52 protein-coding genes and 1 pseudogene are annotated in these 51,873 nt (G+C 72.3%); 24 read left to right on the forward strand and 29 right to left on the reverse strand.

From position 1 onward, the window contains the following. A pseudogene (locus ACFYY6_RS34590) lies at window positions 1-81 on the reverse strand (electron transfer flavoprotein subunit beta); the annotation flags it as partial. 108 nt (window positions 82-189) lie between these two features. Here ACFYY6_RS34590 and ACFYY6_RS34595 point away from each other — a divergent pair. From ACFYY6_RS34595 to ACFYY6_RS34605, 3 genes are all read left to right on the forward strand, one after another. Next, the gene (locus tag ACFYY6_RS34595) at window positions 190-912 is read left to right on the forward strand and encodes a TetR family transcriptional regulator (protein WP_386609735.1); all 723 of its coding nucleotides are present in this window, start codon (window positions 190-192) and stop codon (window positions 910-912) included. Window positions 913-1,054: 142 nt separating this feature from the next. After that, window positions 1,055-1,414: a hypothetical protein gene (locus ACFYY6_RS34600; protein ID WP_351520147.1), complete on the forward strand. Its 360-nt coding sequence runs from the start codon at window positions 1,055-1,057 to the stop codon at window positions 1,412-1,414. Window positions 1,415-1,545: 131 nt separating this feature from the next. Then, on the forward strand, window positions 1,546-2,433 hold the full coding sequence (locus ACFYY6_RS34605) for an inositol monophosphatase family protein (RefSeq protein ID WP_351520146.1): 888 nt from the start codon (window positions 1,546-1,548) through the stop codon (window positions 2,431-2,433). Window positions 2,434-2,488: 55 nt separating this feature from the next. Here ACFYY6_RS34605 and ACFYY6_RS34610 read toward each other — a convergent pair whose 3' ends face one another. Continuing rightward, window positions 2,489-3,334 (reverse strand): nucleotidyltransferase domain-containing protein, encoded by an 846-nt coding sequence (locus ACFYY6_RS34610; protein WP_386609766.1) that lies wholly within the window; start codon window positions 3,332-3,334, stop codon window positions 2,489-2,491. Window positions 3,335-3,508: 174 nt separating this feature from the next. On the opposite strand from ACFYY6_RS34610, the gene ACFYY6_RS34615 reads away from it, so the two are divergent. Further along, the gene (locus ACFYY6_RS34615; RefSeq protein ID WP_351520145.1) at window positions 3,509-4,927 is read left to right on the forward strand and encodes an NAD(P)/FAD-dependent oxidoreductase; all 1,419 of its coding nucleotides are present in this window, start codon (window positions 3,509-3,511) and stop codon (window positions 4,925-4,927) included. A gap of 81 nt (window positions 4,928-5,008) precedes the next feature. On the opposite strand, the gene ACFYY6_RS34620 is transcribed toward ACFYY6_RS34615, so the two are convergent. Continuing rightward, a complete protein-coding gene (locus ACFYY6_RS34620) occupies window positions 5,009-5,920 on the reverse strand; it encodes a GNAT family N-acetyltransferase (RefSeq protein WP_351520143.1) in 912 nt (303 codons plus the stop codon). A gap of 103 nt (window positions 5,921-6,023) precedes the next feature. Here ACFYY6_RS34620 and ACFYY6_RS34625 point away from each other — a divergent pair, with 103 nt between their 5' ends. Further along, window positions 6,024-6,566 carry an O-acetyl-ADP-ribose deacetylase gene (locus ACFYY6_RS34625; RefSeq protein ID WP_351520142.1) on the forward strand — a complete coding sequence of 181 codons (543 nt, stop codon included), beginning with the start codon at window positions 6,024-6,026 and terminating at the stop codon, window positions 6,564-6,566. A gap of 91 nt (window positions 6,567-6,657) precedes the next feature. Here the strand turns inward: ACFYY6_RS34625 and rpsR are convergent, their stop codons facing one another. The 4 genes from rpsR to rpmG are packed head-to-tail and all read right to left on the reverse strand — an operon-like array spanning window position 6,658 to window position 8,573. After that, entirely contained in the window at window positions 6,658-6,894 is a 237-nt protein-coding gene (gene rpsR / locus ACFYY6_RS34630) for a 30S ribosomal protein S18 (protein WP_351520140.1), read from the reverse strand. A 55-nt stretch (window positions 6,895-6,949) separates the two neighbouring features. Continuing rightward, the gene (locus ACFYY6_RS34635; RefSeq protein WP_386609737.1) at window positions 6,950-8,104 is read right to left on the reverse strand and encodes a CobW family GTP-binding protein; all 1,155 of its coding nucleotides are present in this window, start codon (window positions 8,102-8,104) and stop codon (window positions 6,950-6,952) included. Then, entirely contained in the window at window positions 8,104-8,358 is a 255-nt protein-coding gene (locus ACFYY6_RS34640) for a type B 50S ribosomal protein L31 (protein ID WP_351520138.1), read from the reverse strand. Before ACFYY6_RS34640 ends, ACFYY6_RS34635 begins: the two co-directional genes overlap by 1 nt. Before the next feature lie 50 nt (window positions 8,359-8,408). After that, the gene (rpmG, locus tag ACFYY6_RS34645) at window positions 8,409-8,573 is read right to left on the reverse strand and encodes a 50S ribosomal protein L33 (RefSeq protein WP_073791973.1); all 165 of its coding nucleotides are present in this window, start codon (window positions 8,571-8,573) and stop codon (window positions 8,409-8,411) included. Between the two features lie 66 nt (window positions 8,574-8,639). Here rpmG and rpmB point away from each other — a divergent pair, with 66 nt between their 5' ends. The 5 genes from rpmB (at window position 8,640) to ACFYY6_RS34670 (ending at window position 12,909) form a co-directional block, all read left to right on the forward strand. After that, a complete protein-coding gene (rpmB, locus tag ACFYY6_RS34650) occupies window positions 8,640-8,876 on the forward strand; it encodes a 50S ribosomal protein L28 (protein WP_351634646.1) in 237 nt (78 codons plus the stop codon). Continuing rightward, complete coding sequence (gene rpsN, locus ACFYY6_RS34655) at window positions 8,876-9,181, forward strand: 30S ribosomal protein S14 (protein WP_351520136.1); 306 nt, start codon at window positions 8,876-8,878, stop codon at window positions 9,179-9,181. Before rpmB ends, rpsN begins: the two co-directional genes overlap by 1 nt. A 325-nt stretch (window positions 9,182-9,506) precedes the next feature. Continuing rightward, on the forward strand, window positions 9,507-10,760 hold the full coding sequence (locus ACFYY6_RS34660; RefSeq protein WP_389197256.1) for an MFS transporter: 1,254 nt from the start codon (window positions 9,507-9,509) through the stop codon (window positions 10,758-10,760). Window positions 10,761-10,858: 98 nt separating this feature from the next. Continuing rightward, entirely contained in the window at window positions 10,859-12,334 is a 1,476-nt protein-coding gene (locus ACFYY6_RS34665) for an AlkA N-terminal domain-containing protein (RefSeq protein WP_389197258.1), read from the forward strand. Between the two features lie 20 nt (window positions 12,335-12,354). Further along, window positions 12,355-12,909, forward strand: a complete 555-nt coding sequence (locus ACFYY6_RS34670) for a methylated-DNA--[protein]-cysteine S-methyltransferase (protein ID WP_351634638.1) — start codon at window positions 12,355-12,357, stop codon at window positions 12,907-12,909. Window positions 12,910-13,135: 226 nt separating this feature from the next. Here the strand turns inward: ACFYY6_RS34670 and ACFYY6_RS34675 are convergent, their stop codons facing one another. Further along, complete coding sequence (locus ACFYY6_RS34675; protein WP_073792150.1) at window positions 13,136-13,720, reverse strand: TMEM165/GDT1 family protein; 585 nt, start codon at window positions 13,718-13,720, stop codon at window positions 13,136-13,138. A 334-nt stretch (window positions 13,721-14,054) separates the two neighbouring features. On the opposite strand from ACFYY6_RS34675, the gene ACFYY6_RS34680 reads away from it, so the two are divergent. Next, complete coding sequence (locus ACFYY6_RS34680; RefSeq protein ID WP_351520130.1) at window positions 14,055-14,468, forward strand: (2Fe-2S) ferredoxin domain-containing protein; 414 nt, start codon at window positions 14,055-14,057, stop codon at window positions 14,466-14,468. Window positions 14,469-14,540: 72 nt separating this feature from the next. Here ACFYY6_RS34680 and ACFYY6_RS34685 read toward each other — a convergent pair whose 3' ends face one another. The 3 genes from ACFYY6_RS34685 to ACFYY6_RS34695 form a co-directional block, all read right to left on the reverse strand. After that, window positions 14,541-15,353: a Sir2 family NAD-dependent protein deacetylase gene (locus ACFYY6_RS34685; protein WP_351634636.1), complete on the reverse strand. Its 813-nt coding sequence runs from the start codon at window positions 15,351-15,353 to the stop codon at window positions 14,541-14,543. A gap of 129 nt (window positions 15,354-15,482) precedes the next feature. After that, the gene (locus ACFYY6_RS34690; protein WP_386609743.1) at window positions 15,483-16,700 is read right to left on the reverse strand and encodes a hypothetical protein; all 1,218 of its coding nucleotides are present in this window, start codon (window positions 16,698-16,700) and stop codon (window positions 15,483-15,485) included. A gap of 172 nt (window positions 16,701-16,872) precedes the next feature. Then, a complete protein-coding gene (locus ACFYY6_RS34695) occupies window positions 16,873-17,367 on the reverse strand; it encodes an NUDIX hydrolase (protein ID WP_360114146.1) in 495 nt (164 codons plus the stop codon). Window positions 17,368-17,480: 113 nt separating this feature from the next. Between ACFYY6_RS34695 and ACFYY6_RS34700 the strand changes: the two genes are divergently transcribed. Continuing rightward, window positions 17,481-18,614: a glycerate kinase gene (locus ACFYY6_RS34700; RefSeq protein WP_351520126.1), complete on the forward strand. Its 1,134-nt coding sequence runs from the start codon at window positions 17,481-17,483 to the stop codon at window positions 18,612-18,614. A gap of 324 nt (window positions 18,615-18,938) precedes the next feature. Here the strand turns inward: ACFYY6_RS34700 and ACFYY6_RS34705 are convergent, their stop codons facing one another. Further along, window positions 18,939-19,604, reverse strand: a complete 666-nt coding sequence (locus ACFYY6_RS34705) for an SRPBCC family protein (RefSeq protein WP_389197261.1) — start codon at window positions 19,602-19,604, stop codon at window positions 18,939-18,941. 303 nt (window positions 19,605-19,907) lie between these two features. Here ACFYY6_RS34705 and ACFYY6_RS34710 point away from each other — a divergent pair, with 303 nt between their 5' ends. Beyond that, window positions 19,908-20,918 carry a zinc-binding alcohol dehydrogenase family protein gene (locus ACFYY6_RS34710; protein ID WP_351520150.1) on the forward strand — a complete coding sequence of 337 codons (1,011 nt, stop codon included), beginning with the start codon at window positions 19,908-19,910 and terminating at the stop codon, window positions 20,916-20,918. A gap of 185 nt (window positions 20,919-21,103) precedes the next feature. On the opposite strand, the gene ACFYY6_RS34715 is transcribed toward ACFYY6_RS34710, so the two are convergent. Further along, on the reverse strand, window positions 21,104-21,499 hold the full coding sequence (locus tag ACFYY6_RS34715) for a hypothetical protein (RefSeq protein ID WP_351634630.1): 396 nt from the start codon (window positions 21,497-21,499) through the stop codon (window positions 21,104-21,106). A 91-nt stretch (window positions 21,500-21,590) separates the two neighbouring features. On the opposite strand from ACFYY6_RS34715, the gene ACFYY6_RS34720 reads away from it, so the two are divergent. Then, a complete protein-coding gene (locus ACFYY6_RS34720; protein WP_351634628.1) occupies window positions 21,591-22,271 on the forward strand; it encodes a TetR/AcrR family transcriptional regulator in 681 nt (226 codons plus the stop codon). A gap of 131 nt (window positions 22,272-22,402) precedes the next feature. Here ACFYY6_RS34720 and pssA read toward each other — a convergent pair whose 3' ends face one another. The 10 genes from pssA to ACFYY6_RS34770 form a co-directional block, all read right to left on the reverse strand. Next, the gene (pssA, locus tag ACFYY6_RS34725; RefSeq protein WP_386609748.1) at window positions 22,403-23,260 is read right to left on the reverse strand and encodes a CDP-diacylglycerol--serine O-phosphatidyltransferase; all 858 of its coding nucleotides are present in this window, start codon (window positions 23,258-23,260) and stop codon (window positions 22,403-22,405) included. Then, window positions 23,247-23,894 carry a phosphatidylserine decarboxylase gene (locus tag ACFYY6_RS34730; protein WP_335937954.1) on the reverse strand — a complete coding sequence of 216 codons (648 nt, stop codon included), beginning with the start codon at window positions 23,892-23,894 and terminating at the stop codon, window positions 23,247-23,249. Before ACFYY6_RS34730 ends, pssA begins: the two co-directional genes overlap by 14 nt. Before the next feature lie 181 nt (window positions 23,895-24,075). After that, window positions 24,076-25,281 carry an acyl-CoA dehydrogenase family protein gene (locus ACFYY6_RS34735; protein ID WP_351520118.1) on the reverse strand — a complete coding sequence of 402 codons (1,206 nt, stop codon included), beginning with the start codon at window positions 25,279-25,281 and terminating at the stop codon, window positions 24,076-24,078. A 2-nt stretch (window positions 25,282-25,283) separates the two neighbouring features. After that, on the reverse strand, window positions 25,284-25,835 hold the full coding sequence (locus ACFYY6_RS34740) for a MaoC family dehydratase (protein ID WP_351634624.1): 552 nt from the start codon (window positions 25,833-25,835) through the stop codon (window positions 25,284-25,286). Between the two features lies 1 nt (window position 25,836). Then, entirely contained in the window at window positions 25,837-26,856 is a 1,020-nt protein-coding gene (locus ACFYY6_RS34745; RefSeq protein WP_351634622.1) for a CoA ester lyase, read from the reverse strand. Next, on the reverse strand, window positions 26,853-28,865 hold the full coding sequence (locus tag ACFYY6_RS34750; RefSeq protein ID WP_389197264.1) for a protein meaA: 2,013 nt from the start codon (window positions 28,863-28,865) through the stop codon (window positions 26,853-26,855). Before ACFYY6_RS34750 ends, ACFYY6_RS34745 begins: the two co-directional genes overlap by 4 nt. An 8-nt stretch (window positions 28,866-28,873) precedes the next feature. Further along, window positions 28,874-30,379: a crotonyl-CoA carboxylase/reductase gene (gene ccrA, locus ACFYY6_RS34755; RefSeq protein ID WP_389197266.1), complete on the reverse strand. Its 1,506-nt coding sequence runs from the start codon at window positions 30,377-30,379 to the stop codon at window positions 28,874-28,876. Window positions 30,380-30,736: 357 nt separating this feature from the next. Next, complete coding sequence (locus tag ACFYY6_RS34760; protein WP_389197268.1) at window positions 30,737-31,531, reverse strand: GNAT family N-acetyltransferase; 795 nt, start codon at window positions 31,529-31,531, stop codon at window positions 30,737-30,739. Window positions 31,532-31,645: 114 nt separating this feature from the next. Beyond that, the gene (locus ACFYY6_RS34765) at window positions 31,646-32,461 is read right to left on the reverse strand and encodes a TetR family transcriptional regulator (RefSeq protein ID WP_351520108.1); all 816 of its coding nucleotides are present in this window, start codon (window positions 32,459-32,461) and stop codon (window positions 31,646-31,648) included. Window positions 32,462-32,564: 103 nt separating this feature from the next. Next, entirely contained in the window at window positions 32,565-34,346 is a 1,782-nt protein-coding gene (locus ACFYY6_RS34770) for a 3-hydroxybutyryl-CoA dehydrogenase (protein WP_351634614.1), read from the reverse strand. Between the two features lie 381 nt (window positions 34,347-34,727). Here ACFYY6_RS34770 and ACFYY6_RS34775 point away from each other — a divergent pair, with 381 nt between their 5' ends. Next, complete coding sequence (locus ACFYY6_RS34775; RefSeq protein WP_351520105.1) at window positions 34,728-35,309, forward strand: adenylosuccinate lyase; 582 nt, start codon at window positions 34,728-34,730, stop codon at window positions 35,307-35,309. A gap of 154 nt (window positions 35,310-35,463) precedes the next feature. Here the strand turns inward: ACFYY6_RS34775 and ACFYY6_RS34780 are convergent, their stop codons facing one another. Continuing rightward, window positions 35,464-37,065 (reverse strand): alpha/beta hydrolase, encoded by a 1,602-nt coding sequence (locus tag ACFYY6_RS34780; protein ID WP_386609753.1) that lies wholly within the window; start codon window positions 37,063-37,065, stop codon window positions 35,464-35,466. 177 nt (window positions 37,066-37,242) lie between these two features. Further along, entirely contained in the window at window positions 37,243-38,283 is a 1,041-nt protein-coding gene (locus ACFYY6_RS34785) for an Rv2578c family radical SAM protein (RefSeq protein ID WP_386609755.1), read from the reverse strand. A gap of 237 nt (window positions 38,284-38,520) precedes the next feature. Between ACFYY6_RS34785 and ACFYY6_RS34790 the strand changes: the two genes are divergently transcribed. Together ACFYY6_RS34790 and ACFYY6_RS34795 are read left to right on the forward strand one after the other, a co-directional pair. After that, window positions 38,521-38,964: an SRPBCC family protein gene (locus ACFYY6_RS34790; protein ID WP_073791538.1), complete on the forward strand. Its 444-nt coding sequence runs from the start codon at window positions 38,521-38,523 to the stop codon at window positions 38,962-38,964. Between the two features lie 188 nt (window positions 38,965-39,152). After that, entirely contained in the window at window positions 39,153-41,642 is a 2,490-nt protein-coding gene (locus tag ACFYY6_RS34795; protein WP_351520100.1) for an MFS transporter, read from the forward strand. A gap of 154 nt (window positions 41,643-41,796) precedes the next feature. Here ACFYY6_RS34795 and ACFYY6_RS34800 read toward each other — a convergent pair whose 3' ends face one another. Beyond that, complete coding sequence (locus ACFYY6_RS34800; protein ID WP_389197271.1) at window positions 41,797-42,423, reverse strand: amidase family protein; 627 nt, start codon at window positions 42,421-42,423, stop codon at window positions 41,797-41,799. 14 nt (window positions 42,424-42,437) lie between these two features. On the opposite strand from ACFYY6_RS34800, the gene ACFYY6_RS34805 reads away from it, so the two are divergent. The 3 genes from ACFYY6_RS34805 to ACFYY6_RS34815 are packed head-to-tail and all read left to right on the forward strand — an operon-like array spanning window position 42,438 to window position 43,651. Then, window positions 42,438-42,782: a hypothetical protein gene (locus ACFYY6_RS34805; protein ID WP_386609758.1), complete on the forward strand. Its 345-nt coding sequence runs from the start codon at window positions 42,438-42,440 to the stop codon at window positions 42,780-42,782. Beyond that, a complete protein-coding gene (locus tag ACFYY6_RS34810) occupies window positions 42,779-43,111 on the forward strand; it encodes an alpha/beta fold hydrolase (protein WP_389197273.1) in 333 nt (110 codons plus the stop codon). The genes ACFYY6_RS34805 and ACFYY6_RS34810 overlap by 4 nt, the downstream gene beginning before the upstream one ends. A gap of 3 nt (window positions 43,112-43,114) precedes the next feature. Next, window positions 43,115-43,651 (forward strand): alpha/beta fold hydrolase, encoded by a 537-nt coding sequence (locus ACFYY6_RS34815; protein WP_389197277.1) that lies wholly within the window; start codon window positions 43,115-43,117, stop codon window positions 43,649-43,651. A gap of 311 nt (window positions 43,652-43,962) precedes the next feature. Here the strand turns inward: ACFYY6_RS34815 and ACFYY6_RS34820 are convergent, their stop codons facing one another. From ACFYY6_RS34820 to ACFYY6_RS34830, 3 genes are read right to left on the reverse strand one after another with little or no spacing between them, the layout of a single operon-like run. Then, entirely contained in the window at window positions 43,963-44,388 is a 426-nt protein-coding gene (locus ACFYY6_RS34820) for a GntR family transcriptional regulator (RefSeq protein WP_351635506.1), read from the reverse strand. A gap of 45 nt (window positions 44,389-44,433) precedes the next feature. Beyond that, window positions 44,434-45,414 (reverse strand): ABC transporter permease subunit, encoded by a 981-nt coding sequence (locus ACFYY6_RS34825; RefSeq protein ID WP_388648822.1) that lies wholly within the window; start codon window positions 45,412-45,414, stop codon window positions 44,434-44,436. Then, window positions 45,414-46,355, reverse strand: a complete 942-nt coding sequence (locus ACFYY6_RS34830; protein ID WP_351520090.1) for an ABC transporter ATP-binding protein — start codon at window positions 46,353-46,355, stop codon at window positions 45,414-45,416. The genes ACFYY6_RS34825 and ACFYY6_RS34830 overlap by 1 nt, the downstream gene beginning before the upstream one ends. A 241-nt stretch (window positions 46,356-46,596) precedes the next feature. On the opposite strand from ACFYY6_RS34830, the gene ACFYY6_RS34835 reads away from it, so the two are divergent. From ACFYY6_RS34835 to ACFYY6_RS34850, 4 genes are read left to right on the forward strand one after another with little or no spacing between them, the layout of a single operon-like run. Beyond that, window positions 46,597-47,430: a M55 family metallopeptidase gene (locus tag ACFYY6_RS34835; protein ID WP_351520088.1), complete on the forward strand. Its 834-nt coding sequence runs from the start codon at window positions 46,597-46,599 to the stop codon at window positions 47,428-47,430. Continuing rightward, window positions 47,423-48,766 (forward strand): M20/M25/M40 family metallo-hydrolase, encoded by a 1,344-nt coding sequence (locus ACFYY6_RS34840; protein WP_351520087.1) that lies wholly within the window; start codon window positions 47,423-47,425, stop codon window positions 48,764-48,766. Before ACFYY6_RS34835 ends, ACFYY6_RS34840 begins: the two co-directional genes overlap by 8 nt. Window positions 48,767-48,806: 40 nt before the next feature. Then, a complete protein-coding gene (locus tag ACFYY6_RS34845) occupies window positions 48,807-50,786 on the forward strand; it encodes a prolyl oligopeptidase family serine peptidase (RefSeq protein ID WP_389197275.1) in 1,980 nt (659 codons plus the stop codon). After that, complete coding sequence (locus ACFYY6_RS34850; RefSeq protein ID WP_351635495.1) at window positions 50,783-51,772, forward strand: LD-carboxypeptidase; 990 nt, start codon at window positions 50,783-50,785, stop codon at window positions 51,770-51,772. Before ACFYY6_RS34845 ends, ACFYY6_RS34850 begins: the two co-directional genes overlap by 4 nt. The last annotated feature ends 101 nt before the right edge of the window (window positions 51,773-51,873 follow it).

The following is a 51,873-nucleotide window of genomic DNA, read 5'->3' on the forward strand; positions in this document are numbered from 1 at the left end:
CACCGTCAGATCATCCGAGAAACGCCGGTCACCCGTCGCATCCGGCACATACTTCACACAGACAACGATCCTCAAGCTCACGCCGGCTCTCCTACCTGGTGCGGTTGGTAGAGACGACAATATGGCACTCAGTACCCTCTGTAAAGGAACGCAGTGCCAGAAAGCGTCTTTCGATGCTACGTTCCCCGCATGACTGACGCACGCAGACCGGCGAAGAAGGCCCCCATGCGGGAGGTGCTGGCCGAGGCTGCCTTCCAGCTCTTCCTGGAGCGGGGCTTCGAGCGGACCACGGTGGACGACATCGTGGCCCGGGCCGGGGTCGGGCGCCGGTCGTTCTTCCGGTACTTCCCCTCGAAGGAGGACGCGGTCTTCCCGGACCACGAGCGGTGTCTCGCCGACATGACCGCGTTCCTGGCGGCGGCCGACGACATGGAACCGGTCGACGCGGTGTGCGACGCGGCCCGCCTCGTGCTGCGCATGTACGCCGCCAACCCCGAGTTCTCCGTCCAGCGCTACCGGCTCACCCGGGAGGTGCCCGGGCTGCGGACCTACGAACTGTCCGTGGTGCGCCGGTACGAACAGACGCTGGCCGGCTACCTCCGTGAGCGCTACGGCGACGCGCGGGACGGCGCGCTCCGTGCCGAGGTGATCGCCGCGTCCGTGGTCGCCGCGCACAACAACGGGCTGCGCTCCTGGCTGCGCTCGGGCGGCGAGGGCGACGCGGAGACGGCGGTGGACCACGCCTTCGGGCTGGTGCGGAGGGTGTGGGGGAGCGCGGCGGCCGGGGACGTGTCGCCGCCCTCGGCCGACGGCGGTGCGGCCGACGGCGACGTGGTGGTGATGGTCGCCGCGAAGAACGCGCCGATGTGGCGCGTGGTGCAGCAGATCGAGTCGGTCATCGGTCAGGACTGACGCCGGAAGTCGCCTCCTTGGCACTGAGTGCCTTTACGTCTCGGCACTCAGTGCCCTATGGTGCGGACGCGCCGACGCGCACGCATGGCGCATCCGAGCCGAGCGCAAGGGGTCGAACGTGTCCCAGTCGTCGAATGACACCGTGCAGACGGAGCGTGAGGAAACCGGCCTGCACTACCACCGCTGCCGTTGGTGCGGCACCGCCTCGTTCCGGAGGCTGCTGTGCCCGGTGTGCGCGTCGAGTGATCTGAGGTCCGAACACAGCGACGGTCTGGGCGTCGTGGTGAGGTCCGGCGTCGTGCACCGTTACACGGAGGCGGCGCGCAACGAGTCGCTCGTCAGGCTTCCCGAGGGATTCGTGTTCCGTTGCCGCGTCGTGGGCGCCGCACCGCACCTCGTGGCGGTCGGTGCACGGGTGCGGCCGTTGGCCGGGGGCGATCCGGCCGCCGGTGAGGTGGTCTTCGAGCTCTGCGAGCCGCCGAGGAGGGACGACTGGCTCTGAGCACCACGACTTCGAGCGTCCGGCCCGATGTGTCCCGCGCCACACCGGTCCGGCGCGTCGTACACCTGGCGGCCACCTTCCCGCCATGGGCGGGTCATCGATCTCCCCGCGGGTCGTGATTGGCTGGGGGCATGATGGATGAACTTCTCGCCGGAATCGCGGAAATCTCCGGCATCGTCGGGAACACCGACACCGACGGCGGCGGTCCCGCCGGACGCCTGAACGACGTCGAGGAAGCGGTGCGCGCGGCGGCCGCCGCCGAGATCATGCCCCGCCACCGGCAGCTCGCCGCGCACGAGATCGTCGAGAAGAACGGCCCGCACGACCTCGTCACCGTCGCCGACCGGCTGGCGGAGGAACACCTCACCGCCTCGCTGTCCCGGCTCCTGCCCGGCTCGGTCGTGGTCGGGGAGGAGGCGGTCCACGCCGACCCTTCGGTGTACGACGCGCTGGACGGTGACGCTCCGGTGTGGATCGTCGACCCGGTCGACGGCACCCGCCAGTTCGTACGCGGTGAACCGGGCTTCTGCACCCTGGTCTCCCTCGCACACCGCGGCGAACTCCTCGCCTCGTGGACCTACGCCCCGGCCCTCGACCAGATGGCCGTCGCGGTCCGCGGCCGGGGCGCCACGCTGAACGGGCAGCCGATACGGTCCGGCACGCCCGCCCCCGGCGCCGTTCTCGAAGTGGCCACGTCGCACCCCGACTACACCACCGACGCACAGAAGCGGGCACTGCTCGGCCTGCGTACCGACGGCATCGACGCCCGGCCCTGTGGCTCGGCCGGTCTCGAATACCTCGCCGTCGCGCGCGGGGAGCTCGACGCGGTCGCCTTCACCTGGGAGTACGCCTGGGACCACGCGGCCGGTCTGCTGCTGGTCGCCGAGACGGGCGGCGCCCAGGCCACACTCTCCGGCGCCCCCTTCCGGATCGCCGGAGGCAATGACCTGCCGTTCACGGCGGGCCGCGACGGTGCGACCGTCGAACGTGTCCTGAGCGCGCTGCGCGAAGGAGCCTGACCGGCCACCGCCGGCCGCCCGGGCCCCGTCCGCCGCGGGTCAGGGCCCAGGTCCCTCAGCCGTCCGGACCCTCCCGGCCGTCCGCGCCTTGCCGGCCGTCCGTGCCGTCCGGGCCTTCCCCGCCGCCGGACGCGAGGGCCGACCGGACGCTCCGTACCAGTTCCGAGGCCCGCTCCACCGCCGCCGGGTCCAGTCCCCGCAGCACCTCACCGACTCGCGCGGCGAGGTCCGGGGGAGCGTCCGGCAGCGCGGCCGCGGCGGCCAGCGCGCCCTTCTCGTTCAGGCACCACACGCGGTGGTGGGCGTGGAGCGACTGGGCGAGGATGCCGAACGCGCGCGACAGACACAGGGCGACATGGAGCGTGTCGCCGGCGGAGGACGACTTGCGGGTGCACTCCACCAGGAACTCCGCCTCCCACGCGGCTTCCACCAGCGCCGCGCGCAGCGGCTGCGGGTAGTAGGCCGTCGCTCGACGAAGCGCCGTCAGATCACCGTGGGGGTCGGCGAGTACGTGGCACAGCGCGACCTCGCCCGGATAGGCGGGGGACCAGAAACCGAGCGGATGCCCCGGCTGCACGCCCACTTCGTAGCGCCCGGCCAGGCAGTCCGACCACACCGCCTCCACCCGGTCCAGATCGCGCAGGATCCAGTCCACCGGGGTGCCGTCCACGCGCAGCCAGGCCCCGCCGTTCACCCAGGGGCCCCAGCCGCCGGGCCCCGCGACCTCCGCGGGGGCGCCCTGGACCTCGGAGGCCAGCGCGGTGAGCGCGGCGACATCGGGGACGCCGCGACAGTAGACGCCCAGATCCCAGTCGGAGTCCGGGCGATGCGTGCCCCGGGCCCGACTGCCGCCCAGGGAGACCGCACGGACACCGGGCACCGAGACGAGCCGGGACGCCATGTCGGCGATCCGGGCGGGCACGATCGGGACCTGCCGTGTCACAGACGGCCGCCGAGCGTGGGAGTCGGCAGAGTTCGGTGGGTTCATCGCACGGTGACCCTACCCCCGCCCGCGCCGCCGGAGGCTCGGAATATCCTGGACGTGCTGGCCGTCGGCTGACGAAGGAGTCCGAAGGTGCCGTCGATGCTCGATGCCGTCGTCGTGGGGGCGGGGCCCAATGGACTGACCGCCGCGGCCGAACTGGCCCGGCGCGGTTTCGCCGTGGAGGTCTTCGAGGCGGGCGACACCGTGGGAGGCGGTGCCCGCACGGAGGAACTCACCTTGCCGGGCTTCCGCCACGATCCCTGTTCCGCCGTCCACCCGCTGGGGATCGGTTCGCCCGCGTTCACCGCCATGCCGCTCGCCCGGCACGGTCTGGAGTGGCTCCAGCCGGAGCTGGCGCTGGCCCACCCGTTCCCGGACGGGTCGGCCGCGGTGCTCACCGGGTCCGTGGGGGAGAGCGCCATGTCGCTCGGTGCCCAGGACGCGGGGGCGTACCGCAGACTCGTCGCCCCGTTCCTCGGCCACTGGGACACCCTCGCCGAGGACTTCCTGCGCACCCCGTGGGACGGGCTGCCCCGTGACCCGTACCGCTGGGTGCGGTTCGGTCTCGACGCGCTCCAGCCCGCGACGCTGCTCTCCCGCCGGTTCCGGGGCGAGAAGGCGCGCGGGTTGTTCGCCGGGCTCGCCGCCCACGCCATCGCGCCCGTCAGCGGGGTGGCGACCGGCGGTATCGCCCTGCTCTTCGCCCTGGCCGCGCATGAGAGGGGCTGGCCGGTGCCACGCGGCGGATCGCAGGCCATCTCCGACGCCCTCGCCTCGTACGTGCGAGAACAGGGCGGCACGATCCGCACCGGCACGGAGGTCAGGCGCCTCGACGAACTCCCGCCCGCCCGGGCGTACGTCTTCGACACCTCGCCCTCCGCCCTCGCCCGCATCGCGGGTCTGGGCCGCGCGTACAACGGTTACCGGTACGGGGCGTCCTGCTTCAAGATCGATTACGCGCTGTCGGGCCCGGTTCCGTGGACCGCTCCGGAGGCGCGCCGGGCCGGGACGGTCCACATCGGTCCCACGGCCGGTGAGATCGACGCCGCGCTGAGCGCCGCCGTGGCGGGCCGCGACCCGAGCGTGCCGTTCCTGATCACCGCGCAGCCCAGCCTGATCGATCCCTCCCGCGCACCCGAGGGCCGGCACGTCTTCTGGGCGTACGGACACGTCCCGGCGGGCTGGGAGGGCGATGCCACCGAGGTCATCGAACGCCAACTGGAGCGTTTCGCCCCCGGGTTCCGTGATCTGGTGCTGGCGAGGGCGGTGGCCGGTCCGCCCCGGATCGCGGCGCGCAACGCCAACTACGTGGACGGCGACATCGCGTGCGGTGCGTTCGCCGGTCTCCAGACGGTGATCCGGCCCAAGCTGGCGCGTGTCCCGTACGCGACGGCCCATCCGGCGGTGTTCCTGTGCTCCTCGGCGACCCCGCCCGGCCCCGGGGTACACGGCATGTCCGGCCACCATGCGGCGAAGGCGGTGTGGAGGCGCCTGCGCACGGCGTACTGACGGCGCGTCAGGCGCCTAGCCGCCGCCTGACGCGCTCGTGTGCCGGGGCCGTTGGGGCGGACAGGTCCGGGGGCGTGCCCGTCAGGCCGGGCGGGGCAGGTCGATGGAGCGGTTCTCCTCCACGACGTGGTAACCGGCGCTCGTGTACAGGTTCATCGCCACCTCGTTGCCGCCCCACACGGTGAACATCAGCGCCGAGTCGCCCGCCGCGAGCGTGGCCCGTTCCCCGGCCGTCATCGCGGCCCGCCCGTACCCTCTGCCGCGGTGCCGCTCCTGGACGTGCAGCGAGTAGCCGTAGGTGACGCCGGGAAGATACCCGTGCTTCAACCAGCCGGTGCCGATCTTCCCGCCGCCTGTTTCAAGTACCAGGAACGTGTTGTCGGGCGTGGCCAGGCCCTCGGGGATCAGCTTCGCGAAGTCGCGGTCGGACTTGCGTACGGCGTCCTCGGGGCTCAGCGCTCCCGCCCGGACGATGCCGTGTACGTAGGAGTCCTTCTCCGCGGCGAGCCATTCGGGGAATTCGTCCGGAGTCATCGGGCGGGCGGTGATGCCGTCGAGCGGTTCCGGTGGGGAGGCGACGGGCCGCGCCCTGACCTGGCCGCGGACGCCGTAGTCGTCGAACGGCCCGTCGTCGGGCCCTATGAGCCGCACGTCCATCCGGCGCGCTCCACGCTCCGCGCACCAGCTCTCGGCCCAGTCCCTGGCGGCCCGTTCGTACCCCCGTCCGGCGTGCGACGCGCCGACGCGGAGGTCGCCGATACGGCCGGCGGGCGTGCCGCGGTCGTCGGCCACGACCACGGCGACGTGCCCCACTCGGGTACCGGCCTCGGTGATCTCGACGATCGTCCAGTCGAGGATGTCGGCGCGCACCTCCTCGACCCTGCGCGCCACCGCGGCCTCGCCGAGCCCGGCGGCCGTGTGCGCGGCGCGCAGCCGCTGCTCGAAGTCGTTCTGCCAGTCGGCACTTTCACCAAGGATGTTGAATTCCGTCACCCGGTCACACTGTCACGCCGTCCGGGGAGCGAGCGCGTGATTTCGCCGTCGGCGCGCTACCGCCGCGAGATGCCGCCCGCCCCGGGCGCGGCATCATGGGTGTATGAGTACACCTGAACCCGAGGCCGTCACCGTCACTCTGGTACGGGGCGACATCACTCGGCAGTCCGTCGATGTCATCGTCAACGCGGCGAATTCCTCGCTGCTCGGCGGGGGCGGGGTCGACGGAGCGGTGCATCGGCGTGGAGGGCCCGAGATCCTGGCCGCCTGCCGTGAGCTGCGGGCTTCGCGGTACGGGAAGGGGTTGCCCACGGGGCGGGCGGTGGCGACGACCGCGGGGAGGCTGGATGCCCGGTGGGTGGTGCACACTGTGGGGCCGGTGTGGAGCAGGGGCGAGGACCGCTCCGAGCTGCTCGCCTCCTGCTACCGCGAATCACTGCGCGTGGCGGCGGAGTTGGGAGCGCGCACGGTGGCGTTTCCCGCGATCTCGACGGGGATCTACGGCTGGCCCATGGACGACGGGGCGCGCATCGCCGTCCGTACGGTGCTGGCGGAGGCCGTCGCGCCGGTCGAGGAGGTGCGGTTCGTGTTGTTCGACGCGCAGGCGTATGCCGTGTTCGAAGAGGTTCTGTCGGCGCACGGTTGAGCGCGGCGGAGCGGGACCGCCGTCGCGCGGGGAAGGACCACATGGCCTCGGCGTGCCGGGGAGGTGCACGCCGAGACCATGCGGTACGCGGTCACTTGTGAGGAGTGGGCAGCAGGGCCATTTCGCGGGCGTTCCTGATCGCGCGGGCGAGCAGCCGCTGCTGCTGGGCGGTGACGCGGGTCAGGCGACGGCTGCGGATCTTGCCGCGGTCCGAGATGAACTTCCGCAGCAAATCGGTGTCCTTGTAATCGATGTAGGTGATTCCGGCCGCGTCCAGCGGATTGGGCCGGGCCTTCGGTGACGCGCGCTGGTCGTCGCTTCGTGCCATGGGAACTCCTGGTGGTTTTCCGAGGGGCGTGTTGTCCGAGGGCGTGGGGGTGCGGTCAGGGGACCGGGTCGAGGAACGAGTCGAACGGAGCGGGGAGCCGCTTCCAGGCCTCGGGCCCTTCCGCGTATTCGGCGTCGGTGAGGAGGCAGGAGTCGAGGAGCCGGACCACCCCGTCGCGGTCCAGGGCCGGTGAGGTGAAGACCAGGTGCTGGCAGCGGTCGCCGTGCTCGGGGTGCCAGTCGAGCGCTGCCGCGGCCCTGCGCACCGGGGGCACCAGGTCCCAGGCGGCGTCCGGCAGCGAAGCCAGCCACGGACCCGCGCTCTCCACGCAGAGCGCGCCGCCCGCCGCGTCCCAGGCCAGCAGGGTGTCGGGTCGGTCGGCGAGCCAGAAGCGGCCACGGCTGCGGGCCGCGGCGCAACACAGGTCCTCCAGCGCCCGGTACAGCCGTTCGGGGTGGAAGGGGCGGCTGCGGTGCCAGACGAGCGTGGTGACACCGGCCTCGTCCGCCTCCTGCGGCAGCAGCGCGCAGGCGGGGTGCTGGGCGGCGGCGGCCGACTCCACGTCGAAGCCGGCGAAGGCGAGGCGGGCCAGTTCCGTGGACCCGGCGGGAACATGACGGGCCGTCGGGTGCAGCTGGACGAGGAGAGCGCGGTCCTCGTCGTCCGCCGCCTCGTTGTCCACGAGGGCGAGCACGGGCGCGTACTCAAGTTGACGTGCCCAGGTGTCGCCCACGGTCCGCCGGTCGTTCGCCGCCGCCGCGAGTCCCGCCTCGGCCAGGTCGTCGCCGTTCCCGAGGTACGGCAGCACGAGCGCGGGATCGACGGCGGTGATGACATTGGTGAGTTCGAGCACGTCACCGCCGTGCGCGACGATCACCTCGGCCATCGTCCGGGGTTCGACGGAGTCCCACAGCTCGACGATCGCCGGTCCGGCCGGTCCGGCGTCGGCCAGCCGCCTCAGCTCGGGGACCAGGTCCTCGCGCAGTGCGCAGCAGGCGCAGTCGTCGACGAGCGGGGTGTCCGCGCCGGACAGTTCGCCCGAGGAGTCCCGCACGGTGCGCCGGACCGTGCCCTTGGCGGCGCCGGTCAGATCGTGGTGCAGGGCGACGCTGCCGGGGACGGTGCGCAGCAGCCGTTCCACGACCTCCCTGCGGGCGTCGGAATGGAGGCCGCCGACGATCACGACGGGCAACCGCGTCGCGCTCCGCATCAGTTCGCCCCGCGCCGGCCGTAGCGGCGTTCGAACCGCTCGACGCGTCCGGCGGTGTCCAGTACGCGTGCGGTGCCTGTGTAGAAGGGGTGGCTCGCGGAGGAGATCTCGACATCCACGACGGGGTAGGTGTTGCCGTCCTCCCACGCGATCGTCTTGTCACTGGTCACGGTGGAGCGGGTGAGGAAGGCCGACCCGGCCGCCTTGTCGCGGAAGACGACGGGGCCGTACGGCGGGTGGATTCCTGGCTTCATGGCGGGTCCTTCGGGGAGGGGAGCCCGGACGGGAGGTCCGGAGCGGTCGGTCAGCGTTCTTCGCGGAAGTCGACGTGCCTGCGGGCGACCGGGTCGTACTTGCGCAGGACCATGCGTTCGGGGTCGCTGCGACGGTTCTTGCGGGTGACGTACGTGTAGCCGGTCCCCGCGGTGGAGCGGAGCCTGACGACGGGGCGCAGTTCGGTGCGAGCCATGCCGCTACTATATGGCAATGATTTCCATTTCCAACACGCGGTCCGCCGCGGGAAACGAGTAGTGCCATGTCCGCCCACTGCCAACTGACCGGCGCCCGGCCGGGCTTCGGCAACCGCGTCTCCCACTCGCACCGGCGCACCTCGCGTCGCTTCGACCCCAACATCCAGCGCAAGCGCTACTGGCTGCCGAGCGAGGGGCGCAGCGTCCGGCTGACGCTCAGCGCCAGGGCGATCAGGACCGTCGACGCCATCGGTGTCGAGGCGGCCGTCGCCCGCATCCGGGCCAGGGGGGAGAAGGTCTGATGGCGAAGAAGAGCAAGATCGCACGGAACGAGCGGCGCAAGGCGGTCGTCGAGCGGTACGCCGCCCGCCGCGCCGAGCTGAAGGAGATCGTCCGGCGGCCGTCCAGTACGGACGGTGAACGCCGTGCGGCGGCGGACGAACTCCGGCGCCAGCCCCGCGACGCGAGCGCCACCCGGGTGCGGAACCGCGACGCGGTGGACGGACGGCCGCGCGGGCATCTGCGGAAGTTCGGGCTCTCCCGCGTGCGCGTGCGCGAACAGGCCCACGCCGGGCTGCTGCCGGGGGTCACCAAGTCCTCCTGGTGAGGGGGTCGTTCGGGGCGGCGGCCGGGGAGCGGTGCCGGCCGCCGCCCGGTCGACCGGCAGGGACGGGCCGGCCGCCGCCCCCTCGACCGGTACGGATGATCAGGCCGCCGCCCGGTCGGTCCGCGACGGCTCGACCGCATGGTCCATCCGTAGCGGTGCGTCGCGGGCCGACAGCGCGGACCGGTGCGGTGAGGGCGGGCGATGCGCACCGGTACGGGGCGGGCGGCCGGTCCGGACCGGCGCGGCCGGGGGCGGTCCGCGTGGACCCGGCCGGATTCGATGCCCCTGCCGCGTACCGGCCCTCCGCGGCTGGCAGGATCTGCGGATGCTTCGAAACCGCGGCCTCGTCCTCTCCGTCGTGGGGGCGCTGTACGGACTGTCCGCGATGGGCGACCAGATGGCGCTCCTCGCGCTGACCATCCGGTTGCACGACCAGGGGCGGTCGGGTCTCGCGATATCGGCCCTCGTCATCGCGGGGGTGCTGCCGCTCGTGGTGGTGGGCCCCCTGGCGGCGCCCCTGGTCGACCGGGTCGAGAGCGGTCGGCTGATCGTCGTCGTGACGGCCCTCCAGGCCGTGATCGCCCTGGGGCTGGCGTTCGTCACCGACGTGGTGGCGAGCATCGGGCTGCTGGCCCTGCTCGGGGTCGGGCCGGCCGTGGTCTCTCCCGCGCTGCTCCTCCTGGTGCCCGAGATCCTCGGCGAGGAGAACGCGGCCCGGGGCTACGCCCGGTTGGAGACCTTCCGCTCGGCCGGCAACGTGGTCGGTCCCGCGCTCGCCGGTCTCCTCGTGGCCGCCTTCGACGACCGCGTGGCGCTGCTGTGCGACGCGGCGACGTTCGCCGCCATGGCGGTGGCCTTCCTCGGGCTGCGGGTCCGGCGCCGACCCGTCGCCGGAACCTCCGGGAACTGGCTCGTCCAGGTGCGCGAAGGAGTGGGGGTGCTGGGCGCGGACCGGCTGCTGCGCACCGCGATCGCGGCGCTCTTTGCGGCCATCCTGTTCACCGCCGTGCTGAGTGTGGCGCGGGTGTTCTTCATCCGTGACGACCTCGGGGCGTCCGACACGGCGTACGGCGTCCTCGTCACCGCGCACACCCTCGGCATGCTCCTCACCTCCGCGCTGATCGCTCCGAGGATCCCCGTGGCGTGGCAGCCGCGCGTGCTGGCGGGGGCCGGGGTCCTCATGGGGGCCGCGCTGGCCGCGAGCGCCGGGATCCCGGTGTTCGCCGTCGCCCTCGGCGCCTTCGTGCTCACCGGGGCCGCCAACTCCCTGCAGGCCCTGGCCATCCGCAACCTGATCCACGCCCGCGTCCCGGCCGACGTGCGCGGGCGGGCCTTCGCGTCCTCCGGCGCCGCGCTGAACGGTGCCAACCTGACCGGAACCGCGTTCGGCGGCCCGGCGGTGAGCCTGCTCGGCGGCGCCGGTGCGCTGGCGCTGGCCGGCATCGGCACCCTCGTCGTGAGCCTCGCCGGTGCCCCGATGCTGTTGCGCGGGCGGAGGGAGGCCGGCCGGACACCTGCCGATGCCGGCCGGACGTCCACCACCGGCACGGCCCGGCCCGTCGGACCGGCGCGGGACTGAGGGAGGTGCCCGACCGGGAGGAGGAGAGTACCTGGCAGTGCGAGGTCGATGTCGGATTCTCGCCAGCCCGAGGGTGCCCGGTGGCCCATGCTGGAGACATGTACACGGACACCGAGCGCTGCGTACGGGCGGTCCAGTCGAAGGACGCCCGCTTCGACGGCTGGTTCTTCACGGCGGTTCTCACCACCCGGATCTACTGTCGCCCCAGCTGCCCCGTCGTGCCGCCCAAGGTCGAGAACATGACCTTCTACCCCAGCGCCGCCGCCTGCCAGCAGGCCGGATTCCGGGCCTGCAAGCGCTGTCGGCCCGACACCAGCCCCGGCTCCCCGGAATGGAACGCCCGCGCCGACTCCGTCGCCCGCGCCATGCGCCTGATCCGCGACGGTGTCGTCGACCGCGAGGGCGTTCCCGGGCTCGCCGCCCGACTCGGCTACTCCGCCCGGCAGATCGAGCGTCAACTCCTCGCCGAACTGGGTGCGGGCCCGCTCGCCCTGGCCCGCGCCCAACGGGCCCAGACCGCGCGCCTGCTCATCGAGACCACCTCGTTGCCCATGGCAGAGGTCGCGTTCGCCGCCGGGTTCGCCTCGATCCGCACATTCAACGACACCGTGCGCGAGGTCTTCGCCCTCGCCCCGGGTGAGCTGCGCAGCCGCGCCGCCCGGTCCACGACACCGACACCCGCCCCGGGGGTGATCTCGCTGCGGCTGCCGTACCGGGCACCGCTGAACCCTTCCAACCTCTTCGGACACCTCGCCGCCACCGCGGTCCCCGGCGTCGAGGAGTGGCGCGACGGTGCCTACCGCCGCACGCTCACCCTCCCGTACGGGCACGGCATCGTCTCCCTCACCCCGCGCCCCGGCCACATCGGCTGCCGGTTGTTCCTCACCGACCCCCGGGACCTCACCCTCGCCATCAGCCGCTGCCGCTGGCTGCTCGACCTGGACGCCGACCCGGTGGCCGTCGACGACCGGCTGCGCGCCGATCCGCTGCTCGCACCCCTGGTCGACACGGCCCCCGGACGACGGGTGCCGCGTACCGTCGACGGCGCGGAGTTCGCCGTACGGGCGGTGCTCGGGCAGCAGGTGTCGACCGCCGCCGCACGTACCCACGCGGCGCGCCTGGTCGCCGCGCACGGCGTCCCCGTCGACGACCCGGAGGGCGGCGGCCTCACCCATCTGTTCCCGGCCCCGGACGCGCTCGCCGGACTCGACCCCGAACGACTCGCCCTGCCCCGTACCCGCCGCACCACGCTCACCACGCTGGTCGGCGTGCTCGCCGGCGGAACGCTCCGGCTCGGCACCGACAGCGACTGGGAGCGGACACGGACCGAACTGGCCGTCCTCCCCGGCTTCGGCCCCTGGACCGTCGAGGTGATCGCGATGCGCGCCCTCGGCGACCCGGACGCCTTCCTCCCCACCGACCTCGGCATCCGCCGCGCCGCCGCGGAGCTCGGCCTCCCGTCGACCCCCGCCGCGCTCACCGCCCGCGCGGCGGCCTGGCGGCCCTGGCGCGCGTACGCGGTCCAGTACCTCTGGACCGTCGACGACCACCCCATCAACCACCTGCCCGCATGACCCAGTTGGGACGATTCGTCATGACCACCACGCCCGCAACCACGACCTCCCGGCGGCCCGGGACGGCCGTCCACCGGCGGCACACCGTCGTCGACAGCCCCTACGGCCCGCTGACACTCGTCGCCACCGACGGCGTGCTCTCGGGCCTCTACATGACCGAGCAGCGCCACCGCCCGCCCGAGGAGACCTTCGGCGAGCCCGACCCGCGCCCGTTCACGGAGGCGATCCGCCAGCTCGACGCCTACTTCGCCGGCGAGCTGCGCGCGTTCGACCTGCCGTTGTGCCTGGACGGCACCCCGTTCCAGCGCAGTGTCTGGGCGCAGCTCCAGCTGATCCCGTACGGCGAGACCCGCTCGTACGGTGAGCTGGCCGAGACGCTCGGCAAGCCGGGCGCCTCCCGTGCGGTGGGTCTCGCCAACGGCAAGAACCCGGTGGGCATCATCGTCCCCTGCCACCGCGTGATCGGTGCCTCCGGCAGCCTCACCGGCTATGGCGGCGGGCTCGACCGCAAGCAACGGCTGCTGGCCTTCGAGAAGGGCGGACGCGACGACGGCCCGGACCTGTCCCTCTTCTGACGCCTCCCCGGCTCCTGACGCCTCCCGGGGAGGGTGGACGCGTGACACCGCCCGGGCCGACGCGGCGGACGTGTGACGCCGGAAGCCCGGGCGGCGGAGATTCGGGACCGGATGGTGTCGGCCCCGGGCCCGGGCGGCGGCGGAATCCCGGGCCCCGGGTGGCGCCGGAGCCCGGTCGGGGGCGTGCGTCCGCCCGGTCGGTCGGTGCCGGGAGCCCCGTGCGGCGTCAGCCGACGAAGATCTCCACCACGGTCCAGATCGCCAGGCCCAGCATGCACAGCCCGCCGATCCGCTGAACCGTCTTGAGCGGCACCCGCTTCGCGATGAACTGCCCCGCGAGCAGCGCCAGCGCCGAGACCGACATCAGCGCGGCCGCGGACCCGATCGCCGTGGACCAGGTGCCGTTGCTCGCGGCCAGATTGGCCGTGGTGATCTGCGTCAGATCGCCCCACTCGCTGATGAAGACCGCCATGAACGCGGTCGAGTAGACCGGCCAGAACCCGGTCACCGTCCTGGCGCCGTCCTCCTCCTCGTCATCGCCGCCGCCGGCACGCAGCAGCATGAACGCGCCGAACGCGAACAGGGACGCCGAGACGACCTTGACGAGCCAGTCCGGCAGCAGCCCGATCAGGCTGCCCGCCCCGACGGCGATCGCGACATGCACGATGAACGCGGACGACGTGCCGAACCAGACGTACAGCGGGCGCATGCGGGTGCCCATGGCGAGCGACGCGAACATCGTCTTGTCCGGCAGTTCGGCGAGGAAGATCAGCCCGAAGGCGGTGATGATCGCCAGGGGGTCGAGGTGCATTCCGGGTGGCTTTCTGTGAGAGCCGGGCCCCGGGCCTTCGCGAAGCGCCACTCGGGCTGTCCGGAGGACCACTCGGCCCGGCACGACGTCGGCACCCGCGGGTCGCGGGCACGTCATACCTGACCGAAGGTCTCGCCCGCCCGTGGGGCTCACGGGCCCGGCCACCGGGAACCCGAGGGCTCCAGTGTGTCGACGACCGGTTCGCGGGGCTACTCCCCTTCGCAGCCGCCCACTGTACCCCAACGACCACCTGAGGTGCGCAGGTGTTCGATCCGATGCGGGGTCGGTACAGTCCCCGAGTGATCGTCCGAGCCGACTCCGGAGGCGTCCCCGTATGAGCCGCCGCCCGCGCAAACCCGCCCCCGTACAGGGCGTCTCCCGGCCCACCGTCAGCGTCTGCCGCGGCTGCTGCTGCGGAACCCCGAAGATCCCGGACGTGGACCACGCCGGTCAGCTCGCCGTGCTGCGCCGGACGCTCGCCGACGTGGCGACGGTCCGCGCCGTGGACTGCCTGGACGCCTGCGAACAGGCCAATGTCGTCGTCGTGCAGCCCTCGGCTCAGGGGCGCGCGGCCGGTGGCCGGCCGGTCTGGCTCGGGCTCGTCAACGACCCGGACGCCGTGACGGACATCGCTGCCTGGGTCGAGGCGGGCGGGCCGGGGCTGGTGGACCCGCCCGGGATCCTCGACCTCTACGCCTTCCGCCCCTCGCGCCGCGTCCAGCGGGAACTGCGAGAACCGGGGGACTGAGCGCCCGTCGGATCGCGGGGCGAGGTGCCTCGGGGTCACCGCGGTCGCACCGGTCGGCCCGGCCCCCGGACCTCAGCCCCGGGAGCCCGTGTCCCCGCGGCCACCGTCCACAGCAGCGTCGTTTCCGTCGCCATCGCTTCCGTCTCCGGCCCCGTCCGTGCCCGTGGCCGCCGTCAGCCGCCTCAGCAGTGCGGGAAGGGCCGTCCCGATCGGTTCACGAATGGTCTCGGCGGCCAGTTCGTCGTACGGCGTGGGCTCGGCGTTCACCACGATCAGGCGTGCCCCGTGCTCCACCGCGATCCCCGCCAGCGAGGCGGCGGGCTGCACCTGGAGCGTCGTCCCGACCGCGATGAACACCTCGCACGCCTTGGCGATCGCCATCGCCTCGCCGAGGACCACCGGGTCCAGCCGTTCGCCGAACATGATCGTCGCCGACTTCAGGATGCCGCCGCAGACCGTGCACGGCGGATCGGCCTCGCCCGCCTCGACCCGGGCCAGGGCCTCGGCCATGGGGGAGCAGGCGTGGCAACGGGTGCAGACCACCTTGCGCGCCGTGCCGTGCAGTTCCAGGACCTTGCGGGCGGGGAGACCGGCCAGCTGGTGCAGACCGTCGACGTTCTGCGTGATCACCCGCACCGGCGTGCCGGACCGCTCCAGCTCGGCCACCGCGCGGTGGGCGGCGTTCGGCCGCGCGTTCCAGGTCGCGCTGGTGCGGCGCATCTGCCACGAACGCCTGCGGATGTCCGGATCGCTCATGTAGCAGTCGTACGTGACGAGCTTCTCGGCCTCCGGGTCCTTGCGCCAGAGCCCGTTCGGCCCGCGGTAGTCGGGGATGCCGGAATCCGTGGAGATACCGGCGCCGCTGAGGATCGCGACGAGAGTCATGGCCACGAGCGTACGCAGCGCCGGACGCCGCCCGCGAGGCCATTTCGCCCGCGACGCACGGGCCGACGCACAGGCCGAACCGCACGGGGCGAGGGGGACACGAGGGTCGAGGACCGAGCCGGACGGACGTCAGGCCGCGGGGCCCACGGGACGGAACGGTGACGGGGTCCGGCCCGTCCAGGTGTGCAGCTCGGCGCGGGCGGTCTGCTTGGTGACGCCTCCCTCCTGGGCGGTGCCGCTTCGGGCCACGTAGAAGCGTCCGTCGTCGAGCGAGACCAGCCCGTACTGCCCGTACCGGCCCGGTGCCGGCCATCCGTACGTACCCGTCGCCGCGTCGTGCGCACCCTCGCGCAGCAGGGGGAGCAGCAGGCCGCGCTCCGGTGTCCGCTGGCCCCGGACGAGCCCGCGCACCGGCTTCCTCGCACCGTCCAGCGCGAACACCGAGTAATGGGGAAAATCGGGCTTGGTGCCCTGGTAGACGGCCATCAGCCAGTTGCCGCTGTCTCCGTCGTACTCCAGGTTCTGCACGCCGTACGTGGTGTTCCCGGTGTACACGAAGAACTTGCCGTCGACGCGGGCGGGACCGCTGGTGTGCGGGGCCGACTCGGTCAGCGGGCGCTCGTACTTCCGCCACCGCGTGACGTCGTACTGGAGCAGCACCTGGTGGTCGTTGTCCGTGCGGTCCCGGTTGGCGTACACGCCGTACGCGACCGTCAGCCGCCGCTCGGCGTGCCTGCCGCGCCGGTCTCCGAACGCCGGGCCGAACGCGACGCCGTCGATGCCGCTGCAGCCGTAGCGGTGGTCGGGGGTGTCGGCGGTGTCTCCGTCGAACACGCCGTCGCCGTCCATGTCGGCGGTGAAGTCCTTCACGACCTCCTCGAGGTGGACGGTCGAGACGACGCCTGTGGACCGGGCGTCCATGTCCATGCGGGTGACGCGGTCCACGTCCAGGATCGCGATGGAGAAGGACTTCGCCTCCTTGTACTCCAGCGAGCCGTACACCCGGCCGTCCTTCTCGTCGAAATCCAGATCGCCGAGATGGCCGGTGAAGCCGGTGACCGAGCCCACCGGGTTTCCCCTGAGGTCGGTCTTGACCAGCAGGTCGGTCATCGAGAAGTACATGAAGCCCTTGCGACGGTCGATCGCCATGCCCTGGACGTGGCCCGAGCGCCAGGCGCCGCCGTCGACCGACGACGGCATGTCACGAGAGGGGGTCGGGGCGGGTGCCGACCGTGCGGTCGCCGTCGGCGCCGTGGCGGCGACCGCCGTACAGGAGAACGTGGTACAGACGAACGCCGCGACGACCGACGCCGCGAACCCACCGAAAAGACCCGTGTGCTTGCGCATGTCCCCTCCGCTGTCGTGGAGTTCGGATGATGCGGGCCGAGCGTGCACCGCGGACGACGGGCGGGTGAATTCGCGCGTCCGGCAGCCGCCGACCGCCGCCCCGGTCTCCCGCACCCCGGTGGCCCGTGCACCAGCTCACCGGCTGACGGCCGGTCAGGGCAAGCCCCGCGAGTCAGCCGGTCACCGGACGGCCGTCCTCCAGCTCCGCCGTGGCGCCGCCCGAGTCGAGCACGTCCAGCGCCGCCCTCAGGCGCAGGGCGAGACCGGCGGGCAGGTGGCGGTCGAGTTCGTCGCGTTCGACGAGCTCCCAGGAGAGCAGCTCCTCCTCCTGGAGCCGGATCTCCTTCAGCTCCCGCTCCCCGAGCACGCCGCCGTCGTAGAGGTACGCGGCGATCGGCGGGCGCCCCGGGCCGCGCGCCCAGTCGACCGCGAGGAGCCGCCCGGGCGGCAGGTCGAGGCCGATCTCCTCGGACGTCTCGCGCCGTGCGGCCTGCCGGGGGCTCTCGCCCTCGTCGGACTCGACGGTTCCGCCGGGCAGCGCCCAGCCCTCGCGGTAGTTCGGTTCGACGAGCAGTACCCGGCCGCGGGCGTCCCGGAACACGGTGGCCGCGGCGGCCAGCACCCGGGGCAGCCCCGCGATGTAAGCGGCGTAGTCAGTGGTGGTCACGCGGGGAAGCGTAGTCGCACGGTACGGGCCCGGGACGGCCCTGGGCAGCGGGTATGCGCTGCGGATAGGGTCGGTGCGGCGCGACTGCCTGTTCGAAGAGCAAGGGGTTCAAGGTGGCGGACGGAGCAGTGACGGAGACCGCGAGCGTGCTCGTCGCGGCGGACAAGTTCAAGGGCTCGCTCACGGCGGCGCAGGTCGCCGGGCGGGTGACGGCCGGGCTGCGCCGCGTCGTCCCGGGGGTGCGGGTCGAGACCCTGCCGGTGGCGGACGGCGGCGACGGCACGGTGGCGGCGGCGGTGGCCGCCGGGTTCGAGCGCCGTGAGGCGCGGGTGACCGGGCCGCTCGGGGAGGCGGTGACGGCGGCGTACGCGCTGCGCGGCACCACCGCGGTGGTGGAGATGGCCGAGGCCTCGGGCCTCCAGCACCTTCCCGCGGGTGTGTTCGCCCCGCTGACGGCCACGACGTACGGTTCCGGAGAGCTGCTGGCCGCCGCGCTCGACGCGGGCGCCCGGACGATCGTGTTCGGCGTGGGCGGCAGCGCGACGACGGACGGCGGCGCGGGAATGCTGGCCGCGCTCGGGGCCCGCTTCCTGGACGCGGACGGCAAGCCCGTCGGGCCCGGTGGCGGCGGCCTCGCCGATCTCGCCGAGGCGGATCTGTCCGGCCTCGACCCGCGCCTGGCCGATGTGGACCTGATCCTCGCCAGCGACGTGGACAACCCGCTGACCGGCCCCAAGGGCGCCCCCGAGGTCTACGGGCGGCAGAAGGGCGCCACCGAGGAGGACATCGCGGTCCTGGACGCCGCGCTCGCCCACTACGCGTCCGTCCTCGGTCCGGAGCACGCCGGGCTGCCCGGGGCGGGTGCGGCGGGCGGCATCGGTTACGGGGCGCTGGTCGCGCTCGGGGCCCGGTTCCGGCCCGGCATCGAGGTCATGCTCGACGTCCTCGGCTTCGCCCCCGCACTGGCGCGGGCCACCCTGGTGATCACCGGTGAGGGGTCGCTCGACGAACAGACCCTGCACGGCAAGGCCCCGGCGGGCGTGGCCGCGGCCGCCCGCGCGGCGGGCGTCGAGGTCGTGGCGGTCTGCGGCCGGCTCGCGCTGACGCCCGAGGCGCTGAACGGCGCGGGCATCAGCCGCGCGTACGCGCTCGCGGACCTCGAACCGGACCCGGCCGTCTCCATGGCTCAGGCGGGACCGCTGCTGGAACGGGCGGCCGAGACGATCGCGCGCGACTTCCTGCGGTAGGCCGTGCCGGCGAACCGCCACCCGCCGGTCGACGCCTGGTCCGCACGCCGCCGCGTTGTCGGAGTCGTTCTCGTACGGGGACGTACGAGAACGATCCTTTGCCCTCGCGCCCGCACGCACCGGACGCCGCACGGCCCGGCTCCCGGCCGGACGACGGCAGTTCGACGCCACGGCCCGGCGCCCCTCCCGACGTTCGCGCCGTCGCGGGCATCGCCGGTCGCGGCCTCGCCCCCGGCCCCGTTGCGTACCCGCCCGCGTTCCGCGGCCGAGGAGGCCCGTTCCGCACCGGCCCGGGTCCCTCCTCGGACCACCGGCCTCCTCGGGTCACCCGGGGGCCGGTGCCCTGCCGTGGCCGTCCCCCGTCTCCGTGTCGGTCCGTCCGGTGCGGGCGTTCGCGTCGAACCACCCGGCGGCGGTGTGTCCGTCGAACCGTGCGGCGCCGTCCCGATCGAACCGTGCCGCGCCCGCGGCCGAGGCCGCGTCGGACGGCAGGGCCGTGTCGGACGGTCCGACGGGCGCGTCGTACGGCTCGGTGTCCGCGTCGCTCCGCTCGCCGTCGCCGAGCAGGTCCGCCAGGAACCTCAGCTCCACCGGCAGGTCACGACGCCACGCCATCGTCACGAACGGGGCAAGGATGATCATGCCGCCGTCCAGATGCGGCTTGACCGACAACTGGACCAGGGTTCCCCCTCCGGTCGGGCTCAGGTGGAACTCCAGTTCCGGCGAATGCCGGCCCAGCGGGGTCCACATCCGCGCGCCGCGGAAGGCCAGGTACTCGACCGGAGTGCTCGCGGTGCAGGTGAGGCGGTGCGCCCGGCGCCTGCCGGGGAACTTGCAGAGGTATTGGTCGCCGAGGTCAGTGGCGACCGGGCCGTCGAGCACCTGGTCTATGCTCGACGACCACACGGCCAGATTCCGTGGATCCCGGAGGAACGAGAAGATCTCCTCCGCGGGGCGGGACACATGGACATGCGCAGACACACGGGGCATGGCTCCACCTCTTACGGCGCCCGTCCGCCCGACCTTCGGCGTCCGGTAGCCCTCGTCGCGGTGCCGTCGCCCATCAGCCTGCGTCTCGTCGCGGGGACACGCACGCCTCGCACGACCGATGGAGTGAATCCGGCGCCTCGACCCGCGCGTGGCCCGGTGCGCTTCCCGTGATGCGGCCCGGACGTCTGGTAAGGGCGGACGGCGGCGGGCCGCGCACCCGGGCCGGTCGACGCGCAACCCGGGCCGGTTGCCGCTCCGACCCGGTCGCCGCAGTCTGGACGTGTGGCTGTCCCCGGGCCTGCCATGGCCGAGCGGAGCGGCTGGGCCGTCCGGACACCCGGTCCGATCGGCACCGGCCCCCTGGCACGTGTGCGCCGCCCCGAACCCGTCCCCGGCCCGGGGGAGCTGCTGCTGGACGTGGAGGCGTGCGGGGTCTGCCGTACGGATCTCCATCTGGCCGAGGGCGACCTCCCGCCGCACCGGCCGGGCACCGTCCCCGGACACGAGATCGTCGGCCGGGTCGTGGCGGCCGGAGACGGGACCGGCCGGTTCCGCGTCGGCGACCGGGTGGGCGGGGCCTGGCTGCGCGGTACGTGCGGGAACTGCCGGTACTGCCGGGCGGGGAGGGAGAACCTCTGTCCCCGCTCCGTCTACACCGGCTGGGACTCCGACGGCGGCTTCGCGGAGACCACGGTGGTCCCGGAGGGCTTCGCCTACGGCCTCCCCGACGACCAGGACGCCGCCCACCTCGCCCCGCTGCTCTGCGCGGGCATCATCGGATACCGCTCCCTGCGGCGCAGTGCGCTCCCCGAGGGCGGACGGCTGGGCATCTACGGCTTCGGCGCCTCGGCCCACCTGGCGGCCCAGGTGGCTCTCGCCGAGGGAGCCACCGTCCATGTGCTGACCCGCTCGGCGAGCGCCCGCGCGCTGGCGCTGGAGCTGGGCGCCGCCTCGGCGGGCGACGCGTACGACCGTCCGCCGGAACCGCTGGACTCGGCGATCCTGTTCGCACCCGTCGGCGACCTGGTGCCGGTGGCGCTGGAGGCCCTGGACAGGGCGGGAACGCTCGCGATCGCCGGGATCCACCTGTCGGACGTCCCCGTGCTGAACTACCAGCGCCATCTCTTCCAGGAGCGCGACCTGCGCAGCGTCACGTCCAACACGCGTGAGGACGGTCGGGAGTTCCTCGCCCTGGCCCGGCGCATCGGCATCCGGGTCACGGTGAGTCCGTACCCGCTGAGCGAGGCCGACCGGGCCCTGGCCGACCTGGCCGCCGACCGGGTGCGCGGGGCCGCGGTGCTCGTGCCCGGCTGACACCTCGTGCCCCGTCAGCCGTCGCCGTCAGCCGTAGCCGCCACCGTCGTGGGAGCCGTTCGGCGCGGGCACGGTCGCTCCGTCGAGTCCGTCGGCGCCGCCCCCGACGGTGCTCGGCGTGGGCCCGGAACCCGCGCCGCACGGTCAGGACGAGGGCAGGGCGGTGAGCTCCGTGACGACCCACATCAGGACGCGTCCGACGCGGGGGCCAGCCGGCCGCGGAGCCATGCCCGGCCGAGCTCCGGAGCGTCGGCCGCCGCGGTCGGGCAGCCCCACACCTTCGTGCCCGACCTGAGCATCTTCGCGTGCCGCTGCTGCTCCTCGGCGGACAGCAGGAACACCAGGCCGCGACAGCGTTCGGCCAGCCGGGGGCGCAGCTCGCGGACCGACCGGACATGGTCGACCGCGCCGCGCGTGTCCCGTCCCTCGGGGGTGGGCGGCATGCGCACCATGGCCGCGAAGGGTTCCGCGCGGTCGAGCGCCTCGTCCAGCGTGCGTACCACCAGTGCGCGGGCCTCGTCGTGCGGCAGCTCCCCGGCGTGGATCTCCAGCAGAGGCCAGTCGGACCATTCCACAGGCATGATTTCCCCTCCACGCCACACAAGTACTTTGGTTAGGCAAACCTAACTCTGTGGACAGGTGTCCGCAAGTTGCTCGAGTACGGTTCTCCGCATGAGTCCTTCCGGCGACGAAGCAGAAGACGAGGTGCCGCGCCGCCGCGCATGGGGCAGCCTGAGCCGCGCGCAGATCGTGGCGGCGGGACTGGAGATCGCGCGCAACGAGGGCATGCAGGCCCTGACGATCCGGCGGCTCGCGTCCGACCTCGGCGCCTCCAGGATGGCCCTGTACCGGCATGTGCCGGACAAGGACGCGCTGGTCGGTCTCATCATGGACGCCATCGCCGAGCACGAGGTCGTGCCGCCGGACCTCGGAGAGGGGCCGTGGCAGGACAGGCTGAGGCGGCTCGCCGAGGCCATGCGCCGCGAGCTCGCCGCCTACCCGGGGCTCCTGGACATCCATATGACGCGGGCGCACGTCGGACCCGGGGCGCTGCACCTGGTGGAGAGCGCCCTGGACGTCCTGGCCGACGCCGGCCTCGACGAGGAGCAGGCGGCCCGTCACTACCTGGTCTTCGCCGACCTGGTCCTGGGCCGCCTCCACCGCGAGCTGCGCGGCGACCCCGTGGACCCGCACCGCACCGCGGACCTCCTGGCTCTCGCCGAGCGGACCGGCGATCATCCGCGGCTCGCCGCCGCCGCTCCCCACCTGCGCGACGTGGCACCCGGACGGATCTTCGACGACGAGCTGTCCGTGCTCGTCCTCGCCATCGAAGCCACCGTCCGCTCGTCGTGAGCCGCGCCACCGCCGCGTACGCCGGGCCTTCGGGCACCACCGGGTCGCACGCGTGGGAAACGCGGTCGTACATGTGAGAGGGCCCCGGGTGCTGGGAAGCACCCGGGGCCCTCTCACATGCGCTCGTGCGGTTACGGCAGCTGGGCCGCCCGTGCCTCGCGCCGGTTGTCGCGGAAGGTGTTCACCCTCCGGGCCGTCGCGAAGAGCGGGATGACCGCGCCGAGGACCACCTGGAGCGCACAGCCGGTCTGCAGGAGCAGCTGCCCGCCGGGGGCGTCCAGCGCCCACGCGGCCAGGAGCCCCATCGCGGAGATGATCCAGCTGAGCATCGCCACCGCGAGGACGCCCCGCGGCTTCGGGTACTCGACCCGGCTGACCATCAGCCACGCCACCCCGACGATCGCGAGGAGCGTCGGCACGAAGGGCAGCTCCAGGAGCACGATCGAGACGACCGTGAGCGCTCCGAAGGGGCTCGGCATGCCCTGGAACATGCCGTCCTTCATGGTCACGCAGGAGAATCTGGCGAGTCTGAGCACCACTGCCAACAGCACCACGATCGCCGCCAGCGCCGACACCCGCTGGTGCGCGTCGTCCGCGACCATGCCGTACACGAGGACGAAGTACGCCGGGGCGAGCCCGAAGCTGATCAGGTCCGAGAGGTTGTCCAGTTCGGCACCCATCGGCGAGGAACGCAGCTTGCGGGCCACGAGCCCGTCGAAGAGGTCGAACACTGCGGCCAGGAGCATCAGGATCACGGCAGTGGCCGCGGAGTGCCGCGCCATGCCGCTCTCGTCGCTGCCCGTGAGGTGCGGAATGAGGATTCCGGTGGTGGTGAAGTACACCGCCATGAAGCCGCACGTGGCGTTGCCCAGCGTGAGGGTGTCCGCTATCGACAGCCGCAGAGAGAGCGGCATGTCCTCGCCGGCGTCCTCCTCGGACTCCGACTCAGGCACCCAGCCGGTCCGGGTCTCAGGATCAATCACGGTCAATTCGAGTCACCCCCGCGGTAGTGGCCTGGCCGACCTCGACCGCGACCTCGACACCCTCCGGCAGGTAGAGGTCGACGCGGGAGCCGAAGCGGATCAGACCGATGCGCTCGCCCTGTTCCACCTTTGTACCCTGCGGGACGTAGGGGACGATACGACGTGCGACCGCGCCCGCGATCTGCACCATCTCGATGTCGCCGAGCTCGGTGTCGAAGTGCCAGACCACGCGCTCGTTGTTCTCGCTCTCCTTGTTGAAAGCGGGAACGAAGCCGCCGGGGACGTGCTCGACGGAGGTCACGGTGCCGGCCAGGGGCGCGCGGTTCACATGGACGTTCAGCGGGCTCATGAAGATCGCGACGCGGGTACGTCCGTCCTTCCACGGCATGATGCTCTGCACCACGCCGTCGGCCGGGGAGATGACCCGGCCCTGCGTGATCTCGCGCTCGGGGTCCCGGAAGAACCACAGCATGCCCGCCGCGAGCGCGGTGGTGGGCACGGCCACCGCGGCCCAGCGCCCGGACCTGCGGGCCCGGGTGAGGCTGAGCGCCGCGGTGGCGACGGTCGGGAGGAGCCACGGCGAAGCTCCGCGTGCAAGGCGGACACCGCCGCGCGGTGCAGAGGTTTGGCTGTCGGGCATGGATGACCTTCGTAGCGGATGATGCCGCGCTGGCAACGGGGGACGGCGGCTTTTCCGGCGATGTTATCGGTTGCGAGCCGCAACTGGGCAAGCCAGCAGCCGAGTCGGACGGCGGGAAGGCACCGGCTGAGGATGACAGGGTGTGATCTTCTTCGCTGCCAAATCGGCTTTAAAGGGACAATCAACCCTGGAACCGGTACTCCTCGAGGAGCCGGCGCCCAATGATCATTTTCTGGATCTCGGCGGTACCTTCGCCGATCAGCAGCATCGGGGCCTCCCGGTAGAGGCGCTCGATCTCGTACTCCTTCGAGAAGCCGTAGCCGCCATGGATACGGAAGGCGTCCTCGACGACTTCCTTGCAGTACTCGGAGGCGAGGTACTTCGCCATCCCTGCCTCCAGGTCGTTTCGCTCCCCGGAGTCCTTTTTGCGAGCCGCATTCACCATCATGGCATGGGCGGCCTCCACCTTGGTGGCCATTTCGGCCAGCTTGAACTGGATGGCCTGGTGCTGGGCGATCGGCTTCCCGAACGTCTGGCGCTGCTGGGCGTACGAAACACCCAACTCGAACGCACGTTGCGCGACACCGCAGCCACGGGCGGCCACATTCACCCGGCCGACCTCGACGCCGTCCATCATTTGGTAAAAACCCCGGCCGGTGGTGCCACCCAGGACCCGGTTGGCCGGAATTCGCAGTCCGTCCATGATGAGTTCGGTGGTATCGACGCCCTTGTAGCCCATTTTGTCGATTTTGCCGGGAATGGTGAGTCCCGGACGCACCTCGCCGAATCCGGGCTCCTTCTCGACCAGGAACGTCGTCATCGACTTGTGCGGGGCGGTGCCCTCGGGGTGGCCTTCGTCACTTCGGCACAGGACGGCCACGAGCGTGGACGTACCGCCGTTCGTCAGCCACATCTTCTGGCCGTCGAGGACGTACTCCTCGCCGTCCCGGACGCCCTTGGAGGTGATCGCCGACACGTCCGAGCCCAGTCCCGGCTCGGACATCGAGAACGCGCCCCTGACCTCGCCCAGGGCCATGCGCGGGAGAAAGGTGTCCTTCTGTTCCTGGGTGCCGTGCTGCTTGAGCATGTACGCCACGATGAAATGTGTGTTGATGATGCCCGACACGCTCATCCAGCCGCGGGCGATCTCCTCCACGCACAGCGCGTACGTGAGCAGCGACTCGCCCAGACCCCCGTACTCCTCGGGAATCATCAGCCCGAACAGACCGAGTTCCTTGAGTCCCTCGACGATCTCGGTCGGGTACTCGTCGCGGTGTTCCAGACCGGTCGCGACCGGAATGATCTCCTTGTCGACGAAATCCCGGACCGTGGAGACGATCTCCTGCTGGACATCGGTGAGACCGGAGGTCTGGGCGAGTCGCGTCATGGTTACTTCTCCACGTTCTTCTGCGAGGGCTTCGGGGAGGACTTCTGCGGGGCCGGGAGCGGCTCGGGGCGGCCGGGCTGCTCGCCGCCGCGCTCCTCGATGTACGTCTCCGTGGGGACCATCACCTTGCGGCGGAACACGCAGACCAGCGTTCCGTCCTGCTTGTATCCCCGGGTCTCCACGTACACGATTCCGCGGTCGTTCCGGGACTTCGAGGGGGTCTTGTCCAGAACGGTCGTCTCGCCGTAGATCGTGTCGCCGTGGAAGGTCGGCGCGACGTGCTTCAGCGATTCGATCTCCAGATTGGCGATCGCCTTTCCGGAGACGTCCGGGACCGACATGCCGAGCAGCAGCGAGTAGACGTAATTGCCGACGACGACGTTCTTCCCGAAATCCGTCGTCCGCTCCGCGTAATTGCTGTCCATGTGCAGCGGGTGGTGATTCATGGTCAGCAGACAGAAGAGGTGGTCGTCGTACTCGGTGACCGTCTTCCCGGGCCAGTGCTTGTAGACCGCGCCGACCTCGAACTCCTCGAAGGTGCGTCCGAACTGCATCTCAGACCTCCGGAGCCTCGAACTCGGACGTGCGGCGCAGACCGGCCGCGCGCCCCTTTCCGGCGACGACCAGGGCCATCTTGCGGCTCGCCTCGTCGATCATCTCGTCGCCGAGCATTGCCGAGCCCTTCTTGCCGCCCTCCTCGGAGGTGCACCACTCGTACGCGTCGAGGATCAGCTCCGCGTGGTCGTAGTCCTCCTGCGAGGGCGAGAACACCTCGTTGGCCGCATCGACCTGACCCGGGTGCAGCACCCACTTGCCGTCGAAGCCCAGCGCCGCGGCACGGCCGGCGACCTCGCGGTAGGCGTCCACGTCACGGATCTGGAGGAAGGGGCCGTCGATCGCCTGGAGGTCGTGCGCGCGGGCCGCCATCAGGATGCGCATCAGGATGTAGTGGTACGCGTCCGCGTCGTACCCGGGCGGCTGCTGGCCGACGACCAGGGTCTTCATGTTGATCGAGGCCATGAAGTCGGCCGGGCCGAAGATGAGCGTCTCCAGCCGCGGCGAGGCGGCGGCGATCTCGTCGATGTTCACCAGGCCCCTGGCGTTCTCGATCTGCGCCTCGATGCCGATCCGCCCGACCTCGAAGCCCATCGTCTTCTCGATCTGGGTCAGCAGCAGGTCGAGGGCGACGATCTGCTGGGCGTCCTGGACCTTAGGCAGCATGAGGCAGTCGAGATTCTGGCCGGCGCCCTCGACGACCGTGACGACGTCGCGGTACGTCCAGTGCGTGGTCCAGTCGTTGACCCGCACGACCCGGGTCTTGCCCGTCCAGTCGCCCTTGTTCAGCGCGTCGACGATGGTGTGCCGGGCGCCCTCCTTGGCGAGCGGCGCGCACGCGTCCTCCAGGTCCAGGAAGACCTGGTCGGCCGGGAGGCCCTGGGCCTTCTCCAGGAACCGGGGGTTCGAGCCGGGCACGGCCAGGCACGAACGGCGCGGACGCAGACGGGAGGTGCCGTCCCGCAGGGACGTCGCCTGAGGGTGGTGGTGGGAGACGGGCGGGCGGTTGACGGCAGTCATGCGGGGACCTCCAGAGGGTCGAGCTTGTTCGCTTTCCGGATCTCGTCGACGATACGGCCGATGATCTCCGTGATGCCGAAGTCCTTCGGGGTGAAGACGGCGGCGACACCGGCCCCCACCAGAGCAGCGGCGTCGGCGGGCGGAATGATCCCGCCCGCGATGACCGGGATGTCCGAGGCGCCGGCCTCGCGCAGCCGGGCCAGCACGTCCGGTACGAGCTCCGCGTGCGAACCGGACAGGATCGACAGGCCGACGCAGTGCACGTCCTCGGCGAGGGCGGCCGACACGATCTGCGCGGGCGTCAGCCTGATCCCCTGATAGACCACCTCGAACCCGGCGTCACGGGCCCGCACGGCGATCTGCTCGGCTCCGTTGGAGTGCCCGTCCAGCCCCGGCTTGCCGACCAGCAGTCGCAGTCGCCCGGTGCCCAGATCGGCCGCGGTCCGGGCGACCTTCTCCCGGACCAGGGCGAGCGGAGTGCCGGGCTCCGCGGTCACCGCCACGGGGGCCGACGAGACGCCCGTCGGGGCCCGGAACTCGCCGAAGACGTCACGCAGCGCCCAGGCCCATTCCCCGGTGGTGACGCCCGCGCGGGCGCACTCCACGGTCGCCGTCATCAGGTTCTCGCGGCCGGCGGCGGCCTTCTTCAGCGCGGCCAGCGCGTCGGTGGCGCGCGCCTCGTCCCGGTCGTCGCGCCAGGCGTGCAGGGCGGCGACGACCTTGGCCTCGTTGGCCGGGTCGACCGTCATGATCGCGCCGTCGAGGTCCGCGGTGAGCGGGTTCGGCTCCGTCGTCTCGTGGACGTTGACGCCGACGATCTTCTCCTCGCCGTTCTCGATCCGGGCCCTGCGGGCGGCGTGCGAGGCGACCAGCTCGGACTTCAGATAGCCGGACTCGACGGCCGCCATGGCGCCGCCCATCTCCTGGATCCGGTCCATCTCGGCCAGCGACGCGGTGACCAGCTCGTCCACCTTGGCCTCGACGACGTGCGACCCGGCGAAGATGTCCTCGTACTCCAGCAGATCGCTCTCGTGGGCCAGCACCTGCTGGATGCGCAGCGACCACTGCTGGTCCCAGGGCCGGGGGAGACCCAACGCCTCGTTCCACGCGGGCAGTTGCACGGCCCGGGCGCGGGCGTCCTTGGACAGGGTGACGGCCAGCATCTCCAGGACGATCCGCTGGACGTTGTTCTCCGGCTGCGCCTCGGTCAGCCCGAGCGAGTTGACCTGGACGCCGTAGCGGAACCGGCGCTGCTTGGGGTTCTCCACGCCGTACCGCTCGCGGGTGACGCGGTCCCAGATGCGGCCGAAGGCGCGCATCTTGCACATCTCCTCGATGAAGCGGACACCCGCGTTCACGAAGAACGAGATCCGCGCGACCACGTCGCCGAACTTCTCTTCCGGCACCTGCCCGGAGTCCCGTACGGCGTCCAGCACCGCGATCGCCGTCGACATGGCGTACGCGATCTCCTGGACCGGGGTGGCCCCGGCCTCCTGGAGGTGGTAGCTGCAGATGTTGATCGGGTTCCACTTCGGGATGTGGTTGACCGTGTACGCGATCATGTCGGTGGTCAGCCGCAGCGAGGGACCGGGCGGGAAGACGTGCGTCCCGCGCGAGAGGTACTCCTTCACGATGTCGTTCTGCGTGGTGCCCTGGAGCCCGGTGATGTCGGCGCCCTGTTCCTCCGCGACCACCTGGTAGAGCGCCAGCAGCCACATCGCGGTGGCGTTGATCGTCATCGAGGTGTTCATCCGCTCCAGGGGGATGTCCTGGAACAGCCGTCGCATGTCACCGAGGTGCGACACGGGCACGCCGACCCGGCCGACCTCGCCGCGGGCGAGGACGTGATCGGGGTCGTAGCCGGTCTGGGTCGGCAGGTCGAAGGCGACGGACAGGCCGGTCTGGCCCTTGGCGAGATTGCGCCGGTAGAGCTCGTTGGACGCCTCGGCGGTGGAGTGGCCGGCGTACGTCCGCATGAGCCACGGGCGGTCCTTCTGACGTTCGCTCATCGCGGGCCTCAGGCGTTCTGGGTGGCTCGGGCGGTCCGCTCCGCCGACGCGTCACGGCTGTGCTTGTCGGTCCGTTCCGCCGATGTGTCACGGCTGTGCTTGTCGGTCCGTTCCGCCGAGGCGTCACGGCTGTGCTTGTCGGTCCGTTCCGCCGGCGCGTCACGGAACAGGTTGATGGCGTCGAGGTGCTTCTCGCGCAGCTCGTGGTCGCTCACGCCCAGGCCCTCGCGGGGGGCGAGCGCCAGCACGCCGACCTTGCCCTGGTGGAGGTTGCGGTGCACGTCGTACGCGGCCTGGCCGGTCTGTTCCAGCGGGTAGACCTTCGACAGCGTCGGGTGGATCTTCCCCTTGGCGACCAGCCGGTTGGCCTCCCACGCCTCGCGGTAGTTGGCGAAGTGCGAGCCCACGATCCGCTTCAGCGACATCCACAGGTAGCGGTTGTCGTACTCGTGGGTGTAACCGGAGGTCGAGGCACAGGTGACGATCGTGCCGCCCTTGCGGGTCACGTACACGCTCGCACCGAAGGTCTCGCGGCCCGGGTGCTCGAAGACGATGTCGACGTCCTCGCCGCCGGTGAGTTCGCGGATGCGCTTGCCGAACCGCTTCCACTCGCGCGGGTCCTGCTCGTGCTCGTCCTTCCAGAACCGGTAGCCCTCGGCGCTGCGGTCGATGATCGCGGTCGCACCCATCCGCCGGCAGATGTCCGCCTTCTGCTTGCTGGAGACGACGCAGATCGGATTGGCGCCGCCCGCCAGGGCGAACTGCGTGGCGTACGAACCGAGTCCGCCGCTGGCGCCCCAGATCAGCACGTTGTCGCCCTGCTTCATGCCCGCGCCGTTGCGCGAGACCAGCTGCCGGTACGCGGTGGAGTTCACCAGTCCCGGCGCGGCGGCCTCCTCCCAGCTGAGGTGGCGGGGCTTCGGCATCAGCTGGTTGGACTTGACGAGCGCGATCTCGGCCAGACCGCCGAAGTTGGTCTCGAAGCCCCAGATGCGCTGCTCGGGGTCGAGCATCGTGTCGTTGTGACCGTCCGAGGACTCCAGCTCGACGGAGAGGCAGTGCGCGACGACCTCGTCGCCCGGCTGCCAGGCGTTGACGCCGGGCCCGGTGCGCAGGACGACACCGGCGAGGTCCGAGCCGATGATGTGGTACGGCAGGTCGTGGCGCCGGGTGAGCTCGCTGAGCCGCCCGTAGCGCTCCAGGAAGCCGAACGTGGGCAGCGGTTCGAAGATCGAGGTCCAGACCGAGTTGTAGTTCACCGAGCTGGCCATGACGGCGACCAGGGCCTCGCCGGGTCCCAGTTCGGGCACCGGCACCTCGTCCAGGTGCAGCGACGCGCGGGGGTCCTTGTCGCGGGTGGCGAGCCCGGCGAACATCTCCGTCTCGTCCTTGTGCACGGTCACCGCGCGGTACGACTCGGGGATGCGCAGGGCCGCGAACTCGGCGGCCCGGTCCGCGGCGGAACCGCCTGACGATTCCGTCCGCGCTTGGATCGCGTCCAGGATTTCCTTCACGGTGTGCCTCCGGCGGATGGGTCGCTCAGGGGACGCCGGGGCGTCCTCGTGAGCTGAGGGGGAGCTGAGGTGTGGAGGTGGTGCCGTCGGTTCGGCCGGTGGTGCTGGGGCCTGCTCTGTGGAGCAGAAGGCTGTGCCTGTGACGCAGGCGTCCGGGCGCGCGGACGGGGGGCCCGCTGGGACAGCCGGCGTACACGAGGTCCCGGTACGCCGATCGCCCGGACAACTTCAACGTATGGCACTCCGTGACAGGTGGCAAGGCACTCGGTGCCAATAATTTCTCTCACTTGTCATCCGCCGGGCACGTATGAGCGGGATCGGGGATGTTTCGCGTGGATATGCCCGGTGGATGATCGATCAACGAGCGCGGTAGAGGTACGGAGTCGTGGTCGTCAGGGCCATGAATCCCAGGCGTTCGAGGATCGGGCGGCTCAGGGCGGAGGCGTCGACCTGGAGGAAGCCGTAGCCGCGTTCCGCCGCGATCCGGGCGCGGTGGGCGACCAGCGCCCGGTAGATGCCCCTGCCACGCCACTCCGGGGCCGTGCCGCCGCCCCACAGCCCGGCGAAGCGGGTGCCGGGGTACAGCTCCATGCGGGCCGCGCTCACCGGTTCGTCGCCCGCCATGGCGAGGACGGCGACGATGTGGTCGGGGTCCTCGGCCAGCCTGGTCGACACCAGGTGCCGCAGCCGCGCCCCTTTCGTGCCGAACGCCCGCTCATGGGCGCGGACCATCAGTTCCACGTCGTCCGCGTCCCGCACAGGGCGCAGCCGGACGCCGTCCGGGAGCTCCACCGCCGTCGGGAGGTCCACGGCCGGGGCGACCATCAGGGTCTCCGGCTCCTCCGCCTCGAATCCGGCCGCGAGCAGCCGATCCGCCAGATCCGCCGGCCGGTCGTGCGCGTACAGCTTCCACTCGAACTCGTCGGGCCCGATCGCCGCGCAGTGCGCCGCCTGCGCGGCGATCGCGGCGTCCGCCCGGCGGGCGTCGAGGCCCGGGGCCGACCAGACGACGCTGCCCCAGTTCTCGGCCGGGTCGGTCATCCGTACGACGTCACCGGCGCGCTCGACCCGGACACCGGGGCCGTCGGGGCGGGCGTGCTCGCGCATCTCGCGGTCGAAAAGGGTCAGAAGTGCATCACGATCAGGAGTCATCCGCACACCGCAGCATCGGAGCGCGAGCGGGGCAATCGAATTTGGCGCGGCGCGGCGCGGCGCGGCGCGCGCGGGCCCGGGGTCCGGGGTCCGGGCGCCGCCCCGACGGTCCGCTCAGCGGTCCTGGAGCGCCTGCCGGATCGTGCGCATCACCTCGTCGAGCGGCGCGTCCGTCCGCGCCACCGCCACCAGCACCTCGCCCTCGGACGCCACCGAGGCGGCGGGCCGCGCCACCGGTTCGCCGCCGGTGATCCGGCCCGCCCCGATGCCCGTGCCGAACGTCCTGCGTACGATCGCGAACGCGTGGTCGAGCTGGGCCTCCACGTCGCCCTCGCCGCCCGCCCGCAGCCAGCGCCGCAGCACATGGTTGTGCGCGGTGACGACCGCGGACGCCGCGACCTCGGCGAGCAGCGGGTCGTCGTTGCCGGCCTCGTGGTCGCGCTCGTCGAAATGACCCAGCAGATAGCGCGTGAACAGCCGCTCGTAGCGGGCCACCGAGGCGATCTCGGCCTCGCGCAGGGTGGGGACCTCACGGGTCAGTTTGTAACGGGCCACGGAGACCGCGGGCTTGGCCGCGTACATCTTCATGACCTCCTTGATGCCGCGGCAGACGGTGTCGAGCGGGTGCTCGTGCGCGGGGGCGGCGTTGAGGACGGCCTCGGCCCTGACGAGGGTGTCGTCGTGGTCCGGGAAGATCGCCTCTTCCTTGGAGCGGAAGTGCCGGAAGAAGGTGCGCCGGGCGACTCCCGCGGCGCCCGCGATCTCGTCGACCGTCGTGGCCTCGTACCCCTTCGTCGCGAAGAGTTCCATCGCCGCCGCGGCGAGTTCGCGGCGCATTTTGAGCCGTTGGGCGGCGGCGCGACTGCCGGTGGCGCTTTCCTGCGGGTCGGACGCGGCGGAGACACGGGGGGACCTGGCGGGCTGGGACATGGTGTGAACGTACTGCATCGACGCGGGTGAGGGCGCCCGCGGGGGCGGGCCGCCCGGAGGATCGAGCAGCCCGCCCCATCCGGCCCCCGGCACCGGGGGCCGCTCAGCGCCGGGCATGCTCGCGGAAGCCGCGCCCCGTCTTGCGGCCGAGGCAGCCCGCGGCCACCAGGTGTTCGAGCAGCGGTGCCGGGGCCAGTCCCGGGTCGCGGAACTCGTCGTGCAGCACCTTCTCGATGGCGAGCGACACGTCGAGCCCGACGACGTCCAGGAGTTCGAACGGCCCCATCGGGTAGCCGCCGCCCAGCTTCATCGCGGCGTCGATGTCGTCGAGGCTCGCGTAGTGCTCCTCGACCATCTTGATCGCGTTGTTGAGGTACGGGAACAGCAGCGCGTTGACGATGAACCCGGCCCGGTCCCCGCAGTCCACCGGGTGCTTGCGGATCGTGCCGCACACCTCGTGGACGGTGGCGCGGGCGTCGTCCGCGGTGAGCACCGTGCGGACGACCTCGACCAGCTTCATCGCCGGGGCCGGGTTGAAGAAGTGCATGCCGACGACGTCCTGCGGACGCGAGGTGGCCCGCGCGATCGCCACGACCGGCAGCGAGGAGGTGGTGGTGGCGAGGACCGCGCCCGGCTTGCAGACCTTGTCCAGCATCGCGAACAGCTGCTGCTTGACAGCCAGGTCCTCGGCGACCGCCTCGACCGCGAGATCGACCTCGGCGAGGGCGTCGGGCGAACCCGCCGGAGTGATCCGGGCCAGTGCCCCGTCCCGCGCCTCGGCGGTCAGCCGCCCCTTGGCCACGGAACGCTCCAGGGACTTGGCGATCCGGGCCTTCGCCGCGTCCGCCTTCTCCCGGCCGCGGGCGACGAGCACGACGTCGTGACCGGCCTTCGCGAAGACCTCGGCGATCCCCGACGCCATCGTGCCCGAGCCCGCGACGCCGACCGACCGCACCGGCCGCCCCGCGACGGGCGAGGCGCCCTCGCCCGGGGTCAGTGCGTCCGGCACCACCGTCCGGCTGCCGGGCTCCGCGTACGTGTAGAAGCCGCGCCCCGCCTTGCGGCCGGTCAGCCCCGCCTCGCTGAGCTGGCGGAGGACCGGCGCCGGGGCGTGCAGCCGGTCGTGCGACGAGGCGTACATGGCCTCCAGGACCGTGCGCGCGGTGTCGATCCCGATCAGATCGAGCAGGGCGAGCGGGCCCATCGGGAGTCCGCAGCCCAGCCTCATCGCGGCGTCGATGTCCTCGCGGGACGCGTAGTTCGCCTCGTACATCGCCGCGGCCTGGTTGAGGTAGCCGAACAGCAGCCCGTCGGCGACGAAGCCCGGCCGGTCGCCGACCGCGACCGGCTCCTTGCCCAGGCTGCGGGCGAGCGCGGTGACCGCCTCGACGGCCGGGGGCGCGGTCAGCACCGAGGAGACCACCTCGACCAGCTTCATCGCCGGGGCCGGGTTGAAGAAGTGCAGCCCGAGCACGCGCTCGGGGCGCAGCGACTCGGCCGCCAGCCGTGTCACCGACAGGGCGTTGGTCCCGGTGGCCAGGACCGCGTTCGGGGAGACGATCGCGTCCAGCTCCCGGAACACCTGCTGCTTGATCTCGTACGACTCCGGGACGACCTCGACGACCAGCTCCGCGTCCGCCGCGGCACGCAGGTCGTCATGGGTGCGGAACCGGGCGAGCACCCGGCCGCGTTCGCGCTCCGTGATCCGGCCGCGCCGCACGGCGCGCTCGGTCGCGGCCTCCAGCGAGGCGACGGCCCGACGGGCCGCCGCCCCGTCGATGTCGATGCCGACGACCTCATGACCGGCGCGGGCGAGGACCTCGGCGATGCCGGTGCCCATGGTGCCGAGGCCGACGACGGCGATGGTGCTGAACGGGGTGTCCATCACGGGACTCCAGAGGGTGAGTGACGACTGTGAGAACGCGCGGAGCGCACGGGAACGGACCGGCGCGAAGCATGCGCGGAAGAGGAACCGGCGCGAAGCGCACGGAAGTTGTGTGGAGTGCTGCGCGGCCCGGGGGCGACGGTGCGCCCGGACCGGAAGGGGCGACGGACTCTGTCCCGGAGTCGCGTCTCACGAAGCTGCCGAACCGACGAGCACTCCGGATGGCTGCGTCACCAGGCCACCGGAGCCGGCGGGGATCGTGTCCCGCTCATATGAGATTAACTCGCTGGTAACGAGCGCGCCAGCCCCGGGGCGTCGTGCGTCACGTCACATGCGGCGGCCCTCTCGATACGCACAGTGTCCGCCGATACGCTGAGCATCATGGACGAGGAGTACCGGTCGCTGACGGACCGGCTGGCGGACGAGGCGGACGCGGCCGGAGAGCCGGAGGCGCTCCGCAGGCTGATCGCCACCGATGACGACGAGGAACTGGCCCGCGTCCTCGTGGAGCGCGAACGCCCGCTCTGGGCACGGGAGATCGCCGCGTTCCGGCTCGGCTGCGCGGGGGACCGGCGGGCGTTCGAGACGCTGGTCCTGCTGCTCAACCACCGCGACCCGGAGCGCTGCGTCTGTGCCGCCCACGCCCTGGCGCGTCTCGGCGACCCCCGCACGCCCCGGGCGGCCGCCGCCCTCGCGACCAATGCCCTGCGCACCGCGTACGCCCTTCACCCGGTCCGGCTGCTCACCGTGCTCCGGGCGCCGGAGTCCGTACCCGCGCTGATGACCACGCTGGAGCGCCTTCTGGACCCCGGCGATCCGCACTGGCGGGTGGCGCTCGCCTGCGTGGAGGGGCTCGGGCGGCTGGCGGACGAACGGGCCCGCCCGCTCCTGGAGGCGGCCCTGCCGCACCCGAGACTGGCCGGCGCCGCGCGCGAGGCGCTGGACCGGCTGCGGGCGGGCTGAGCGCGCGGGCCTGCGCGGCGTCGGTCGTACGGGATGCCCGAAGCGCGGCGTTCGGTGCGCGGCGCGAGGCGCGGGGGCGTACGGTGCGGGGGCCCGGCGCGTCGCGTCGGGCCCCCGCACGGGCCGGTACCTGGCCGGTCGCCCGGCCCGCCGATCAGCCCCGGAAACCGAGCAGCCGGTGCAGGACACCGCCCCTGGTCTCGGCGACGGTCGCCCGAGCCGCCTTCGTCGCCCTGTCGGCCGCAGGCGTCGGGTCGGGGGACTTGGCGCAGACCGCGTCCGCCTCGGACCCGCCGGTCCGGCCGCGCGGGACGGTGCCCTTGGCCAGATAGTCCGCCAGATAGGTGTCCAGGCAGTCGTTGTCGCTCAGTGTGATGCCGTGGTTGCCGCCGCCCTGCTCGACGACCAGGCGGGAACCGCGCAGCCTGCGGTGCATGGTCACGCCGCCCTGGTACGGCGTCGCCGCGTCGTCCGTGGCCTGGAAGAGCAGCACCGGCGGAAGGCTCTTGTTGGACACCCGCACCGGACGCAGCGGCTCCACCGGCCAGTCCGCGCACGGCGCGTTGTACCAGGTGTTGTTCCAGGTGGAGAAGGGGGCCTTCGCCTGTACGCGCCAGCCGTCGTTGCGCCAGGTGTTCCACTCGCGGGGCCACGAGGCGTCACGGCACTGCACGGCCGTGTAGACGGAGTACCCGTTGTCGCCCTCCGCGTCGAGCGCCCCGAACTTCTCGTACGCCTTTACGAGCGCGTTCTCGTCGCGGTCCTTCACGTAGGCCGCGAACGCCTCGGCCAGGTGCGGCCAGTAGCCGTTGTAGTAGCCGCCCGGCAGGAACGTGTCCTCCAGTTCGCTCGCCCCGACCTTCCCGCCCGCGGGGTGCTCCGCGACCGCCCGGCGCATCGTGTACCAGGCGCGTTCCACCCGCGCCGGGTCACCGCCCAGCCCGTACGCGCTGTCGTGCTTCGCCACCCAGGCGGCGAACGCCTTGTGGCGGGCGTCGAAGGCATAGTTCTGGCCGATGTTGTCCTCGTACCACACGCCCTCCGGGTCGACGCTCGAGTCGAGCGCCATGCGCCGCACCCGCTCCGGGAACAGCTTGGCGTACACCGCGCCGAGGTACGTCCCGTACGAGTAGCCGAAGTAGTTGAGCCGGCGGGCGCCGGTCGCCCGGCGGATCACGTCGAGGTCCTTGGCGGCGCTGACCGTGTCCATGTGAGGCAGCAGGTCCGGGTACTTCTCGCCGCACGCCTTCGCGAAGGAGACGGTGCGGTTCCGGTTGGCCTCTTCGACCCCGGGCGCGTGCGGCACCGAGTCGGGGCGCAGCGGATCGAAGAACCCGGGGACGCAGTTCAGGGCGGGTCTGCTCCTTCCGACGCCGCGCGGATCGAAGCCGATCACGTCGTACTGCGCGGCCACCGCCCTCGGCAGCGAGGAAGCGACGAATCCGGCCATCGGCAGCCCGCTGCCCCCGGGGCCGCCCGGATTGACGAGCAGGGGGCCCTGGAAGGTCTTCGCGGTGTGCGGGATCCGGGACAGGGCGAGCGTGATGTGCCGGCCCGACGGGTCGTCATGGTCCAGCGGAGTGCGGACCGTGGCGCACTGGAGCCGCGGGTGCGCTTCGGTGCCGCAGTCGGTCCAGCGGAGCGGGGCGGTGGCGGTCCGGGGCTCCGCGTCGGCGGCCGCCGGGGACGGGGTCGCGGTCACCAGACCGGCGACCGTCGCGCCCACGGCGACGAGAATTCCTGGACGTTTCGTCATATGGCCTCCCGGGGTGGGGAACACGGGGGAACGCGGCTGTGCGTGACACGGTCTCCGCCGCATGCTCCCCGCATTCATGCCCGGAAGGACATGTTGTGGAGAGAGTTGACCCGTTTGCCCTGTGACGGGGGTTTCTGGTAAGGGCGTTCCGGGGGTCGTCGGCTCGGGGCGGGTTCGTCAGAGCAGGGTCAGCTGGGTCGGTCCGGAGGCGTCGGACCACGCGGTGTCCCTGGGGCGCACGGGCAGCCGGCGGGCCGTCCCCCGGTGCGACGGCCCGATGCCGAACTCGGCCGCCAGCTCGTGGACGTGGCGCGTGATGCGCCGCTGGTACCACTTGGGCGCGTACGGCCCCTCCGCGTACAGCCGCTCGTACCGGCGCACCAGATGCGGGTGGTGCTGTCCCAGCCACCGCATGTACCACTCCCGGGCGCCGGGACGCAGATGGAGCACGAGCGGGGTCACGGACGTCGCCCCGGCGGCGGCGATCGCCCGGACCGTGGCGCGAAGCTGGTCCGGATGGTCGCCGAGGAACGGGACGACGGGCGCCATCAGTACTCCGCAGTCGATGCCGATCCCGCTCAGGGCGCGCACGACGTCCAGGCGGCGCGCGGGGGACGGGGTGCCGGGTTCCACGGTGCGCCACAGCCCCTCGTCGACGAAGCCGACCGAAACGGAGATGCCGACGTCGGTGACCTCGGCCGCCTGCCGCAGCAGTTCGAGGTCGCGCAGGATCAGTGTCCCCTTGGTCAGGATCGAGAACGGGTTCGCGTGGTCGCGCAGGGCCGAGACGATGCCGGGCATCAGCCGGTAGCGGCCCTCCGCCCGCTGGTAGCAGTCGACGTTGGTCCCCATCGCGATGTGCGCGCCGTCCCAGCGTCCGGACGCGAGGTGCCCGCGCAGCAGTTCCGGGGCGTTGACCTTGACGACGATCTGGGAGTCGAAGCCGATGCCCGTGTCCAGGTCCAGGTAGCTGTGGGTCTTGCGGGCGAAGCAGTACACACAGGCGTGGGTGCAGCCGCGGTACGGGTTCACCGTCCATTCGAACGGCATGCGCGAGGCGCCGGGCACCCGGTTCACGATGGAGCGGGCCCGGATCTCGTGGAAGGTGATGCCCCGGAACTCCGGGGTGTCGAAGGTGCGCGTGGTCACCGCGTCCGCGGCGAAGAGCGCGCTGCTCCCGGCCGTGGCGGGGTTCTCGACCAGATGGTTCCAGCGCATGGACGCCTCCTCGGTAGCGCTCGTCGAGAGAATAGAACATTTGTTCCCATGATCGTTTTCTCCGCTTCGTCCGGGAGTGCCCCCGCGCCGGACGCGACCGGGCGCCGAGGGCCTCCCGGCCGGGTCCCGGCGGGGTCCCGGCCGGGAGCGGCACCGGGAGCGGCCCCGATTTTGAGCGGCGCGCCGAAGGTGATTGGCTCGGCACACCCCCGAATTCCGAGTGCTGGAGGAACAGCCATGGCGCAGGTCGAGGCCACCACGGAACGAGTCATCGCGGCGGACGCGGACACGGTGTTCGACGCGCTGGCCGACTACGAGCGGACCCGCGGCAAGGTGCTGCCCGGGCAGTTCAGCGAGTACGAGGTGCGCGAGGGCGGCGACGGCGAGGGCACCCTCGTGCACTGGAAGCTCCAGGCCACCAGCAAGCGGGTTCGCGACTGCCTGATGGAGGTCACCGAGCCCACCGACGGCCGGCTCGTGGAGAAGGACCGCAACTCCTCGATGGTCACCACCTGGACCGTCACCCCGGCCGGCGAGGGCCGTTCGAAGGCCGTCGTGTCGACCGTCTGGAACGGTGCCGGGGGCATCGGCGGATTCTTCGAGCGGACCTTCGCCCCCAAGGGACTCGCGCGCATCTACGACGAACTGCTGCGCAATCTCGCCACCGAAGTCGAGAAGTAGCCCCTCGACCCGATCGGTTCACCTCACCGGTTCGGGTGGTTTTCCGGTCCCTCCGGTGGTGCGCCGCAGCACCTCCCACCGGGGATTAAGCCCCCGGTACGCCGTCGGCGCCCCCTCGTCGGCGTTTGCCCTCCCTCGTCGCGCGATGCGAGAAAGGGCGGCGCAGACGCGACGAGGGGAGCGGCGACGTGGTGGGTGGGATCACACTGCTGGGGGACGACCGGGACGGTACTCGCGGCGGTTCGGGAACCGCCGGATCGGCGGCCGCACCACCCCCGCACCCGTCTCCGTCCCCGGACGGGGGAACGCCGCAGGCGGCGGAGGAGTCCGCCGCCCCGCCCGGCTTACCGGAGACCAGCCCCCGCCGCATCCGGCTCGTCTTCCTCGGGCTGATGCTGACGCTGCTGCTGGCGGCGCTCGATCAGATGATCGTCGCCACTGCGCTGCCGAAGATCGTCGGGGAGCTGCACGGCCTGGAGAAGATGTCCTGGGCCGTCACCGCGTACCTTCTCGCCTCCACCATCGGCCTGCCGCTCTACGGGAAGCTCGGCGACCTCTTCGGACGCAAGGGCGTCTTCCAGTTCGCGATCGTCGTCTTCGTCATCGGCTCCGCACTGGCCGGCTGGTCCCGCACCATGGACGAACTCATCGCCTTCCGGGCCCTCCAGGGCATCGGCGGCGGCGGACTCATGATCGGTGTCCAGGCCATCATCGCGGACGTCGTCCCGCCCCGGGAACGCGGCAGGTTCATGGGGCTCATCGGCGCCGCCTTCGGTCTCGCCTCCGTCGCCGGCCCGCTGCTCGGCGGCTTCTTCACCGACCACGCCTCCTGGCGCTGGTGCTTCTACATCAACGTCCCGTTCGGCCTGATCACCCTGGCCGTCATCACCGTCGTGCTGAAACTGCCCCGGCCCGCGGTCCGCCCCCGCCTCGACGTCCTCGGCGCGCTGCTGCTCGCCGCCGCGTCGACCTGTCTGGTGCTGCTCACCAGTTGGGGCGGAACGGAATACCCCTGGGGGTCGGGCGTCATCCTGGGGCTCGGCGCCGGGGCCGTCGCGACGGCCCTGCTGTTCCTCGTCGCCGAGCGACGGGCGGCCGAACCGGTCATCCCGCTGCGGCTGTTCCGCGACTCGATCTTCAACGTCACCGCGCTCGTGGGCGCGGTCGTCGGCGTCGCGCTGTTCGGCGCCGCCAGCTACCTGCCGACCTTCCTGCAGATGGTCGACGGCGCCTCGGCCACCGAATCCGGTCTGCTGATGCTCCCGATGATGGGCGGCATCGTCGTGGCGTCCATCGTCTCCGGCCAGCTCATCTCCCGTACCGGCCGCTACCGCGCCCACCCCGTCGTCGGCAGCGCGGTCTCGGTCGTGGGGATGTGGCTGCTCTCCCGGCTCGACACCGACACCCCACCGCTCGAGAACGGCATCGCGCAGGCCGTGCTCGGCATCGGGATCGGCCTGGTCATGCCGGTGCTGGTGCTCGCCGTGCAGAACTCCGTACCCCCCGCCGACCTCGGCACCGCCACCAGCGCCAACAACTACTTCCGGCAGATCGGCGGCAGCGTCGGCGCCGCCGTCTTCGGCACGCTCTTCGCCGGGCGTCTGGCCGACGCGCTGGCCGCCCGCCTGCCGGCCGACGCCGATCTGCCCGACCCCGAGTCGATCACCCCGCAGCTCGTCCACGCCATGGAACCCGCGCTGCGCGACGCCTACATCCGCGCGTACGCCGACGCGATGCCGCGGATCTTCCTCTACCTCGTGCCGGTGCTCGTGCTCGGCCTGGTCCTCGCCCTCTTCCTCAAGGAGAAACCGCTGGTGTCCCACAACGGCCCCGAAACAGCCGCCCCGCCGACCACCGGGGCCGCGCCGGTCCCCGCCGCCCGCGCCGCTACCCCCGCCGTCCCCCCGACCGCGTACCTCTCGGGCGTACCGGTGTGCGGCAGCGTCCAGCACCCGGACGGCACCAAGGTCCCGCGTGCCGCGCTCACCCTCATCGACGTCCAGGGGCAGCAGGTCGGCCGGGGCGCGAGTGGTGACGACGGCCGCTACGCGCTGAGCGTGCCCGGCGCGGGCGCGTACGTCCTGATCGCCGCGGCCGGGGGTCACCAGCCGCAGGCCGTCAGCGTCACCGTGGGCGAACGGCCGGTCGAACTCGACGTGGTGCTCGGCGGCGCGGGCCGGCTCGCGGGGACCGTCGTCACCGCCGACGGGCTCCCGGTGCGGGACGCCGCCGTCACCCTCACCGATGTGCGCGGCGAGGTGGTCGCCTCCACGCGCAGCGGACGCGAGGGCGGCTATGTGATCAAGGAACTGGTGGCCGGTGAGTACACCCTCGCGGCCAGCGCCCCCGCGTTCCGGCCCGCCGCGCTGCCGGTGAGCGTGCAGGCCGCGCGGGAGACCCGGCAGGACATCGAACTCGCCGGAGGGGCGGTGCTGCGCGGTGTCGTACGGGCCGGTGGCGGCAGGCCGGTCGAGGACGCCCGGGTCACCCTGCTGGACGCGGCGGGCAACGTCGTGGACACGCTCACCACCGGGCCGGACGGGGCGTTCAGGTTCGTGGACCTGTCCACGGGCGAGTACACGGTGATCGCGGCCGGGTATCCGCCGGTGGCCACGGTCCTCCAGGTCGCGGGCGGCGGGCGCACCGAACGCGACCTCCTGCTGGGGCACCAGGACTGACCGTTCGGCGGGCGGGCCGCGGCGGACAGCAGAGCGCGGCGACGGACGGGAGGGGGTACGGGCACCGCCGGACCGCCCACCCGGCGGCCACGCCGGGTGAGGACGGCGCCGGGTGGCGGCGCCGACCCGCATGCGCGGATCGGCGCCGCCGATGTCAGGAGGCGTCGGCCACCGCCGCCGATGCCTGCGCCGCCCCGCTCCGCCCGGGATAGCGGTCGGCCCAGGGCAGAGCCTCCTCCAATGCCGCGGAGACGGCGAACAGGAGGTCCTCGCGGCCCCAGCCCGCCGTGAGCGACACCCCGAGCGGCAGCCCCTCGGAACTCCAGCCCAGCGGAAGGCTGATGGCCGGACACCCGGTGGCGTTCCCGATCACGGTGTTGCCCGTGAACGCGGTCATCGCGGCCAGTTCCGCGGCCGGATCGGAGTCGTCGCGAAGCTCTCCGACGCGGGTCGGCGGAGCGGTCACGGTCGGTGTGATCACGAGGTCCGCGTCCGCGTGGTCGAGGATCCAGGCTCGCGCGCGGGCCTGCACGACACCGATCGAAGCGGCCAGCTCGGCCGCGCTCGACCGATGCGCGGCGGACCGGAGATGACGCACGATCGGTCGCATCACCGATCCGTCGAACGCCGCGGCCCTGGAGCCGACCAGCGCGGTGAACATCACCCGGAAGTTCTCGGTGAGTTCGGGGTCCGGAGCCTGGTCGCGGGCGAACACGTCGTGGCCGAGCCCGGCCAGTGCGCGGCCGGTGCGTTCGACGGCGGCGGCGACCTCGGCGTCCACGGGCGGACCTGCTCATGCGCCACCCCGTCGTGCTGGAGGCGCACCGTCGCGCTCCCCTCGTGGGGCCCGGCGCCGACGACGCCGCACTCCGGGTCGTCGCGGCCCTGCGCACCGCCGGGCTCGACGAGCGGGCCGCGGTGTACGCGTACGGCGCCCTGCACGACTTCGTCACCGGACACGTGGCGATCCGGATCGGCCGCGGCGATCCGGAACGGCTCCCGCTGCCGCCCGAACGCCGGGCCATGTCGGTCTTCGTCGAACACCACGACTACGACCGCCGGTTCGCCTACGGCCTCGATCTCGTCGTCGCCGGGATCACCGCGGCCGCCACCCCTGTACCGCACGAGGAGCAGAGATGACGCACGACCTGCCCGAACCGCCCGAGACGGTCCGTATCGAAGGTCCTGGCGGGCGCCGCATCGCCTACTGCTCGTACGGGGACCCCGACGCCGCGCCCGCGATCGTGCTGCACGGCACCCCGGGCAGCCGCTACGAGGGCGTCGCGCTGCAGCGGGCCGCGACGGACGCGGGCGTCCGGCTGATCTTCCCGGACCGGCCCGGATACGGTGGGACCGATCCGGTGCCCGGCCGCGGTTTCCATCGCTGGAACGACGACTTCCTGTCTCTGCTCGACCACCTCGGCCAGGAACGGGCGACGCTCGTGGCGATCTCCGGCGGCGGGGGGTAGGCGCTGTCCGCGGTCCAGGCCCACCCCGGGCGGGTGGTGAAACTGATCCTCGCGGCCGCCGCGATTCCCGGGGCGCCCAAGGAGGCGTACGTGGGCCGGATCCCGATCGTGACATGGCTCAACCGCATCGTCCGCTGGGCCCCACCGGTCGGCGGCTCGATGCTCGCGGGCACGGGAGTCTTCAAACGGGTGCGCAGCCGCGAGTCGAACCTCGCGGCCTGGCCCAGGGCCGACCGGCTGGTCATGAGCACCCCCGAGTACCGGGCGCTGTCCGACCTGGACACGACCGAGGGGCGCCGCCAGGGCATGGACGCGGCGCTGACCGACCTGACCGGCTACGCCCACCCGCTGCCGGCCCCGCTGGCCTCGGTCTCCGTGCCGACCGTGTTCCTCCACGGCGACGCGGACGGCAACGTTCCCGTGGGGGTGGCGCGTTGGGCACACGCGCAGATCGCCAGCGCCGAACTGAGGATCGTCCCCGAGGGCGGCCACCTCTTCCTGATGGAGGATCCGGAAACCCTCCTGCGGGAACTGGCCTGAAGGGAACCGGTCGGAGTGGGGACGGATCCGTTCGCGTCCGGGCACCGCGACGCGGACGGTGCGGCGGCGACCGTCACGGACCGGACGGCCCCGGCCGGCCGCCCCGGTTCTCCCGTGGCCACTCAGAGCCTGCCGGGTGGTCTCCGACCGGGCGGTCGCGCCCTGGCACGGGCGCTTCCGGCGCTGCCGAAGCACCCTGGTGGCGCCTTCCCCGCTCCCTCGGCCTCGTTCGGCGGGGGAGACCCCGTCCCTGGACGTCCCGGCGCCCCGGAATCGCACGCAGCATGCCGCGTCCACGTTCCGGGCGAAGGTCACTCGCCAGGCTCTCGGCCGGCCGCGCGGGCCGACTCCGTCGGATACACCGCCGCATGGACCGACTGGAAGAGGGCGCTCACCTCCTGGCCGCTGAGGCCCTGGGAGCGTGCCTCGTTCAGCCATTCGGCCAGCGACGCCCTGAGCGGCGACTCGGAACCCGTCTGCGCCGGCGCGAGGGAGCGGGTGATGAAGGTGCCCGCCCCCTGCCTCACCTCGGCGAGACCCGCGCGTTCCAGTTCGCGGTACGCCTTGAGGGTCGTGTTCGGGTTGACCTTGGTGTCCGCGGCGACCTGCGCGGCTGTCGGCAGACGGTCACCCGCCTCCAGCGCGCCCATCCGCAGCGCCTGCTCGACCTGCCGCACGATCTGGAGGTACGTGGCCACTCCGCTGCGTCGGTCGATGCGGAACACGACCACCGTCATCACCCCCTTCGGGCTGCCGAAACGATACGTACCCGTGACGGCGTGTCACCGGAGGGGCCTCCGGGACACCCGCCACACCGTGAACGCGGTGAGCACGGCAGCGGCCGCGAGCAGGATGCCCGCACCCGTCCACTGCATGGCCGGCATCTGGTCGAAACCGAGGTACTGGATGACATTGTCGACGATGCCGTGCTCCTTCACGCAGGCGTTCGACGCGGCCTCGGTCTCCTCGGCGCACAGGCCCCAGCCGTACAGGTGGCCGTCGGCGGAGCCGATCCAGCGGTCCAGCTCGTACGCCTCGTCGAACCGCGCGGGCAGGTCGTCGTCGAGCGGGTAGGAGAACATGCGCGCGGGCGCCAGCAGGGAGTGCATCCGGTCCCAGACCAGTTCCACGCACATGGAGAAGACGAACGTGACCGCCATGGCCGGCAGCACCCGGCGCAGCAGCAGGCCGACGGTGATCCCGGCGGCGGTGAGGAAGAGGCACAGGGCCGGCAGCACCGGGCCGGTGTTGTCGAAGATCGCCCCCTCCGACCAATGGGCCTGGAACACCGAACGATAGGGCTTCCACCACCAGGTGAAGAGCGCCGAGAGCACCGAGGCGGCCACGAGCACGGAGCCGTAGCACCAGGCGAGCTTGGCCGTGATCCAGCGGCGCCGGGACACCGACTGGGTGGTGACCAGACGGGCGGTGCCGTGCTCCTGGTCCGCCGCGATCAGCGGGGCCCCGAGGAAGACGGCGAGGAGCACGGGCAGCATGCCCAGGGCGGTGAGGGTGAGACCGACGCCGCCCGAGGAGAACGCCGGCTGTGGCAGGGGCTTGTCCGGCCAGCCGGCCGCTTCGAGGACCTGGGCCATCCGGCCGCGCTGGTGGACCAGCCACCCCGCGCCGAGGACGGCCACGGCGGCCAGGGTGAGCAGCGCGGCCCGGTGCTGGCGGACGACGAGCCAGTTCAATCCGCCCAGCAGGCGACGGCCGGGCTCCTGGCGGGTCGTCCGGGAGGCGTCGGCGAGGGTGGTGCTCATCAGCTGTGGATCCCTTCGTCCTCGAAACGGGCGCCAGGTGTGAACAGGGCAGGCGCGTCCGGCGAGCGCAGATGCGCCAGCAGCACCTCCTCCAGGCTGGGTTCGGTGACGACCCACTCGGCGGGCAGCGGGCCGTTCGGCCGTACCAGCGCCTGGAACTGCCGTCCCTGGACCCGCATTTCGACGACGGTGTGGGGGGCCAGCACGGCGGCCGGGTCCGCGCCGGTGGCCAGCCCCGTCACCAGCGCGTGCGCCGGGACGAGCGCGTCCGCGTCACCCGCCATCCGGACCCTGCCCTCGGCGAGGACCAGCAGGTAGTCGCACATGTCCTCCAGCTCGGACAGCAGGTGGGAGGACATCATCACGGTCGTGCCGCGCTCGACCGCCTCCGACATCAGCAGGCTGCTCAGGTCGTGACGGGCCAGCGGGTCCAGATCAGCCATCGGCTCGTCGAGCAGCAGCAGATCGGGCCGCTTGCCGAAGGCGAGCGCGAACGCGACCCGGGTGCGCTGGCCGCCCGAGAGCGTGCCGATCCGGGCCTGCATCGGTACCTGGCCCGACCGTACGATCCGCTCCGCCGCGACCATGTCCCAGCCGGGGTTGAGTTCGGCGCCCATGCGCAGCGTCTCCGCCACGGTGAACCCCTTGAACAGCGGCTTGTCCTGCCCGAGGAACGCGAACCTCGGCATCACCGCGGGATCGTCCACCGGTACGCCGAAGACGCGAAGTTCGCCCTCGGTCGGCTGCACCTGCCGGGTGGCGAGTCCCAACAGGGTGCTCTTTCCCGCTCCGTTGGGGCCGACGAGACCGCAGATGCGCCCGGCCGGCAGCCGGAACGAGCAGTCCCGCAGGGCCCAGCCGCGGCGGTAGCGCCGTCCCAGGCCGCGGGCCTCCAGTGCCCAGGCGCCGAGGGCGCCGTCCGGAGTGAATGCGTCTGCCATGCACTTCCCTCTGATTCCATTAGTCAATTAATGGAATCATGGTCTTGGTGCAGGGAGCCTGTCAAGGCGGGTCCGGGGAGGCCGCGTGCCGCCCCGCGTTCGTGTCCGGGCGCGGGCCGCTGGGAGTCGCGTTCCGCATGCGGGCGCTCCGGGTCGTTGTGCGGGTTCTTCGGAGGACTGGACCTCTGAACGTTGATGTGCCTCTGGCCCGGCGGTTCCCCGGCGCGTAGCGTGACCCCGCATGAAGATCTTGATCAGCGCGGACATGGAGGGCGCCACCGGCGTGACCTGGCCGGCCGACGTGCTCCCCGGAACCCCCCAGTGGGAGCGGTGCCGTGCCATGTTCACCTCCGACGTGAACGCGGCGGCGCTCGGCTTCTACGACGGCGGCGCCGACGAGGTGCTCGTCAACGAGGCCCACTGGTCGATGCGCAACCTCCTGCTGGAGCGGCTCGACGACCGGGTGCAGATGCTCACCGGCCGGCACAAGTCCCTCTCCATGGTGGAGGGCGTCCAGCACGGCGACATCGACGGCATCGCCTTCGTCGGCTACCACACCGGCGCCGGAGCGGAGGGCGTCCTCGCCCACACGTATCTGGCGAACTCGGTCACCGGTGTGTGGCTCGACGGCGTCAGGGCGAGCGAGGGGCTGCTCAACGCCCATGTCGTGGCGGAGTACGGCGTCCCCGTCGTCCTCGTCACCGGCGACGACCTGACCTGCGCGGACGCCGAGGGCTACGCGCCCGCGGCACGCAAGGTGGCGGTGAAGGACTACGTGTCGCGGTACGCGGCGGTGTGCCGTACCCCGGCCCGTACCGCGGCGGACATCCGGGCCGCGGCCGGGGAGGCGGCCGCGCTGGCCGTGCGGCACGCCCCGGTGGAGGGCGGTCCGTTCACCGTCGAGCTGGAATTCGACGCCGAGCACCTGGCGGGCGCGGCCACCGTCGTCCCCGGCGTGGCTCCGAGCGGTGAACGGCGTGTCGCCTACACCAGCGCGACGATGTACGAAGGCATCCGCACGTTCAAGGCGGTGACCACGATCGTGTCGTCCGCCGTGGAGGAACAGTATGGCTGAGCAGTCCTGTCCCGGTGACGCCGTCGACGCGCGGGCGCTCGACGAAGTGGTGACGTTCACCTCCGAACTGATCCGGATCGACACCACCAACCGCGGCGGCGGGGACTGCCGCGAACGCCCGGCCGCCGAGTACGTGGCGGAGCGGCTGGCGGCGGCCGGACTCGAACCCGTCCTGCTGGAACGCACCCCGGGCCGCACCAACGTGGTCGCCCGGATCGAGGGCACCGACCCGTCCGCCGACGCCCTGCTCGTCCACGGCCATCTCGACGTCGTTCCCGCCGAGGCCGCCGACTGGACCGTGCACCCCTTCTCCGGCGAGGTCCGAGACGGCGTCGTCTGGGGGCGCGGCGCCATCGACATGAAGAACATGGACGCGATGGCCCTGGCCGTCGTCGGCGCCTGGGCCCGGTCCGGGGTACGGCCGCGCCGCGACATCGTGATCGCGTACACCGCCGACGAGGAGGCCAGCGCCGAGGACGGCTCCGGCTTCCTCGCCGACCGCCACGCCGCGCTCTTCGAGGGCTGCACCGAGGGCATCAGCGAGTCCGGGGCCTTCACCTTCCACGCCACCCCGGACCTGGCGCTCTACCCGATCGCCGCGGGCGAGCGTGGCACCGCCTGGCTGGAGCTCACCGCGCGCGGCAGGGCCGGGCACGGCTCCAAGGTCAACCGGTCCAACGCGGTCACCGCGCTCGCCGCGGCCGTCGCCCGCATCGGCGCGCACGAATGGCCCGTCCGTCTCACCCCTACCGTGCGCGCCGCACTCACCGAAATCGCCGCACTGCACGGCATCCGCCCCGACCTCGACGCCCCCGGCTTCGACGTGGACGAACTGCTCGGCAAGCTCGGACGGTCCGCCGCCCTGGTCGAGCCGACCGTCCGCAACAGCTCCAACCCGACGATGCTCCAGGCCGGTTACAAGGTCAACGTGATCCCCGGCCAGGCCACCGCCTTCATCGACGGCCGGATGCTTCCCGGCGGCGAGGACGAGTTCCACGACACGATGGACCGGCTGACCGGGCCCGACGTCGACTGGGAGTTCCACCACCGCGAGGTCCCCCTGCAGGCCCCGGTCGACTCGCCGACCTTCGCGAAACTGCGCGCCGCCGTCGAACGGTTCGACCCGGACGGCCACGTCGTGCCGTACTGCATGTCGGGCGGCACGGACGCCAAGCAGTTCTCCCGGCTCGGCATCACCGGCTACGGATTCTCACCGCTGAAGCTGCCCGCGGGCTTCGACTACCAGGCGCTGTTCCACGGCGTCGACGAACGTGTCCCCGTCGAGGCGCTGCACTTCGGCGTCCGCGTCCTCGACCACTACCTGCGCACCGCCTGACCCGCCACCACCGCCCGACCCGCTACAGGGGGATGTGAACATGTTGCCCACAGGGGCCCACGGAACATGGCCGTCACCAATCGACGCCGCCCTCGCCGCCTCCCGAGACGGCCGCCCGGACCACGTCGGCACCGTCGGCGACGAGGTGTGGTGGACGGAACCGCGCCCCGCCGAGGCGGGCCGCCGCGCCCTGGTCCGCCGCCGCGCGGACGGGACGACCACGAGCGTGCTGCCCGCCCCGTGGAACGTACGGAGCCGGGTCGTCGAGTACGGCGGACAGCCCTGGGCCGGGGCCGCCCGCGCCGAGGGCGGACCGCTCGTCGTCTTCGTCGACTTCGCCGACCAGCGGCTGTACGCGTACGCCCCCGACGAGCCCGGCGGCCCCCGGCCGCTCACCCCGGTCGGTGCCGTCGGCGGGGGGCTGCGCTGGGTCGATCCGAGCCTCCACCTCCTCAGGGGCGAAGTGTGGTGCGTGCTGGAGGAGTTCACCGGCGAGGCGCCCACCGACCTGCGCCGGGTCATCGCCGCCGTCCCCCTGGACGGCTCGGCCGCCGACGATCGCACGGCGATCCGCGAACTCACCGACGACGGCCACCGGTTCGTCACCGGGGCGAAGCTCTCGCCCGACGGGCGCCGGGCCGCCTGGATCGCCTGGGACCATCCGCGCATGCCGTGGGACGGCACGGAGGTGATGCTCGCCGAGGTCACCGAGGACGGCACGTTCCGGGACGTGCGCAGCTTCGCGGGCGGCCCCGAGGAGTCGATTCCGCAGATCGAGTGGGACGCCGACGGATCGCTGCTGTTCGCCGGTGACCGCAGCGGCTGGTGGAACCTGTACCGCGCCGACCCGCACGGGGACGCCGTGCCGCTGTGCGCCCGGGAGGAGGAGTTCGCCGGCCCGCTCTGGACGATCGGCTGCCGCTGGTTCCGGCCGCTGGACAACGGCCTCGTCGCCACCGTCCACGGCACGGGCACCACGACCCTCGGCATCCTCGACCCGCGGACCGGCGAACTCACCGACGTCGCCGGGCCCTGGACCGCGTGGGCCGCCTCCCTCGCCGCTCACGGCAGCCGCATCATCGGCATCGCCGCGAGCCCGTCCAGCGCCTACGAGGTCGTGGAGCTGGACACCGCGACCGGCCGCACCCGCGTCATCGGCACACCGCACGAGGACGCCGTCGACCCCGCCTACTACCCGCGGCCCGAGTCCCGCACCTTCACCGGACCCGACGGCCGGGAGATCCACGCCCACGTCCATCCGCCGCGCAACCCCGGGCGGACCGGTCCCGATGGCGAACTGCCGCCCTACGTCGTGTGGGCGCACGGCGGCCCGACCGGGCACGCCGCACTCGTACTCGACCTGGAGATCGCGTACTTCACCTCGCGCGGCATCGGCGTCGTGGAGGTCAACTACGGCGGCTCCACCGGCTACGGCAGGGACTACCGCAACCGGCTGCGCGAACAGTGGGGCGTCGTCGACGTCGAGGACTGCGCGGCCGTCGCCGGGGCCCTGGCCGCCGAGGGCACGGCCGACCCCCGCCGCCTCGCCATCCGGGGCGGCAGCGCAGGCGGCTGGACCACCGCCGCCTCGCTGACCGGCACCGACGTCTACGCCTGCGGCACGATCATCTACCCCGTCCTCGACCTGACCGGCTGGGGCACGGACGAGACCCACGACTTCGAGTCGCGCTACCTGGAGTCCCTGGTCGGCCCGATCGCCGAGGTCCCGGAACGCTACTGCGAACGGTCCCCGCTCAGCCGTACCGAACGACTGAACACACCCTTCCTCCTGCTCCAGGGACTCGCCGACCCGATCTGCCCGCCCGTCCAGTGCGAACGGTTCCTGACCGCGATCGAAGGACGCGGCGTCCCGCACGCCTACCTCGCCTTCGAGGGGGAGGGGCACGGATTCCGCCGCGCGGACACCATGATCCGTGCCCTGGAGGCCGAACTCTCCCTGTACGCACAGACCTTCGGATTCGACTGCCCCGACGTACCGGCTCTGGAGCTGAAGCGGTGACCCCCGAAGCACGCACCCCCGAAGAGCGGAAGTCCGCACCGCGGACGCTCGAACCCCTGACCCGCCCCGCCCGGCTGCGCCCCGGTGCCAGGATCGCCGTCGTGTCGCCGAGCGGGCCCGTCCCCGCCGACCGCCTGGAGCCCGGGCTCGACATCCTGCGCCGTTGGGGCCTCGAACCGGTGGAGGCGCCCCATGCGCGCGCCGTCCATCCTGAGCTGGAGTATCTGGCGGGCGCCGACGAGGCGCGGGCACGGGACCTCCAGGAGGCATGGTGCGATCCCTCGGTCGACGCGGTGATCTGCGCCCGCGGCGGCTACGGCGCGCACCGCATGGTCGATCTGGTCGACTGGGCCGCGATGCGCGCCGCGGGGCCCAAGGTGTTCATCGGCTACAGCGACATCACCGTGCTCCACGAGGCGTTCGCCGAGCGCGTGGGCCTCGCCACCCTGCACGGGCCGATGGTGGGCACCGAGACCTTCCTGAAGGACCCGGACACCCAGGAGTCCCTGCGGGCCACCCTGTTCGAGCCCGAGACGGTGCGGACGCTCGGGCTGCCCGGCGCACGCACGCTGGTGCCCGGCACGGCGCGCGGCGTGACCTTCGGCGGCTGCGTCAGCCTGCTCGCCGCCGGCATCGGCACCCCGCACGCCCGGACCTCCGCCCGGGGCGGGCTGCTGGTCATCGAGGACACCACCGAGGACCCGTACAGCGTCGACCGCATCCTCACCCACCTGTTGCGGGCCGGGGCGCTCGCCGGGATCGCCGGCGTGGCCTGCGGCTCCTGGGAGGGCTGCGGGCCCTACGAGCAGGTGCGGGCCGTCCTGGCGGACCGGCTCGGCGCGCTGGGCGTGCCCGTCGTGGAGGAGCTGGGCTTCGGGCACGGGCCGACGGGGCTGACGATTCCGCTCGGTGTGCCGGCCGTGCTGGACGCGCCCGCCGACGGCGGCCCCGCCACGCTCACCACCGAGGTGCCCGCGCTGATCTGACCGCTAGTGCCGCTCCCGGCAACGTTTGCCCCGTCGCACCGTCCGGCACGCACTCCCCAAGGCCTTAAGGGCCAGGGGGACCCCCTTCGGCGTTGGCCGAG

Origin of the sequence: Streptomyces sp. NPDC001750, from assembly GCF_042892615.1 — a bacterium.
In the GTDB taxonomy this organism is placed as follows: domain Bacteria; phylum Actinomycetota; class Actinomycetes; order Streptomycetales; family Streptomycetaceae; genus Streptomyces.

Coding starts and splice junctions, on each gene's coding strand:
- ACFYY6_RS34820 (WP_351635506.1), bottom strand. CDS start 44,388: ATGACGGTGGTCGTGTTCCGCATCGACCGACGCAGCGGAGTGGCCACG.
- ACFYY6_RS34675 (WP_073792150.1), bottom strand. CDS start 13,720: ATGCACCTCGACCCCCTGGCGATCATCACCGCCTTCGGGCTGATCTTC.
- rpsR (WP_351520140.1), bottom strand. CDS start 6,894: ATGGCACGAAGCGACGACCAGCGCGCGTCACCGAAGGCCCGGCCCAAT.
- ACFYY6_RS34635 (WP_386609737.1), bottom strand. CDS start 8,104: ATGCGGAGCGCGACGCGGTTGCCCGTCGTGATCGTCGGCGGCCTCCAT.
- ACFYY6_RS34750 (WP_389197264.1), bottom strand. CDS start 28,865: ATGAGCGAACGTCAGAAGGACCGCCCGTGGCTCATGCGGACGTACGCC.
- ACFYY6_RS34805 (WP_386609758.1), top strand. CDS start 42,438: ATGCGCCACCCCGTCGTGCTGGAGGCGCACCGTCGCGCTCCCCTCGTG.
- ACFYY6_RS34680 (WP_351520130.1), top strand. CDS start 14,055: ATGAGCCGCCGCCCGCGCAAACCCGCCCCCGTACAGGGCGTCTCCCGG.
- ACFYY6_RS34605 (WP_351520146.1), top strand. CDS start 1,546: ATGATGGATGAACTTCTCGCCGGAATCGCGGAAATCTCCGGCATCGTC.
- ACFYY6_RS34710 (WP_351520150.1), top strand. CDS start 19,908: ATGGCCGAGCGGAGCGGCTGGGCCGTCCGGACACCCGGTCCGATCGGC.
- ACFYY6_RS34625 (WP_351520142.1), top strand. CDS start 6,024: ATGAGTACACCTGAACCCGAGGCCGTCACCGTCACTCTGGTACGGGGC.
- rpmG (WP_073791973.1), bottom strand. CDS start 8,573: ATGGCTCGCACCGAACTGCGCCCCGTCGTCAGGCTCCGCTCCACCGCG.
- ACFYY6_RS34810 (WP_389197273.1), top strand. CDS start 42,779: ATGACGCACGACCTGCCCGAACCGCCCGAGACGGTCCGTATCGAAGGT.
- ACFYY6_RS34740 (WP_351634624.1), bottom strand. CDS start 25,835: ATGCAGTTCGGACGCACCTTCGAGGAGTTCGAGGTCGGCGCGGTCTAC.
- ACFYY6_RS34685 (WP_351634636.1), bottom strand. CDS start 15,353: ATGACTCTCGTCGCGATCCTCAGCGGCGCCGGTATCTCCACGGATTCC.
- ACFYY6_RS34765 (WP_351520108.1), bottom strand. CDS start 32,461: ATGTCCCAGCCCGCCAGGTCCCCCCGTGTCTCCGCCGCGTCCGACCCG.
- ACFYY6_RS34735 (WP_351520118.1), bottom strand. CDS start 25,281: ATGACGCGACTCGCCCAGACCTCCGGTCTCACCGATGTCCAGCAGGAG.
- ACFYY6_RS34745 (WP_351634622.1), bottom strand. CDS start 26,856: ATGACTGCCGTCAACCGCCCGCCCGTCTCCCACCACCACCCTCAGGCG.
- ACFYY6_RS34780 (WP_386609753.1), bottom strand. CDS start 37,065: ATGACGAAACGTCCAGGAATTCTCGTCGCCGTGGGCGCGACGGTCGCC.
- rpmB (WP_351634646.1), top strand. CDS start 8,640: ATGTCCGCCCACTGCCAACTGACCGGCGCCCGGCCGGGCTTCGGCAAC.
- ACFYY6_RS34825 (WP_388648822.1), bottom strand. CDS start 45,414: ATGAGCACCACCCTCGCCGACGCCTCCCGGACGACCCGCCAGGAGCCC.
- ACFYY6_RS34775 (WP_351520105.1), top strand. CDS start 34,728: ATGGACGAGGAGTACCGGTCGCTGACGGACCGGCTGGCGGACGAGGCG.
- rpsN (WP_351520136.1), top strand. CDS start 8,876: ATGGCGAAGAAGAGCAAGATCGCACGGAACGAGCGGCGCAAGGCGGTC.
- ACFYY6_RS34660 (WP_389197256.1), top strand. CDS start 9,507: ATGCTTCGAAACCGCGGCCTCGTCCTCTCCGTCGTGGGGGCGCTGTAC.
- ACFYY6_RS34785 (WP_386609755.1), bottom strand. CDS start 38,283: ATGCGCTGGAACCATCTGGTCGAGAACCCCGCCACGGCCGGGAGCAGC.
- ACFYY6_RS34610 (WP_386609766.1), bottom strand. CDS start 3,334: ATGGCGTCCCGGCTCGTCTCGGTGCCCGGTGTCCGTGCGGTCTCCCTG.
- ACFYY6_RS34730 (WP_335937954.1), bottom strand. CDS start 23,894: ATGCCCGACAGCCAAACCTCTGCACCGCGCGGCGGTGTCCGCCTTGCA.
- ACFYY6_RS34835 (WP_351520088.1), top strand. CDS start 46,597: ATGAAGATCTTGATCAGCGCGGACATGGAGGGCGCCACCGGCGTGACC.
- ACFYY6_RS34670 (WP_351634638.1), top strand. CDS start 12,355: ATGACCACCACGCCCGCAACCACGACCTCCCGGCGGCCCGGGACGGCC.
- ACFYY6_RS34845 (WP_389197275.1), top strand. CDS start 48,807: ATGTTGCCCACAGGGGCCCACGGAACATGGCCGTCACCAATCGACGCC.
- ACFYY6_RS34760 (WP_389197268.1), bottom strand. CDS start 31,531: ATGACTCCTGATCGTGATGCACTTCTGACCCTTTTCGACCGCGAGATG.
- ACFYY6_RS34640 (WP_351520138.1), bottom strand. CDS start 8,358: ATGAAGCCAGGAATCCACCCGCCGTACGGCCCCGTCGTCTTCCGCGAC.
- ACFYY6_RS34715 (WP_351634630.1), bottom strand. CDS start 21,499: ATGCCTGTGGAATGGTCCGACTGGCCTCTGCTGGAGATCCACGCCGGG.
- ACFYY6_RS34770 (WP_351634614.1), bottom strand. CDS start 34,346: ATGGACACCCCGTTCAGCACCATCGCCGTCGTCGGCCTCGGCACCATG.
- ACFYY6_RS34790 (WP_073791538.1), top strand. CDS start 38,521: ATGGCGCAGGTCGAGGCCACCACGGAACGAGTCATCGCGGCGGACGCG.
- ACFYY6_RS34830 (WP_351520090.1), bottom strand. CDS start 46,355: ATGGCAGACGCATTCACTCCGGACGGCGCCCTCGGCGCCTGGGCACTG.
- ACFYY6_RS34690 (WP_386609743.1), bottom strand. CDS start 16,700: ATGCGCAAGCACACGGGTCTTTTCGGTGGGTTCGCGGCGTCGGTCGTC.
- ACFYY6_RS34840 (WP_351520087.1), top strand. CDS start 47,423: ATGGCTGAGCAGTCCTGTCCCGGTGACGCCGTCGACGCGCGGGCGCTC.
- ACFYY6_RS34595 (WP_386609735.1), top strand. CDS start 190: ATGACTGACGCACGCAGACCGGCGAAGAAGGCCCCCATGCGGGAGGTG.
- ACFYY6_RS34720 (WP_351634628.1), top strand. CDS start 21,591: ATGAGTCCTTCCGGCGACGAAGCAGAAGACGAGGTGCCGCGCCGCCGC.
- ACFYY6_RS34665 (WP_389197258.1), top strand. CDS start 10,859: ATGTACACGGACACCGAGCGCTGCGTACGGGCGGTCCAGTCGAAGGAC.
- ACFYY6_RS34705 (WP_389197261.1), bottom strand. CDS start 19,604: ATGCCCCGTGTGTCTGCGCATGTCCATGTGTCCCGCCCCGCGGAGGAG.